At 58.6% G+C, this 55,871-nt stretch carries 56 protein-coding genes and 1 pseudogene (2 of these 57 running past the window's edge); 22 read left to right on the forward strand and 35 right to left on the reverse strand.

The window, feature by feature from the left end:
• The 7 genes from ENGE1_RS08795 to potA all read right to left on the reverse strand — a co-directional run.
• On the reverse strand, positions 1-105 hold the 5' portion of the coding sequence (locus tag ENGE1_RS08795; RefSeq protein WP_048252481.1) for a hypothetical protein. Its footprint begins 1,113 nt before the window's first position; only the first 105 of its 1,218 coding nucleotides appear in the window; its start codon is at positions 103-105; its stop codon lies off the left edge, out of view.
• A gap of 143 nt (positions 106-248) precedes the next feature.
• Positions 249-731: an Hcp family type VI secretion system effector gene (locus tag ENGE1_RS08800; RefSeq protein WP_043084487.1), complete on the reverse strand. Its 483-nt coding sequence runs from the start codon at positions 729-731 to the stop codon at positions 249-251.
• A 437-nt stretch (positions 732-1,168) separates the two neighbouring features.
• Complete coding sequence (gene potD / locus ENGE1_RS08805) at positions 1,169-2,227, reverse strand: spermidine/putrescine ABC transporter substrate-binding protein PotD (protein WP_043084485.1); 1,059 nt, start codon at positions 2,225-2,227, stop codon at positions 1,169-1,171.
• A gap of 143 nt (positions 2,228-2,370) precedes the next feature.
• The gene (gene cadB, locus ENGE1_RS08810; protein WP_048252482.1) at positions 2,371-3,708 is read right to left on the reverse strand and encodes a cadaverine/lysine antiporter; all 1,338 of its coding nucleotides are present in this window, start codon (positions 3,706-3,708) and stop codon (positions 2,371-2,373) included.
• A gap of 126 nt (positions 3,709-3,834) precedes the next feature.
• The gene (gene potC, locus ENGE1_RS08815; RefSeq protein ID WP_048252484.1) at positions 3,835-4,614 is read right to left on the reverse strand and encodes a spermidine/putrescine ABC transporter permease PotC; all 780 of its coding nucleotides are present in this window, start codon (positions 4,612-4,614) and stop codon (positions 3,835-3,837) included.
• Positions 4,611-5,468: a spermidine/putrescine ABC transporter permease PotB gene (gene potB / locus ENGE1_RS08820; protein WP_048252485.1), complete on the reverse strand. Its 858-nt coding sequence runs from the start codon at positions 5,466-5,468 to the stop codon at positions 4,611-4,613. The genes potC and potB overlap by 4 nt, the downstream gene beginning before the upstream one ends.
• Positions 5,452-6,588 carry a spermidine/putrescine ABC transporter ATP-binding protein PotA gene (gene potA / locus ENGE1_RS08825; RefSeq protein ID WP_071883399.1) on the reverse strand — a complete coding sequence of 379 codons (1,137 nt, stop codon included), beginning with the start codon at positions 6,586-6,588 and terminating at the stop codon, positions 5,452-5,454. Before potA ends, potB begins: the two co-directional genes overlap by 17 nt.
• Before the next feature lie 255 nt (positions 6,589-6,843).
• Between potA and pepT the strand changes: the two genes are divergently transcribed.
• A complete protein-coding gene (gene pepT / locus ENGE1_RS08830; RefSeq protein ID WP_043084476.1) occupies positions 6,844-8,067 on the forward strand; it encodes a peptidase T in 1,224 nt (407 codons plus the stop codon).
• 57 nt (positions 8,068-8,124) lie between these two features.
• Here pepT and ENGE1_RS08835 read toward each other — a convergent pair whose 3' ends face one another.
• The 3 genes from ENGE1_RS08835 to phoP all read right to left on the reverse strand — a co-directional run bounded on the left by ENGE1_RS08835 (position 8,125) and on the right by phoP (position 11,462).
• Complete coding sequence (locus ENGE1_RS08835) at positions 8,125-9,246, reverse strand: ribosomal protein uL16 3-hydroxylase (protein ID WP_043084475.1); 1,122 nt, start codon at positions 9,244-9,246, stop codon at positions 8,125-8,127.
• 82 nt (positions 9,247-9,328) lie between these two features.
• Complete coding sequence (gene phoQ, locus ENGE1_RS08840) at positions 9,329-10,783, reverse strand: two-component system sensor histidine kinase PhoQ (protein WP_043084474.1); 1,455 nt, start codon at positions 10,781-10,783, stop codon at positions 9,329-9,331.
• A 1-nt stretch (position 10,784) separates the two neighbouring features.
• A complete protein-coding gene (gene phoP, locus ENGE1_RS08845; RefSeq protein WP_048252487.1) occupies positions 10,785-11,462 on the reverse strand; it encodes a two-component system response regulator PhoP in 678 nt (225 codons plus the stop codon).
• 262 nt (positions 11,463-11,724) lie between these two features.
• Between phoP and ENGE1_RS08850 the strand changes: the two genes are divergently transcribed.
• Positions 11,725-11,994, forward strand: coding sequence for a hypothetical protein (locus tag ENGE1_RS08850; protein WP_048252488.1), 270 nt, complete (start codon positions 11,725-11,727; stop codon positions 11,992-11,994).
• Between the two features lie 28 nt (positions 11,995-12,022).
• On the opposite strand, the gene ENGE1_RS08855 is transcribed toward ENGE1_RS08850, so the two are convergent.
• From ENGE1_RS08855 to rluE, 7 genes are all read right to left on the reverse strand, one after another.
• A complete protein-coding gene (locus ENGE1_RS08855; RefSeq protein WP_048252490.1) occupies positions 12,023-12,970 on the reverse strand; it encodes a Kdo(2)-lipid IV(A) acyltransferase in 948 nt (315 codons plus the stop codon).
• Positions 12,971-13,228: 258 nt separating this feature from the next.
• Entirely contained in the window at positions 13,229-14,599 is a 1,371-nt protein-coding gene (gene purB / locus ENGE1_RS08860) for an adenylosuccinate lyase (RefSeq protein ID WP_043084470.1), read from the reverse strand.
• A gap of 6 nt (positions 14,600-14,605) precedes the next feature.
• Positions 14,606-15,244, reverse strand: a complete 639-nt coding sequence (hflD, locus tag ENGE1_RS08865; RefSeq protein ID WP_043084469.1) for a high frequency lysogenization protein HflD — start codon at positions 15,242-15,244, stop codon at positions 14,606-14,608.
• A gap of 24 nt (positions 15,245-15,268) precedes the next feature.
• Positions 15,269-16,378 carry a tRNA 2-thiouridine(34) synthase MnmA gene (gene mnmA, locus ENGE1_RS08870; RefSeq protein ID WP_043084468.1) on the reverse strand — a complete coding sequence of 370 codons (1,110 nt, stop codon included), beginning with the start codon at positions 16,376-16,378 and terminating at the stop codon, positions 15,269-15,271.
• A gap of 77 nt (positions 16,379-16,455) precedes the next feature.
• Complete coding sequence (locus tag ENGE1_RS08875) at positions 16,456-16,893, reverse strand: NUDIX hydrolase (RefSeq protein WP_045288424.1); 438 nt, start codon at positions 16,891-16,893, stop codon at positions 16,456-16,458.
• 11 nt (positions 16,894-16,904) lie between these two features.
• On the reverse strand, positions 16,905-17,234 hold the full coding sequence (locus ENGE1_RS08880; protein ID WP_048252491.1) for a lysozyme inhibitor LprI family protein: 330 nt from the start codon (positions 17,232-17,234) through the stop codon (positions 16,905-16,907).
• The gene (gene rluE, locus ENGE1_RS08885) at positions 17,231-17,866 is read right to left on the reverse strand and encodes a 23S rRNA pseudouridine(2457) synthase RluE (protein ID WP_048252492.1); all 636 of its coding nucleotides are present in this window, start codon (positions 17,864-17,866) and stop codon (positions 17,231-17,233) included. The genes ENGE1_RS08880 and rluE overlap by 4 nt, the downstream gene beginning before the upstream one ends.
• Positions 17,867-18,068: 202 nt before the next feature.
• On the opposite strand from rluE, the gene icd reads away from it, so the two are divergent.
• Positions 18,069-19,319 (forward strand): NADP-dependent isocitrate dehydrogenase, encoded by a 1,251-nt coding sequence (icd, locus tag ENGE1_RS08890; protein ID WP_043084463.1) that lies wholly within the window; start codon positions 18,069-18,071, stop codon positions 19,317-19,319.
• A 383-nt stretch (positions 19,320-19,702) separates the two neighbouring features.
• Here the strand turns inward: icd and ENGE1_RS08895 are convergent, their stop codons facing one another.
• Positions 19,703-19,858, reverse strand: a complete 156-nt coding sequence (locus ENGE1_RS08895) for a type I toxin-antitoxin system Hok family toxin (protein ID WP_048252493.1) — start codon at positions 19,856-19,858, stop codon at positions 19,703-19,705.
• Between the two features lie 325 nt (positions 19,859-20,183).
• On the reverse strand, positions 20,184-21,716 hold the full coding sequence (locus tag ENGE1_RS08900) for a SpoVR family protein (RefSeq protein ID WP_043084461.1): 1,533 nt from the start codon (positions 21,714-21,716) through the stop codon (positions 20,184-20,186).
• A 324-nt stretch (positions 21,717-22,040) separates the two neighbouring features.
• Here ENGE1_RS08900 and ENGE1_RS08905 point away from each other — a divergent pair, with 324 nt between their 5' ends.
• Both ENGE1_RS08905 and dadX read left to right on the forward strand, forming a co-directional pair.
• Complete coding sequence (locus ENGE1_RS08905; RefSeq protein ID WP_043084460.1) at positions 22,041-23,339, forward strand: D-amino acid dehydrogenase; 1,299 nt, start codon at positions 22,041-22,043, stop codon at positions 23,337-23,339.
• 10 nt (positions 23,340-23,349) lie between these two features.
• The gene (gene dadX / locus ENGE1_RS08910; RefSeq protein WP_048252496.1) at positions 23,350-24,420 is read left to right on the forward strand and encodes a catabolic alanine racemase DadX; all 1,071 of its coding nucleotides are present in this window, start codon (positions 23,350-23,352) and stop codon (positions 24,418-24,420) included.
• 74 nt (positions 24,421-24,494) lie between these two features.
• Here dadX and fadR read toward each other — a convergent pair whose 3' ends face one another.
• Positions 24,495-25,199 (reverse strand): fatty acid metabolism transcriptional regulator FadR, encoded by a 705-nt coding sequence (fadR, locus tag ENGE1_RS08915; RefSeq protein ID WP_043084458.1) that lies wholly within the window; start codon positions 25,197-25,199, stop codon positions 24,495-24,497.
• A gap of 209 nt (positions 25,200-25,408) precedes the next feature.
• On the opposite strand from fadR, the gene nhaB reads away from it, so the two are divergent.
• The 7 genes from nhaB (at position 25,409) to ENGE1_RS08945 (ending at position 31,435) form a co-directional block, all read left to right on the forward strand.
• Complete coding sequence (gene nhaB / locus ENGE1_RS08920; protein ID WP_048252497.1) at positions 25,409-26,965, forward strand: sodium/proton antiporter NhaB; 1,557 nt, start codon at positions 25,409-25,411, stop codon at positions 26,963-26,965.
• A gap of 130 nt (positions 26,966-27,095) precedes the next feature.
• Complete coding sequence (gene dsbB / locus ENGE1_RS08925; RefSeq protein ID WP_043084455.1) at positions 27,096-27,626, forward strand: disulfide bond formation protein DsbB; 531 nt, start codon at positions 27,096-27,098, stop codon at positions 27,624-27,626.
• Between the two features lie 347 nt (positions 27,627-27,973).
• Positions 27,974-28,186, forward strand: coding sequence for a transcription antiterminator/RNA stability regulator CspE (cspE, locus tag ENGE1_RS08930; protein ID WP_043084454.1), 213 nt, complete (start codon positions 27,974-27,976; stop codon positions 28,184-28,186).
• A gap of 10 nt (positions 28,187-28,196) precedes the next feature.
• Complete coding sequence (ymcF, locus tag ENGE1_RS28965) at positions 28,197-28,385, forward strand: cold shock small protein YmcF (protein ID WP_071883458.1); 189 nt, start codon at positions 28,197-28,199, stop codon at positions 28,383-28,385.
• Positions 28,386-28,613: 228 nt separating this feature from the next.
• Positions 28,614-29,438, forward strand: a complete 825-nt coding sequence (locus ENGE1_RS08935) for a CPBP family intramembrane glutamic endopeptidase (RefSeq protein ID WP_048252498.1) — start codon at positions 28,614-28,616, stop codon at positions 29,436-29,438.
• Between the two features lie 96 nt (positions 29,439-29,534).
• Positions 29,535-31,076 (forward strand): GGDEF domain-containing protein, encoded by a 1,542-nt coding sequence (locus tag ENGE1_RS08940; RefSeq protein WP_072062240.1) that lies wholly within the window; start codon positions 29,535-29,537, stop codon positions 31,074-31,076.
• 92 nt (positions 31,077-31,168) lie between these two features.
• Positions 31,169-31,435 (forward strand): putative hemolysin, encoded by a 267-nt coding sequence (locus ENGE1_RS08945; RefSeq protein WP_048252744.1) that lies wholly within the window; start codon positions 31,169-31,171, stop codon positions 31,433-31,435.
• Between the two features lie 4 nt (positions 31,436-31,439).
• On the opposite strand, the gene ENGE1_RS08950 is transcribed toward ENGE1_RS08945, so the two are convergent.
• Positions 31,440-31,790: a DUF488 domain-containing protein gene (locus ENGE1_RS08950; RefSeq protein WP_048252500.1), complete on the reverse strand. Its 351-nt coding sequence runs from the start codon at positions 31,788-31,790 to the stop codon at positions 31,440-31,442.
• A 144-nt stretch (positions 31,791-31,934) separates the two neighbouring features.
• Between ENGE1_RS08950 and ENGE1_RS08955 the strand changes: the two genes are divergently transcribed.
• The gene (locus ENGE1_RS08955) at positions 31,935-32,642 is read left to right on the forward strand and encodes a CTP synthase C-terminal region-related (seleno)protein (protein ID WP_043084447.1); all 708 of its coding nucleotides are present in this window, start codon (positions 31,935-31,937) and stop codon (positions 32,640-32,642) included.
• Between the two features lie 28 nt (positions 32,643-32,670).
• Here ENGE1_RS08955 and ENGE1_RS08960 read toward each other — a convergent pair whose 3' ends face one another.
• Positions 32,671-33,852 (reverse strand): CynX/NimT family MFS transporter, encoded by a 1,182-nt coding sequence (locus tag ENGE1_RS08960; RefSeq protein ID WP_043084446.1) that lies wholly within the window; start codon positions 33,850-33,852, stop codon positions 32,671-32,673.
• A gap of 100 nt (positions 33,853-33,952) precedes the next feature.
• Here ENGE1_RS08960 and ENGE1_RS08965 point away from each other — a divergent pair, with 100 nt between their 5' ends.
• Positions 33,953-34,744, forward strand: coding sequence for an AraC family transcriptional regulator (locus ENGE1_RS08965; RefSeq protein ID WP_043084445.1), 792 nt, complete (start codon positions 33,953-33,955; stop codon positions 34,742-34,744).
• On the opposite strand, the gene ENGE1_RS08970 is transcribed toward ENGE1_RS08965, so the two are convergent.
• The 4 genes from ENGE1_RS08970 to yeaG all read right to left on the reverse strand — a co-directional run bounded on the left by ENGE1_RS08970 (position 34,728) and on the right by yeaG (position 39,249).
• On the reverse strand, positions 34,728-35,174 hold the full coding sequence (locus ENGE1_RS08970) for a DUF441 domain-containing protein (RefSeq protein ID WP_043084444.1): 447 nt from the start codon (positions 35,172-35,174) through the stop codon (positions 34,728-34,730). The genes ENGE1_RS08965 and ENGE1_RS08970 overlap by 17 nt on opposite strands.
• A 90-nt stretch (positions 35,175-35,264) precedes the next feature.
• Positions 35,265-35,765: a YbaK/prolyl-tRNA synthetase associated domain-containing protein gene (locus ENGE1_RS08975; protein WP_048252501.1), complete on the reverse strand. Its 501-nt coding sequence runs from the start codon at positions 35,763-35,765 to the stop codon at positions 35,265-35,267.
• A 148-nt stretch (positions 35,766-35,913) separates the two neighbouring features.
• Positions 35,914-37,191, reverse strand: coding sequence for a YeaH/YhbH family protein (locus ENGE1_RS08980; RefSeq protein ID WP_045288436.1), 1,278 nt, complete (start codon positions 37,189-37,191; stop codon positions 35,914-35,916).
• Between the two features lie 123 nt (positions 37,192-37,314).
• Positions 37,315-39,249, reverse strand: a complete 1,935-nt coding sequence (gene yeaG / locus ENGE1_RS08985) for a protein kinase YeaG (RefSeq protein ID WP_043084440.1) — start codon at positions 39,247-39,249, stop codon at positions 37,315-37,317.
• Positions 39,250-39,679: 430 nt separating this feature from the next.
• Between yeaG and ENGE1_RS08990 the strand changes: the two genes are divergently transcribed.
• Positions 39,680-40,426, forward strand: coding sequence for a MipA/OmpV family protein (locus ENGE1_RS08990; RefSeq protein WP_043084438.1), 747 nt, complete (start codon positions 39,680-39,682; stop codon positions 40,424-40,426).
• 116 nt (positions 40,427-40,542) lie between these two features.
• Positions 40,543-41,397, forward strand: coding sequence for an aldo/keto reductase (locus tag ENGE1_RS08995; protein ID WP_048252503.1), 855 nt, complete (start codon positions 40,543-40,545; stop codon positions 41,395-41,397).
• On the opposite strand, the gene ENGE1_RS09000 is transcribed toward ENGE1_RS08995, so the two are convergent.
• Together ENGE1_RS09000 and gapA are read right to left on the reverse strand one after the other, a co-directional pair.
• Positions 41,398-42,282 (reverse strand): D-hexose-6-phosphate mutarotase, encoded by an 885-nt coding sequence (locus tag ENGE1_RS09000; protein WP_048252504.1) that lies wholly within the window; start codon positions 42,280-42,282, stop codon positions 41,398-41,400. It abuts the gene before it with no gap.
• Positions 42,283-42,356: 74 nt separating this feature from the next.
• Positions 42,357-43,352 carry a glyceraldehyde-3-phosphate dehydrogenase gene (gene gapA / locus ENGE1_RS09005; RefSeq protein WP_048252505.1) on the reverse strand — a complete coding sequence of 332 codons (996 nt, stop codon included), beginning with the start codon at positions 43,350-43,352 and terminating at the stop codon, positions 42,357-42,359.
• A gap of 338 nt (positions 43,353-43,690) precedes the next feature.
• Here gapA and msrB point away from each other — a divergent pair, with 338 nt between their 5' ends.
• Positions 43,691-44,104, forward strand: coding sequence for a peptide-methionine (R)-S-oxide reductase MsrB (gene msrB, locus ENGE1_RS09010; protein ID WP_048252506.1), 414 nt, complete (start codon positions 43,691-43,693; stop codon positions 44,102-44,104).
• A 42-nt stretch (positions 44,105-44,146) separates the two neighbouring features.
• Positions 44,147-44,425 carry a YeaC family protein gene (locus tag ENGE1_RS09015; RefSeq protein ID WP_043084431.1) on the forward strand — a complete coding sequence of 93 codons (279 nt, stop codon included), beginning with the start codon at positions 44,147-44,149 and terminating at the stop codon, positions 44,423-44,425.
• Between the two features lie 2 nt (positions 44,426-44,427).
• Here the strand turns inward: ENGE1_RS09015 and ENGE1_RS09020 are convergent, their stop codons facing one another.
• From ENGE1_RS09020 to sppA, 5 genes are all read right to left on the reverse strand, one after another.
• A complete protein-coding gene (locus tag ENGE1_RS09020) occupies positions 44,428-45,036 on the reverse strand; it encodes a histidine phosphatase family protein (RefSeq protein WP_048252507.1) in 609 nt (202 codons plus the stop codon).
• A 195-nt stretch (positions 45,037-45,231) separates the two neighbouring features.
• Entirely contained in the window at positions 45,232-46,485 is a 1,254-nt protein-coding gene (locus ENGE1_RS09025; protein WP_048252510.1) for a glycoside hydrolase family 18 protein, read from the reverse strand.
• Between the two features lie 162 nt (positions 46,486-46,647).
• Positions 46,648-47,289, reverse strand: coding sequence for a bifunctional nicotinamidase/pyrazinamidase (gene pncA, locus ENGE1_RS09030; protein WP_043084429.1), 642 nt, complete (start codon positions 47,287-47,289; stop codon positions 46,648-46,650).
• A gap of 9 nt (positions 47,290-47,298) precedes the next feature.
• On the reverse strand, positions 47,299-48,315 hold the full coding sequence (gene ansA, locus ENGE1_RS09035; protein ID WP_048252511.1) for an asparaginase: 1,017 nt from the start codon (positions 48,313-48,315) through the stop codon (positions 47,299-47,301).
• Between the two features lie 52 nt (positions 48,316-48,367).
• Positions 48,368-50,221, reverse strand: a complete 1,854-nt coding sequence (sppA, locus tag ENGE1_RS09040) for a signal peptide peptidase SppA (RefSeq protein ID WP_048252512.1) — start codon at positions 50,219-50,221, stop codon at positions 48,368-48,370.
• A 162-nt stretch (positions 50,222-50,383) separates the two neighbouring features.
• On the opposite strand from sppA, the gene ENGE1_RS09045 reads away from it, so the two are divergent.
• Complete coding sequence (locus ENGE1_RS09045) at positions 50,384-50,935, forward strand: NAD(P)H nitroreductase (protein ID WP_048252513.1); 552 nt, start codon at positions 50,384-50,386, stop codon at positions 50,933-50,935.
• A gap of 46 nt (positions 50,936-50,981) precedes the next feature.
• A pseudogene (locus ENGE1_RS09050) lies at positions 50,982-51,185 on the forward strand (glutathionylspermidine synthase family protein); the annotation flags it as partial.
• Positions 51,186-51,217: 32 nt separating this feature from the next.
• On the opposite strand, the gene phoC reads toward ENGE1_RS09050, so the two are convergent.
• Positions 51,218-51,967, reverse strand: a complete 750-nt coding sequence (gene phoC, locus ENGE1_RS09055; protein WP_043084424.1) for an acid phosphatase PhoC — start codon at positions 51,965-51,967, stop codon at positions 51,218-51,220.
• Between the two features lie 246 nt (positions 51,968-52,213).
• On the opposite strand from phoC, the gene selD reads away from it, so the two are divergent.
• Together selD and ENGE1_RS09065 are read left to right on the forward strand one after the other, a co-directional pair.
• Positions 52,214-53,257 (forward strand): selenide, water dikinase SelD, encoded by a 1,044-nt coding sequence (gene selD, locus ENGE1_RS09060; protein WP_048252514.1) that lies wholly within the window; start codon positions 52,214-52,216, stop codon positions 53,255-53,257.
• A 4-nt stretch (positions 53,258-53,261) separates the two neighbouring features.
• On the forward strand, positions 53,262-55,202 hold the full coding sequence (locus ENGE1_RS09065; protein ID WP_048252515.1) for a DNA topoisomerase III: 1,941 nt from the start codon (positions 53,262-53,264) through the stop codon (positions 55,200-55,202).
• A gap of 8 nt (positions 55,203-55,210) precedes the next feature.
• On the opposite strand, the gene gdhA is transcribed toward ENGE1_RS09065, so the two are convergent.
• Positions 55,211-55,871, reverse strand: the 3' portion of a protein-coding gene (gene gdhA, locus ENGE1_RS09070; RefSeq protein ID WP_048252516.1) for an NADP-specific glutamate dehydrogenase. 683 nt of this gene lie beyond the right edge of the window; 661 of the gene's 1,344 nt are visible here — the last part of the coding sequence; the start codon falls outside the window, past its right edge; the stop codon is at positions 55,211-55,213.

The raw sequence follows: 55,871 nt of genomic DNA on the forward strand, positions 1-55,871 counted from the left end.
ATCACCGGCCTTCAGACCACCATTGACGGTAGCATGGGTATTCTCGTGATTAGCTTTGATCTCTTTATACGATCTCTTACTGAATCGCTGGAGGAATGTTGTCATGATGAGTCCGCGAGAGTGGAGGTAAAATTAGCTTTCTGACGCTGGCAGAAAAAAGGCATGAATTAGCCCGTGGCATTTCTTAATACAACCGCGTGGCTGCGGGTAAGAAACGGACGTGGCTAATTCATCATGCGTGCAATGGCTTACGCTTCTTTATTTTCTTTGATGTTCCATCCGGCGGAGACTTCTGCCCCCTTACTGCCCTGCTGCGTCTGCTCCCAGTACTGCTGCTTAACCGAGGATGCCTGGAAAGAGTAGGCGACGCCTATTGTGTCATCACCACCTGCGCCGGTATAGCGCACGGAGGTCACGAGCACATCGGTTAAGGTGATTTTTGCGTATTCAACCTGGTTCCCGCCCGCTTTGCAGACGGACAGCTCAACACTTTTAACATGCTTACCGCTGGCGCAGTACTTAAGGATCGAGGGCGTCGCTTTATCAATAAGCGCAATGACTTCGAGATCGTTAAAATTTACTTTTCCGGCGCCGCCGCCGCCGCCTACCGACATATTGCCCGGCTGGCTTGCTCCCCACGAAAAAGAGTGTATGTCGGTCCAGTTTTTATGATTAGAATCATTGGATTCTCCCGTGACGCCTTCTACTTTCAGATACATATCGATAGACATATTTCATTCCATTAGCAGGTTAAGGATAAGCAGAGCAATTAATAAATAACGTTACCCTGTTGTCATTTCAATAAGTTTATTTACGGCAGTAACAATATGAGAGTTTTCTTAATAAGTAGCCCGCGTACTGCAATAAATCTGTCATAATTAACGACCGGCGATTCCTTCTGCTCATTGTTTATGCTGCTTTATATTAATAAAGGTTATGGTTTGCCTGATTATATGAATATGCAATGACTTTCATTCGAAAATAAATGCAAAAACTATTTTCTTCGCTGACGGAAGTACAGGCCGGAGGCGTTACATTTTGATGCTTTTTTAAATGAAATATCTTTATTTGAAATAAAGAGCGACGATGCGCCAGCAGAGGGGGGAAGCGGGAGATAGCGGGTTTACCGGGTAAAAGGAGCGTGATGGCACGCTCCCTCCGGGGACAATTATCGTCCGGCCTTCAGCCGCTGATAATACTCTTCATAAATCCGGCTGGCGTCGCCGACGTCGTTCTGCCACTCGCCTTTTTTAATGGTTTCCGCATCCGGATAGAGGCTCTTATCGTTCGCCACCTTCGGGTCCAGCAGCTTGCGCGCCGCCAGGTTCGGCGTCGGGTAGCCGATGGTTTCCGCCACCTGTTTCGCCACGTCCGGGCGCAGCAGGAAGTTAATCAGCTTCAGCGCGCCGTCGACGTTTTTGGCGTTGGCCGGAATGGCGAGGCTGTCCATCCAGAAAATGCCGCCCTCGGCGGGCCACACGGTTTCCAGCGGCGTACCGGCCTGGCGGGCAACGTAGGCAGAACCGTTCCACACCATGCCGACATTAACCTCGCCTTCCATATACGGATTCGCCGGGTTGTCGGAGTTAAAGGCCGCGACGTTTGGCATCAGTTTCTGCAGTTCGTGATAGGCGGCTTCAATCTCTTTCGGATCGGTGGTATTACCGGACTTACCCATTTTGAGCAGCGCCATCTGGAACACTTCCCGGGCGTCGTCGGTCAGCAGCAGGCTGCCTTTATACTCCGGCTTCCACAGGTCGGCCCAGCGGGTGACCGTTTTCGGGTCGATAGCGTCGCTGTTAACGCCGATGGTGGTCGCGCCCCAGATATAGGGGATCGAATAGTCGTTGTTCGGATCGAACGGCTTGTTGAGCATCTCGGGATCGAGATTGTGGAAGTTGGTCAGCTTGCTTTTATCTATCTTCTGGATCATGCCCTCTTTGCGCATCTTATCGACGAAGTAGGTAGAGGGGACCACCAGATCGTAGGCGCCCTGCTTATAGGTCTTGAGCTTGGCGTACATGGTTTCGTTCGACTCGTAGGTCGAGTAGATAACCTTGATCCCGGTCTCTTTAGTGAACTGCTCCAGCAGCCCCGGCGGGACGTACTCGGTCCAGTTGTAGAAGTAGAGCGTTTTATTGTCATTGTTCGGCGCATCGGCAGCGCTGGCGGCGTGAATGCCCATCGCCAGCAGACCTGCGGCTACCAGAGGTGACCACTTTTTCATTGAGCCTGATTCCCCATAGTGAAGGTCGAAGCAAGAGGCGAAGCCTCTCCATCCTGCGACGTTGCAGGGGCGCCATTATAGGAGCCGGGGAGCGGAGGGTAAAGGAAAGCGGGCGGAACCGAAGATCCCGCCCGTGTTGACGGCTATTTAGCCAGCGTTTTCGCAACCGCTGTCTGCGCGGATGCCCGCTGGCTATCGCCCTGTTTGCGGGCGTAGAACATCAGGATACTGAGGCTGATAATCAGCGTGGCGGCAAGCTTGGTCTCGTCCGCGCCGGCCAGCGCCACAAAGCAGAACACGCAGCCGGCAAGCGAGGCAAAGGCGCTGAAGGTGTTGCGGAAGGTGAAGCCCTCCATCTGAATCAGCGCAATACAGGAGTAGAAGTAGGGGAGCATGGTGAGCAGCACCGCGATACCGATGAGGTTGCCGAAGATATCCGAGGTGTGCGCATTGCCGGCGCTCATCCAGGTCATCAGCGCCATCAGGGCCGTCATCTTCAGGGCCGAAAGCACGATCCCCATCCGCGGTACGCCGTGGCTATCCACTTTTCCGTAAATTTTCGGGAAGGTGCCGTCGCGGGCGGCGCGCACTCCGGCCTGGCCTACCAGCATCATCCACGAGCCGAGCGCTGCAAGGCAGGCAAAAGCGGTAAAGGCCGATACCACCGGGGCCGCCCAGCCGCCGACCATCATCGAGACGCTGGCGGCAAACGGCGCGCCGGTATGCGACATTGTTTGGGCCGGGAACATGCCGCTCATCACCTGGGTGGCGGCAATATAGACGACCCCCGCCATCAGCGTGCCCAGCATGGTGGCCAGGGGCACGGTGCGGGTTGGGTTTTTGACCAGGCCGGAGCTGACCGCGGCGCTCTCGACGCCGACGAAGGCCCACAGGCAGATGAGCACGCTGTGCATGATCGCCGTCCCATCGCTGACCCGGGAGGTGTTCCAGTTAGCCTTATACAGCGCCGGATCGAACCAGTGCCAGCCCGCGACGGCGGTTCCCACTACCGGGATAAGCACCAGAATCAGCCCCAGGGTCGTCAGGCGGCTGACCCAGTTACCGCCCAGCATATTGATGAACGCCATGATCCAGATGAAGACAATACTGGCGATGCCGGCCGGGACGGGATTGTTAAGAACCGGGAAAAAGACCGACAGATAAGCCACCCCGGCAATACAGTCGGCGAGATTACCGATCCAGTTGGCGTGGTAATAGAGCACCGCGGTCTGAAAGCCAAATGACGGCCCGATGCGCCCGGCGTAGGCGATGGGCCCGCCGACCTGCGGATCTTTGGTGGAGAATCGGGCAAAGACATAGGCCAGCGACATCGCGCCGACCAGAGTAATTAACCATCCGAAAAGTGCAATAGAGCCGGTTTTCGCCAGATTCGCAGGAAGCAGGGCGATGCCGCTGCCCATCATGTTTCCCGCGACGATACCGGTACAGGCAAAAAGCCCGATTTGTTTTGAAGACGCCATTCAAGCCCCCGTTACGTCAGCCAGTGCTGCGTTCCTTCGCGGCTCGCTTAAGTGAAATTAAAAATCACCGTATTGTATGACAAAACGTGAGGTAAATCACATTCACCTGCACGGGGTACGCCTTCATTACAGCCCTTTTGTGCGGTCCCTCATGATCAGTTGGCTGCCGAGAACCAGCAGGAGGGAGAAGATCAGCAGGATGGTCGCCAGGGCATTCACTTCGGGCGAAACGCCAACCTTAACCATAGCGTAAATTTTGAGAGGCAAAATTTCGTAGCTCGGTCCGGTAACGAACGAAGAGACCACAACGTCGTCCATTGACAGCGTAAAACTCAGCAGCCAGCCGGCGGCGATGGCCGGCAGCGCCAGGGGCATAATGATTTTGCGCAGGATAATCAGCTCGCTGGCCCCCAGATCCCGGGCGGCCTCCAGCATCCGCACGTCAAAGCCTTTCAGACGCGAATAGACGGTGACCACCACAAACGGCAGGCAGAAGGTGATATGTGAGAACAGCAGCGACCAGAAGCCGAGCTGGATGCCCAGCAGCATAAACAGCACCAGCAGAGAGATGGCCATAACAATATCCGGCGACATCATCACCACGAACAGCATTCCGCTGACGAACGGCTTGCCGCGAAAGCGGTAGCGGAACAGCGCCACGGCGGTCAGGGAGCCTATCAGCGTGGCGAAGGTGGCGGAGAAAACCGCCATCGTCAGCGAGTGCTGGGCCGCCTGCAGGAGGCTGTCATTGTTGACCAGCAGCTGATACCACTTCGTGCTGAAGCCCTGCCAGTTGATGCCAAAGCGCGAACTGTTAAACGAATTGACGATCAAAATAATGATCGGAATATAGAGATACGCGTAAATGGCGGTCATAAAGCCGCCGCGAAGCAGTCGGCCGATCATTCCAGCTCCACCTTTTTGTTCAGCAGGCGCGAGGCGCGCCAGTAAATCAGCAGCATCAGGCCCATCACCAGCGTCAGCGTGATGCTGGTGGCGGCGCCGAACGGCCAGTCGCGAATGTAGAGGAACTGGCTCTTGATTACGTTGCCAATCAGCAGGTTTTTGGCGCCGCCCATCAGGTCAGAGACGTAAAACAGCCCCAGCGCCGGGAGCATCACCAGCAGGCAGCCGGCAATGATGCCCGGCATGGTCAGCGGAATGATGATGCGGATAAAGGTCTGCAGCTTGCCGGCGCCGAGATCTTTCGCCGCCTCAAGCAGCGGCTTGTCGAGTTTTTCAATACTGGAGTAGAGCGGCATGACCATAAACGGCAGCAGGATGTAGACCAGGCCGATGATCACCGCCGAGGGCGTAAACATGATGCGAATCGGCGTCTCAATGACCCCCAGCCACAGCAGAAACTCGTTGAGATAGCCGCGGGTGCTGAGGAAAATCTTCAGGCCATAGATGCGGATCAGTGAATTCGTCCAGAAGGGGACAATCAGCAGAAACAGCAACAGCGGGCGCACCTTCTGCGGCAGGCGCGCCAGAAACCAGGCAAAGGGATAGCCCAGGATCAGACAGGCCAGCGTCGCCATCAGGGCCATGTTCAGCGAGTGCATCAGCACGTCGAAATAGAGCGGATCGAGCAGGCGCGCGTAGTTATCCAGCGTGAAGACCATTTTGACGAAGTTAGCGTCGTCGCGGGTCAGGAAGCTGGTGGCGATAATCATCAGGTTGGGCAGAAAGACGAACAGCACCAGCCAGCCGACGATAGTGGCAATAACCACATTCTGGAATTTACTGGTGTTCTTCATCGGCCAGCACCACCTCCCAGCTTTCGACCCAGTTAATGGCCATTTTCTGATTGAGCGAGTGATCGAAATCGGGATCATCCTCGTTGAAGAATTCGCTGACCATCACCATCTTGCCGTTTTCCAGCTCGACAACCGATTCGAGGGTCATTCCCTTGTAGTTGCGCTCGCGTACGTAGCCGACCAGGCCGTCAATGGGGTTGTCGTGGTTAATTTCGTCCACGCGCAAATCTTCCGGGCGCAGCAGGACCTTCAGGCGCTGGCCATTCTCCACCGCAAAATTGACGTCAATATTGCATTCGCGTCCCTCGACGCTGGCGCGTACGCGACGATCGTCAAGGCGCTCAATCACCGTGGCGTCGAAGATGTTGATCTCGCCGATAAAGCTGGCGACGAACAGATTTTTGGGCTCCTCATAGATCTCGCGCGGCGTGCCGTCCTGTTCGATTTTGCCGTCGCGCATCACTACGATACGGTCCGACATGGTGAGGGCCTCTTCCTGATCGTGCGTGACGAAAACGAAGGTGATGCCGAGCTTGCGCTGTAGCGCCTTCAGTTCGTTCTGCATCTGCTTGCGCAGTTTGTAATCGAGCGCCGACAGCGATTCATCGAGCAGCAGCAGGTGCGGTTTGTTGACCACCGCGCGGGCGATGGCTACGCGCTGCTGCTGGCCGCCGGAGAGCTGGTGCGGTTTGCGCTGGGCAAAGCTTTCGAGCTGCACCATGCGCAGGGCTTCTTCCACGCGTGGGGCTATCTCTGCGGCGGGCGTTTTCTGCATCCGCAGGCCGAACGCCACGTTCTCAAACACGGTCATGTGCGGGAACAGGGCGTAGCTCTGAAAGACGGTATTAACGTGACGGTTTTCGGCCGGGACATCGGTAATATCTTCGCCGCCGAGGTAAACGCGGCCTGAGTTAACACTTTCCAGACCGGCTATCAGACGCAGTACGGTTGTCTTACCGCAGCCGGAGGGACCCAGCAGCGTCAGGAACTCGCCGTGATTGATGGTCAGATTGAGATCGGAAATGACCGTTTTACCGTCAAAGCCTTTGCAGATCCCCGCCAGCTCGACCAGCGGTGAAAGCGAACGCGATTGTGTATTCAATTTTTTACTCTGTCCCAGTCAGACGTAACGGACGGCGGCCGTTACGGGGTTTGTGGTTAACCACCTTAGAGGTTCGGCACATAATTAAGGGCTGGCATTCTACGGCAATCCACTGAAATCGCCAATCATTCTGCGCCGTTCGGGCTACCTTTAATACAGTGACGGGAAATGGCGGGAAAATAATTTTTGTTTGCGGGAGCAAAAGTGACCTGACGCAATATTTGCGCTTTAGTGCTTACTGATAATATTGTCACAAAAAGAGAGGGTGGCTAAATGGATAAATTACTTGAACGTTTTTTGCAGTACGTTTCTCTGGATACTCAGTCGAAGCCCGGCGTACGGCAGGTCCCGAGCACTGAGGGGCAGTGGAAGCTGCTGCGCCTGCTCAAAGATCAGCTTGAAGAGATGGGGCTTACCCACGTCACCCTGAGCGAAAAAGGCACCGTGATGGGCACGCTGCCCGCCAATACCGACGGCGATATTCCGGCCATTGGTTTTATTTCTCACGTCGATACCTCGCCCGACTTCAGCGGTAAACACGTTAATCCGCAGATCGTTGAAAACTACCGCGGCGGCGACATTGCGCTGGGTATCGGCGACGAAGTGCTGTCCCCGGTGATGTTTCCGGTGCTGCACCAGCTGCTGGGCCAGACGCTGATCACCACCGACGGTAAAACCCTGCTCGGCGCCGACGACAAAGCGGGCGTCGCGGAAATCATGACCGCGCTGGCGGTGCTGAAGGCTAAAAACATTCCTCACGGCGATATTCGCGTGGCCTTTACACCGGATGAGGAGGTGGGCAAAGGGGCGAAGCACTTTGACGTTGAGGCCTTTAATGCCCGCTGGGCCTATACCGTCGATGGCGGCGGCGTGGGTGAACTGGAGTATGAGAATTTCAACGCTGCCTCGGTGACCATCAAGATTGTTGGCAACAATGTTCATCCGGGGACCGCCAAAGGCGTGATGGTCAACGCCCTGTCGCTGGCGTCGCGCATTCACGCCGAAGTGCCCGCCGAAGAGAGCCCGGAGCAGACCGAGGGTTACGAAGGCTTCTACCACCTGACCAGCATCAAGGGCACGGTGGATAGCGCGCAGATGCACTACATTATCCGCGACTTTGACCGCAAGCAGTTCGAGGCGCGCAAGCGCAAAATGATGGAAATCGCCAAAAAGGTCGGGAAGGGGCTACACCCGGACTGCTATATCGAGCTGATTATTGAAGACAGCTACTACAACATGCGCGAGAAGGTGATGGCCCATCCGCATATCGTCGACATTGCCCGCCAGGCCATGGTGGACTGCGACATCGAACCGGATATGAAGCCGATCCGCGGCGGCACCGACGGCGCACAGCTCTCCTTTATGGGCCTGCCGTGTCCGAACCTGTTCACCGGCGGCTACAACTACCACGGCAAGCACGAGTTCGTCACCCTTGAAGGGATGGAGAAAGCGGTGCAGGTGATTGTGCGCATCGCCGAGCTGACGGCAAAACGTTGAGGGATGTGAGGATGCCGCAGGCCGGGCAAGCGCAGCGCCGCCCGGCACAGGTCTGACTCAGTCCTCGAAGAACCAGTAGCCGCTGTTAACCAGCGCGGCAAGCATGGCGAGGAACGAGGGATCTTCCAGCGCATCGCCGAAGTGGTCGGCCTTCAGCACGCAGTGGGCGGCGATGGCCTCCAGCGCAGGGCGGTGCGGGGAGTTCAGCACTTCGCCATTGACGAACACCTCGTCGCCGATGCGCAGGACCCGCAGTCCGCCCAGGCGCGCCAGGCTGTCGCCCTGGGTGAGCGCGTCGTAGATTTCGTCCGGCTGATAGGGCGGCTCCGGCGGAGAGACATCCAGTTCGTGGCGCGACTGGCTGATAAACTCGCCGAACCACTGGCTAAAGTTCTCCGGCTGATTAATCATCCCGATCATCATTTCCCGCAGCCTGTCCATCTCCTGGGGCAGGATATCCGCCGGATGCTCGCGCGCGGGCACGTCCGGATCGGCATAGCGCTGCCCGCCCAGTTCGCGCTGCAGCACGTAGTCGGCAAAGCCGTTAATCAGCTCCTTGCCGCTCGGGGCGCGGAAGCCGACGGAGTAATTGAGGGAGTTTTCCAGCGAGTAGCCTTCGTGCGGGAATCCCGGCGGAATGTAGAGAATATCCCCCGGCTCCAGCTCTTCATCAATGATGCCTTCGAAACGGTCAACCTGCAGCAGATCGGGATGCGGGCAGTGCTGCTTCATCGGCACCTTTTCGCCCACCCGCCAGCGGCGGCGGCCGGTGCCCTGAATAATAAAGACATCATACTGATCGAGGTGCGGGCCGACGCCGCCGCCCGGTACGGAGAAGGAGATCATCAGATCGTCAATCCGCCAGTCGGGCAGCGCGCGGAACGGGCGCATCAGGGCGGCGGCGGGCTGGTGCCAGTGATCCACCGCCTGCACCAGCAGCGACCAGTTAGTTTCGCCAAGATGATCGTAGCTCTCAAACGGGCCGTGGCTGACCTGCCATTTGCCGTCGAGGTGGCTGACCAGGCGGCTGTCCACCTCATCTTCCATCGCCAGTCCGGCGAGTTCGTCAGGGCTTATCGGGTCGATAAAGTCGGTGAAGCCGCGCTTGAGCACTACCGGGCGTTTTTGCCAGTAGCGTTCGATAAATTCGGGCCAGTTGAGCGTTAAGTGATAGTCCATACTGTTATATTCCTGGGCAGGTTTTTGAGGATTATAACGGAAGCGACCGCCGGGAGATGCAGGCGATGGCAAATATTCTCAGTTACAGTTCGCCGCTCTCCGCGTGCTTGTGGCCGAAAATCACCTCCATGCGCGCGCCGCCCAGCGGGCTGTCGCCGGCGACGATCTTCCCGGCATACTGATCGACGATTTCGCGGGCAACGGAGAGGCCCACGCCCTGGCCGGGGCGCAGCGTATCCACGCGCTGGCCGCGGTCAAAGACCAGGTCGCGCTTGCTTTGCGGGATGCCGGGGCCGTCATCGTCGACAATGATGTAGAGGTTATCCTCCGTCTGGCGGGCGGAGACTTCAACAAACTCCAGGCAGTACTTGCAGGCGTTATCGAGCACGTTGCCGAGCACCTCCATAAAGTCGTTTTGCTCGCCGAGGAAGCTAATTTCCGGCGACACATCGAGGCTGATATCCACGCCCTTGTGCTGATAGACCTTATTGAGGGCGGACGTCAGCTTGTCCAGCAGCGGCGCGACCGGATGCAGTTCGCGGCTCAGCAGGGCGCTGCCGCTGCGCATGCTGGCCCGGTGCAGGTAGTAGCCTATCTGCTGGGAGATGCGGCTTATCTGATCGAGCATCACCGGCTCCGCCGCCTCCACCGTCAGCTTATTGCTGCGCAGCGATCGCAGGGTGCTCTGCAGCACCGCCAGCGGCGTTTTCAGACTGTGGGTCAGATCCGTCAGGGTGGTGCGGTACTTATCGTAGCGCTCGCGCTCGCTCTTGAGCAGGCGGTTGAGATTGAGCACCAGATTGGTCAGCTCGCGGGTGGTTTGCGGATCCAGCGCTTCGCGATGGTGATCTTCCAGTTCGCGAACCTCTTTCGCCAGCGCTTCAATGGGCTTGAGGCTCCACCATGCGGCAATCCACAGCAGCGGGAGTACCAGCAGCAGGTTTGCCGCCAGCACGTAAATAAACCAGCTCCAGACCATATAGGAGCGCTTGAGCTCAACGGGGATCGTATCAACCACCACAATGCTCAGCTCCGGCATCCGTGAGGTGGCAGGATAAACGTTTACCGCCACCGAGTGGGTCATCTCGGAGTCGTCATCCTCTTCGCGGATCTCATCCAGCTGCGCCTGCACCGCCCGGTTATCGCGCAGCAGCATGCTGGAAAGACCGACATCGGTTTCGATTTCGTAAAAGCCGTCGGCGTGGAGCCACTCCGGGCGAATGCGCTTTTGCAGCCAGGGCACATCGCGCTGGGCCCACAGCAGCTTGCCGTCTTTATCGTAAATCAGGGCTACCGTCGGGCTTTGCAGATCGATATTTTCCGGCAGTTCGAGGTGGAGTTTATTATTTTCATAGCGGGCGAGCGTATAGAACAGGTTGCTCTCACCGCGCAGCAGGCGAAAGGTGGTTTTATCGAAGCTGACGCTATAGCCCACCAGCGCTACCATGCCGTAGGCGAGCGACAGCACCGACACCACGGCGGCGGTCGCCAGCAGAAAGCGGACGCGGAGCGAGAGCGGAAGAATTCGTCTGAGCACGCTACTCCTCGCGCAGTTCGAAGAGATAGCCCTGGCCGCGGACGGTGGTGATCGCGTCCTGCGGATAGCGGGCCTGGATTTTCTTGCGCAGGCGGCCCATCAGGACGTCAATGGTGTGACTCTCGCGCAGCTCGGCGTCGGGATAGAGCTGCAGCATCAGGGAGTCCTTGCTCACCACTTTACCGCTATTGCGGATCAGCGTTTCTATAATGGTATATTCGAACGCCGTCAGCTTGATAACTTCACCATCGACCGAGAGTTCGCGGCGGGAGAGATCGACCTGGAAAGGCGCGATAGTAATAACCTGCGAGGCGAGGCCGCTATTGCGGCGCATCAGCGCCTGCATGCGGGCGGCGACCTCTTCGATATGAAAGGGTTTGGTCACGTAATCATCGGCACCGGCGCTCAATACCTCAACCTTGTCCTGCCAGCCTTCGCGCGCCGTCAGCACCAGTACCGGCACCGACACGTCGTGGCTGCGCCAGCGGCGGATCATCGACAGGCCATCTTCGTCCGGCAGGCCCAGATCGACAATGGCGATATCCGGTACGTGTTCGCTCAGATAGTAGTCGGCCTCTCTGGCGTCTTCAGCGGCATCCACCTGATTGCCCAGCTCCTGCAGCTGCACCTTTAAATGGTGGCGCAGCAGAGCGTTATCCTCGACAACGAGTACCCGCATGCGTTTTCTCCCTTTCTTCTTTAATGTGCCCAGTGTAGCGCTGAATGCGCCCTAAGAGCATAGCCCAGCAAAACTAAATACTGGCTCACTGCGGCGGCAGTTTTTCCCGGCTAAACAGACGCGCCAGGCGGCGGCAAGTTGCCGCGCGGTCGCTATACTGATAACAGACAATGAGATCTATAAAGCGCGCCCGGCGGAGCCGGACGTCTTTTCGCTGACCAGCCTGTCCGCTGGTCTTTTTATTGCTGTAATGTGAGGTTTTATGCTGTGGATGGAACAAGGCTTATATCTGCGGGTCCAGGAGCTTGCCAACGGCCCGCGTCCGCTGCCGCTGCAGAGCGGATTTAGCGTGGATACGGCCTACCGCGTGCTGGGCTGTTTTAACCCTTCTGAAACGTCTGACGCCTATTATATTTTGTCCAACGATCGGGACGAGATTTGGTTTATCTGCAACCGCCATCTGCGCACGGTCGGGCTCTATCAGGAACTGCACGACTTTCGCTTCCGGCTGCCGGAAACGCTGCGCCATTAGTAAAGGCCCGCCCTGAGGGCGGAGCCAGCTACTTGCCAGCTTTAGATTTTCTGCCGTAGAGATCCGGCTGCCCCGCGGGGCGCGTCTTGAACCTGCGGTGCAGCCACATGTACTGCTCCGGCGCCAGCGCAACGGCCTTTTCAATGGCCCGATTCATCAGCGCCGCCACCGTCTCTTTGTCTTTATCGTACAGCTCAGGGCCGATGTCAGGGAGGATGACCAGCTCGTAGCCTTTGCCGTCAGGCCTGCGGCGCGGCACGAAGGGGACCACCGCCGGGCGGGCGCTTTTAACCAGCATATAGCTGCCGGCGGTGGTAGCCGCATCCGGCACCTTAAAGAAGGGGACAAATACGCTGTTGCGCGGGCCGTAATCGTGGTCAGGGGCGTACCAGACGATCTCATCTTTTTTCAGCGCGCGGATCATGCCCTTCAGATCGTACCTGTCGACCATCGTTTTGTTGGATCGCAGGCGCCCCCGGGTCTGCAGCCAGTCATACAGCGGGTTATCGTTGGGCCGATAGACGCCGACGCCGGGATTGAGCATGCCAAAAATACGCGCCCCGAGCTCAAGCGTCAGAAAATGCATCCCGATCAGCAGCACGCCGCGCTGCTGATCGCGGGCCTGCTGCATGTTTTCATAGCCGCTGATGGTGAACCACTTGCGCACCCGCCAGTCGGGCCAGAACCAGGCGATGCCGGTCTCCAGCACGCCCATGCCGACGGATTCAAAGTTTTTTCGCAGCCGTGCCTCGCGTTCGGCCTCCGGCAGTTCGGGAAAGCAGAGCGCGAGATTGCGCCTGGCAACCGCGACGCGCCCGGGAAGCAGGCGAAGTGCCGCTCTGCCCAGGCCGCAGCCAATTTTACACAGCAGAGGATAGGGGAGGAGTGTGATGCTCCACAGCAGCCCAATGCCGAGCCACAGGGGCCAGTAGCGCGGGCGCAAAAAAGTAAAAGAGAATCTCGGTAACGTCGTCATTGAAGTAAAGCGGGTTCCTGGCCGTCAGCACTTTCAGCGCCATGGATAAATATTTCCGTAGGTTTAGCGCTTTTGAGTAGAGTTAAATAGTGAAGTTTAAGCAATTGCAGCGGAATATCTTACCAGAGATTGCGAAACGGCGCAGCGATATGCCCGCTACCGGCTCTTTTTGCGCGCTGTTGACGCGAGGTTTAGCGAAAATAAGGCGGGCGGAAAATATGGCGCCGCGCCCCGGTGATGGAGCGCGGCGCGCGGGGATTACTTCAGCTCGTCAACCATCGTCACGGCGCGACCGATGTAGTTAGCCGGGGTCATCGCCTTGAGGCGGACCTTTTCTTCTTCCGGCAGCGCCAGGCCGTCGATGAACTGCTTCATGCCTTCGGCGTCTACGCGCTTGCCGCGGGTCAGCTCCTTGAGCTTCTCGTAGGGCTTCTCGATGCCGTAGCGGCGCATCACGGTCTGAATCGGCTCGGCCAGCACTTCCCAGTTATGGTCAAGCTCGTCGAGCAGGCGGTCGCCGTTCAGCTCCAGCTTGCTCACGCCCTTCAGAGTAGACTGGTAGGCGATCAGCGCGTAGCCGACGCCAACGCCGAGGTTGCGCAGCACAGTGGAGTCTGTCAGGTCGCGCTGCCAGCGGGAGATCGGCAGCTTGCTGGCCAGATGCTGCAGCACGGCGTTGGCGAGGCCGAGGTTGCCTTCGGAGTTTTCGAAGTCAATCGGGTTCACCTTGTGCGGCATGGTGGAGGAGCCGATTTCGCCGGCGACGGTTTTCTGCTTGAAGTGGTTAAGGGCGATGTAGCCCCACACGTCGCGGTCAAAGTCGATAAGGATGGTATTGAAGCGCGCGATGCAGTCGAACAGCTCGGCGATGTAGTCGTGCGGCTCAATCTGCGTGGTGTACGGGTTCCACTGAATGCCCAGCGAAGTGACGAACTCTTCGCTGAACTGGTGCCAGTCCACTTCCGGGTAGGCGGCGATATGGGCGTTGTAGTTGCCGACCGCGCCGTTGATTTTACCGAGGATCTCCACCTGGTCCAGCTGGCGGAACTGGCGCTCCATGCGGTAGGCGACGTTGGCCATCTCTTTACCCATAGTCGACGGCGTGGCCGGCTGGCCGTGGGTGCGGGAGAGCAGCGGCACATCGCGGTACTGCACGGCCAGGTTTTTCACCGCGTCAATCAGCTGACGCCAGTATGGCAGCACTACTTCATCGCGGGCGGTTTTCAACATCAGGGCGTGGGAGAGGTTATTGATATCCTCAGAGGTGCAGGCGAAGTGGATGAACTCCGACACCGCGTGCAGGGCAGGCACCGCCGCCACTTTCTCTTTCAGGAAATACTCTACCGCCTTGACGTCGTGGTTGGTGGTGCGCTCAATGGTTTTGATGCGCGCGGCGTCTTCTTCGCTAAAGTCGGCGACGATTTTATCGAGGAAACCGTTTGCGTCGGCAGCAAAAGCAGGAACTTCCTTAATCGCTGCGTGCGCGGCCAGCTTCTGCAGCCAGCGGACTTCAACCTGAACGCGGAACTTCAGCAGACCGTATTCGCTGAAGATGCCGCGCAGCGCGCTGACTTTATCGCCGTAGCGTCCATCGACAGGGGAAACGGCGGTCAGGGAGGATAATTCCATAGATCACTACTCCGGAGTTATATGAGCAAGAATTTGTTTGGCCTGAGTGGTCAGGCGATTACGGGAGAACATCAGCTGCAGGCGGCCGCCGCCGACCTGGTGCCAGAGCACGGCGGCGCGGATGCCGGCCAGCAGGGATGCGCGCACTTTGGCCTGCACCTGCGGACTTTGCAGCACCGCCGGGGAGCCGGTGACCTGGATGCGCGGCCCCAGCGGGCTAATCACATCGACGTAAATGGCGGCCATGGCGCTGAGCAGCGTTTCTGACTGCAGATCGAAATGCTCCAGCTGGCGCTGCAGTCCGGCAATGCGGTTGCCGAGGGTGTCCATCGCGCTACCGGCGGCGGAGAGCTTGCGCTCCAGCACCATCAGGCTCAGCGTATAGCGGGTCAGTTCCGCGTTAAGACCCTGGCGGCTGCTGGCATTGAGCACGCCGAGCAGCGTTTCCAGCCCGAGGCGAAGATTGGCTTCGCTGCCCCCGAACACGCCGAGGGACGAGTCCGGGTTCAGATCGATGACGCTGTTGAGCGACACGTGCAGCGCGTCGCTGTCGCAGTGTCCCTGATGGGCCAACTGCTGCACCAGACGGGCCGACTGGCAGATGCCCGCCAGCGCCAGGGTGATGTCGTAGTAGTTCTTCGCCACGTGCTTTCCTTGTTCTGCTGTGTGTTAAACCGGCAGCGGCAGGCGCTGCTCGATAATGCCGCCGCCCAGGCACACGTCGCCGCTGTAAAAGACGGCGGACTGGCCGGGCGTTACGGCCGCGACGGGCTCGTCAAAGCGAACCTCAATTTTATCTTCGCTGAGCGATGTGACGGTGCAGGGAATATCAGTCTGGCGATAGCGGGTCTTCACCGTGCAGCGCAGCGTGCCGGTCAGCGGTTCGCGATCGACCCAGTGCAGCTGCTGGGCAATCAGGCCCACGGACATCAGGCGCGGGTGGTCGTGCCCCTGGGCCACCACCAGAATATTGTTCTCAACGTCTTTATCGACGGTATACCACGGCTCTTCGCTGCCCTCTTTGGTGCCGCCGATACCCAGCCCCTTGCGCTGGCCGAGGGTATGGTACATCAGGCCCTGATGCTCGCCGATTTCGTCGCCGTCCACGGTGACAATTTTGCCCGGCTGAGCGGGCAGGTAGCGGCCGAGGAAGTCGCGGAACTTGCGCTCGCCGATAAAGCAGATGCCGGTAGAGTCTTTTTTCTTCGCGGTGGCCAGGTCGAGCTGCTCGGCGATGCGGCGCACCTCCGGCTTTTCCAGTTCGCCGACCGGGAACAGGCTCTGGGCAATCTGCTGATGGCTCAGGGTATAAAGGAAGTAGCTCTGGTCTTTATTGCTATCGACGCCGCGCAGCAGTTGGCTCTTGCCGTTAACATCGGCGCGGCGCACGTAGTGGCCGGTGGCGATGTAGTCGGCGCCTAAATCTTCGGCGGCAAATTCGAGGAAGGCCTTAAACTTGATCTCTTTGTTGCACAGAATATCCGGGTTCGGCGTACGGCCCGCCTTGTACTCTGCAAGGAACAGTTCAAAGACGTTGTCCCAGTATTCGGCGGCAAAGTTAACGGTGTGCAGCTCAATGCCGAGCTTATCGCAGACGGCCTGGGCATCGGCCAGATCGGCCGCTGCGGTGCAGTAATCCTCGCCATCGTCTTCCTCCCAGTTCTTCATGAACAGGCCCTCTACCTTATAGCCCTGCTGCTGCAGAAGGTAGGCTGAGACCGAGGAGTCGACGCCGCCGGACATGCCGACGATCACTTTTTTCTGGCTGTTATCTGACATGGATTACTCACAACTATGAACTTCGAGGCGGCGTATTCTAGCACGCGGCCCCGAGGTTGACACCCTTATGTGACGGGTCAGTTAAATGCGCCGACGATCTCCAGCGGCCAGCGCACGCCGCTCTGCCAGCAGCGTATGCTTTCCGCCACCAGCGGCGAGCGCAGATTATCGGCGGTGAGGATCTCATCGGCGGTAACCCACAGGCAGCGGTCGATGTCGCTGTCGTGCGGCTCGGTGGCGCAGGGGGCATCCAGTTCGATGGCGAATAGAAAGCGCAGGAACGGCGTTTTGTCGGGGGCGGTCCACTGGTGCATACGTACAAATTCCTGCGGGACGGCGCGGATGCCGGTCTCTTCCCACAGCTCGCGCCCGGCGGCCTCCAGCAGCGTTTCGTTAGCTTCGAGGTGGCCTGCGGGCTGATTCCACGTCGCTTTACCGCGAATCGTCTCTTCCACCACCAGAAATTTGCCCTGCGCGTGGACCACGCAGGCGACGGTAACGTGCGGTTTGAACATGCGCTCTCCTTTTAAAGCGGTTTATTGATCCCGGCGTAGACCTTATCCAGTTCACGCAGGCGCTGGTCATAGGCTCTGTTGAGGCAGCTGACGCTGCCGGCGCACTGGCGGCGGGTCTTCAGCCACGCCTGCTGACTGTCCTGCAGCGCGCCGCGTGCGCCCATGGCGAACAGCCCTTTCAGGAACTGATACTTCGTGGCCATCTCGACATCTTTATCGTTCAGCGCCAGATGCGCGCAGATGGCCTTCTCATCCGGCGCGCTGGCCTTCGCGCAGTCGAAGCTGGCGGCACCCGCTGCCAGCGGCGCAAGCAGCGCCAGAATAGCGATATAGCGCTTCATGGTTTTCTCTCCGTAGTGAGTTCCCTCCACTGGCCGCTATCAAGCCCGTTCAGGGTGTAGTCGCCCATTGCGAAGCGGATCAGGCGCAGGGTAGGGAAGCCAACGTGGGCGGTCATCCGCCGCACCTGGCGATTGCGGCCCTCGTAGAGGGTGATTTTAAGCCAACTGGTGGGAATAGACTGACGCTCGCGGATCGGCGGATTGCGCGGCCACAGCCAGGCGGGCTCCCCGACTCGCTCGACGCCGGCGGGGAGTGTCGGGCCGTCCTTAAGCGTTACCCCGGTGCGCAGGGCGCCGAGCGCAGCTTCATCCGGCTGGCCCTCCACCTGCACGTAGTAGATTTTACCGGTGCGCTTGCCGGGTTGGGTCAGCCGCGCCTGCAGCGCGCCGTCGTTGGTCAGCACCAGCAGCCCTTCGCTATCGCGATCGAGCCGGCCCGCGGCGTAGACATCCGCCACCGGAATGTACGCTTTCAGGGTAGCGCGCCCGGCTTCATCGGTGAACTGCGGCAGCACGTCGTAGGGTTTGTTAAACAGAATGACCCGCTGCGGCTGTGGTTTTTTATGCTGCCGGGGGGCAGAACGTGAGCTGAATCGCTCAAGCTTGTGATTTTTAACAGAAGTTCTTCGCATGGTATTTTCAGGCTATCGCAATTGCCGCATTATAGCCTAATTACGAAGACCTTTCATGGCGCCCGACATTAAGGTAGTATCAACGGGCTCATTACAAAATTTTAACAAAAATATTGCTCCCGCCTGGTCGCGCTGTAACGGACACGCACAGGGAACGCGATACAGAAAGGGCAATGACCAGAAGTGCTCGAAGGAGAGGTTAATGGAAAGCAAAGTAGTTGTTCCGGCGGAAGGCCAGAAAATCACCCTGCAAAACGGCAAACTTAACGTCCCAAACAATCCGATTATCCCGTTCATTGAAGGCGACGGCATCGGCGTTGACGTCACCCCCCCGATGATCAAAGTGGTTAACGCCGCGGTTGAAAAAGCCTACGGCGGTGAGCGCAAAATTTCCTGGATGGAAATCTACACCGGTGAAAAATCTACCAAAGTTTACGGCCAGGACGTCTGGCTGCCACCAGAAACGCTGGATCTGATCCGTGAATACCGCGTAGCCATCAAGGGGCCTCTGACCACGCCGGTTGGCGGCGGTATCCGCTCCCTGAACGTTGCCCTGCGCCAGGAGCTGGATCTGTACATCTGCCTGCGCCCGGTACGCTACTATGAAGGCACCCCGAGCCCGGTGAAGCGTCCTGAAGATACCGACATGGTTATCTTCCGCGAGAACTCTGAAGATATCTACGCCGGCATCGAGTGGAAAGCCGACTCTGCCGACGCGGAAAAAGTGATTAAATTCCTGCGCGAAGAGATGGGCGTCAAGAAAATCCGCTTCCCGGAACATTGCGGCATCGGCATCAAGCCGTGCTCGGAAGAGGGCACCAAGCGCCTGGTGCGCGCGGCCATTGAGTACGCTATCACCAACGACCGCGACTCCGTGACCCTGGTACACAAAGGCAACATCATGAAGTTCACCGAAGGCGCTTTCAAAGACTGGGGCTACCAGCTGGCGAAAGAAGAGTTCGGCGGCGAACTGATCGACGGCGGCCCGTGGCAGAAGATCAAAAACCCGAAAACCGGCAAAGAGATTATCATTAAAGACGTGATCGCCGACGCCTTCCTGCAGCAGATCCTGCTGCGCCCGGCCGAGTACGACGTTATCGCCTGTATGAACCTCAACGGCGACTACATCTCTGACGCCCTGGCCGCGCAGGTTGGCGGCATCGGCATCGCGCCGGGCGCCAACATCGGCGACGAGTGCGCGCTGTTCGAAGCGACCCACGGCACCGCGCCGAAGTACGCGGGTCAGGACAAAGTAAACCCGGGCTCCGTGATTCTGTCCGCAGAGATGATGCTCCGCCACATGGAGTGGTTCGAAGCCGCAGACCTGATTGTTAAAGGCATGGAAGGCGCTATTGCCGCCAAGACCGTGACCTATGACTTCGAACGTCTGATGGACGGCGCTAAGCTGCTGAAATGCTCTGAGTTTGGCGACGCGATTATCGCGAATATGTAATTCAGCCTGCGGGTTGATGCATCAGGGAGCCGGAAGGCTCCCTTTTTTATTGGCACAATAATGACGCTCACAGAAGTCAGGAATGCATTAGCGCTGATGCTGCTGTCCCGTCTGCGCGGTGGAATAGCCAAACTCCCCGTTGCAGGCCATAAGTGAGCAGCTGAGGGCGGCGATAAGCGAGAGCGCAATCCAGACTTTCATTTTTTACACCATATTGTTAATGAGTTAATAAAGCGTAAGTCTGGCAGGCTGAGTGCGAATTGCGACTCAGTAGACGCCATTACGGAACTATCCGAGACGCGGAATAATTTTAAGAGAAGGGTGCCCGAAAACGCCCGCTATCCGACTGTGCGGTGGCGGGGAGTGCTCCCCGCCGGTTGCTCTTACTTACGGGAGTGACAGTCCATCATCGCCGCAATTTCCCGGCTGCCGTCCCGGAATCGCAATTCGTAAAGCGAATGGCGGGTCAGCAGCGTAAATGCCAGTATCGTCAGGCAGACGATAATCAGGCACCAGACAACGGTATTTTTCGGCTTCATGGCAGCATCTCCTTGCCCTGTCGCAGCATCCGATTTTAGACAAAATGGGACGTTGCTTTCGACGTGGTAAGAGGCTAACCTTGCATATGTCGAGTATGCGAGGGGCCTCGGGTTGATTGAAAAATCACTCGGGGCCTTTTCTCTTTCTGATCAACTGTTGCCTGAAACAGAAAGCTTCAGGCACCCGCAAGCATCATAATCTCCGCCATTTTTAAATCCACAGGCGCCGCCTGCGGCATTTCATTTTCTGAATCTCGCTTCAAAATAAAATGCATAAAAAGAAACGGGAGCCCCGCGGCTCCCGTTGTCGTCACGAAACGCGCTGTCAGAGCACATTCTGCCGCGGCGGGCAGCGCTCCAGCAGCTCGACGCTGCCGTCGGCGTTCTGCTGCTCCAGCATAACGTCAAAGCCCCACAGCCGGTGGACATGCTTGAGTACTTCCCGGCGCCCCATATCCAGCGGAGCGCGGTTGTGCGGTACGTAGCGCAGGGTCAGGGAGCGGTCGCCGCGCAGATCGACGTTCCACACCTGAATATTCGGCTCCAGGTTACTGAGGTTGTACTGCGACGATAGCCGGTTGCGGATCTCGCGGTAGCCCTCTTCGTTATGAATGGACGAGATCTCCAGATAGTTGTTGCGGTCGTCGTCGAGCACGGTAAAGAAGCGGAAGTCGCGCATGATCTTCGGCGACAGGAACTGGCTGATGAAGCTCTCGTCTTTAAAGTCGCGCATCGCAAAATGCAGCGTCTCCAGCCAGTCGGAGCCGGCGATGTCCGGGAACCAGTATTTATCCTCTTCCGTTGGCGACTGGCAAATGCGCTTGATGTCCTGGAACATGGCAAAGCCCAGCGCGTAGGGGTTAATGCCGCTGTACCACTGGCTGTTATACGGCGGCTGATAGACGACGTTAGTGTGGCTGTGCAGAAACTCCAGCATAAAGCGGTCGGTGACTTTGCCTTCGTCGTAGAGGTGGTTGAGGATGGTGTAGTGCCAGAAGGTGGCCCAGCCCTCGTTCATCACCTGAGTCTGCTTCTGCGGGTAGAAATACTGGCTCACCTTGCGCACGATGCGCAGGATCTCGCGCTGCCAGGGCTCCAGCAGCGGCGCATTCTTTTCCATAAAGTAGAGCAGGTTCTCCTGCGGCTCGGAAGGGTAGCGGCGGGCAGCGGCTTCTGTTTTCTCTTCCTCTTTTTTCGGCAGGGTGCGCCACAGCATATTCACCTGGCTTTGCAGATACTCTTCCCGGCTTTTCTGCCGGGCCTTCTCCTCCTGCAGGGAGATTTTCTGCGGGCGCTTGTAGCGGTCCACGCCGTAATTCATCAGCGCGTGGCAGGAGTCGAGCAGTTTTTCGACCTCATCAACGCCGTAGCGCTCTTCGCACTCGGTAATGTATTTGCGGGCGAAGATCAGGTAGTCAACGATGGAGCTGGCGTCGGTCCAGCTGCGGAACAGATAGTTATTTTTGAAAAAAGAGTTATGGCCATAGCAGGCGTGGGCCATGACCAGCGCCTGCATGGTCATGGTGTTCTCTTCCATCAGATAGGCAATGCAGGGATTGGAGTTGATGACGATTTCATAGGCCAGGCCCTGCTGGCCGTGCTTATAGAGCCGCTCGGTTTCGATGAATTTTTTACCAAACGACCAGTGGGTGTAGTTAATCGGCATCCCGACGCTGGAGTAGGCGTCCATCATCTGCTCTGAGGTGATGACCTCAATCTGATGCGGATAGGTATCCAGCCGGTAGAGCTTCGCTACCCTGTCGATCTCCGCAAGCCAGGTATCCAGCAGATCGAAGGTCCAGTCGGGTCCATCGCTCAGACGTGAGGTGTCCTTGTTCATGGAGTCAATCGTAGCCATTAGCGCGCCCTCATTGTTGGCGGCTCCCTCTGTACGGAGAGCCTCAGATCAAGAATAGAACACCCCGCGCCGGTACGCGCCAATGACAAATTTTTTTCTTCGCGATTTCTCAATTTTATGACCCTTTTCGCTTCGAAAAGTCAGCATTTAATGCTGGAGAAATTCCAGGCGCAGCAGGAGATCGTAAAACCCGCCACCTCCCGCAGTGCGCGGCCTGTGTGAGTTTAATCACCATAACTAAAGCGTATGTTGAATAATATTTTCAACTGAGTTATCAATTTGTAATTAGATGATTATTCTTTTACTTATCTGGAGCGTTGAGCAATGCATGTGGTCATTCTGGGTAGTGGAGTTGTCGGTGTGGCGAGCGCCTGGTATTTGCGCCAGGCGGGTCACGATGTGACGGTTATCGATCGCGAGACCGGTCCGGCGGAAGAGACCAGCGCCGGCAACGCCGGGCAGATCTCGCCCGGTTACGCCGCGCCCTGGGCGGCCCCCGGCGTACCGCTGAAGGCGGTGAAGTGGATGTTTCAGCGCCACGCGCCGCTGGCGATAAGCCTCGACGGCACGCAGTTTCAGCTGCGCTGGATGTGGCAGATGCTGCGCAACTGCGACACCCGCCACTACGCCGAGAACAAAGGCCGCATGGTTCGCCTGTCGGAGTACAGCCGCGACTGCCTGAAGGCGCTGCGCGAGTCCACCGGCATTCAGTACGAAGGCCGCCAGGGCGGGACGCTGCAGCTGTTCCGCACCGCGAAGCAGTATGAAAACGCGACCCGCGATATCGCTGTGCTCGAAGACGCCGGCGTGCCTTATCAGCTGCTGGAGTCATCGCGGCTTGCCGAAGCCGAGCCGGCGCTGGCCGAGGTGGCTCATAAGCTCACCGGCGGCCTGCGCCTGCCCAACGATGAGACCGGCGATTGTCAGCTCTTTACCCGCCGTCTGGCGGAGATGGCGCGCCAGGCCGGGGTGGTGTTTCGCTTTAACACGCCGGTCGATAAGCTGCTGGTCGAAGGCGACCGCCTCTGCGGCGTACAGTGCGGCGATGAGGTTATTAAAGGCGACGGCTACGTCATGGCCTTTGGCTCCTACTCAACGGCGATGATGAAGGGCATGGTCGACATTCCCGTCTATCCGCTGAAGGGCTACTCCCTGACCATACCACTCAAAGAGGAGAGCGGGGCGCCGGTCTCCACGATCCTCGACGAGACCTATAAGATTGCCATCACCCGTTTCGACCAGCGCATCCGCGTCGGCGGCATGGCGGAGATCGTCGGTTTTAATAAAGCCCTGCTCAAGCCACGCCGCGAAACGCTGGAGATGGTGGTGGGCGATCTGTTCCCGCGCGGCGGCTTCATTGAGCAGGCAACCTTCTGGACCGGCCTGCGCCCGATGACGCCGGACGGCACGCCGATCGTTGGCCGCACGCCCTATAAAAATCTGTGGCTGAACACCGGACACGGCACCCTGGGCTGGACGATGGCCTGCGGCTCCGGGCAGCTGCTGAGCGACCTTATCTCCGGGCGCACGCCGGCTATCCCGTTTGAGGACTTAAGCGTAGCGCGCTATGCGCCGGGCTTTACGCCTTCCCGCTCACAGCAGCTGCACGGCGCGCACGGATAAGGGTGAAGAGATGACACGTCCCGTTTATGCGAGACTCGATCTGCAGGCGCTGAAAAACAACCTGGCCGTGGTGCGCCGCGCCGCGCCGAACTCGCGGGTCTGGTCGGTGGTCAAGGCCAACGCCTACGGCCACGGCATCGAGCGAGTCTGGAACGCCCTTGGCGCGACCGACGGGTTTGCCATGCTCAATATCGAAGAGGCGATTTTGCTGCGCGAGCGCGGCTGGAAGGGGCCGATTCTGATGCTGGAGGGCTTCTTTCACGCCGACGATCTGCCTCTTTACGATAAATACCGGCTGACCACCAGCGTGCACAGCAACTGGCAGCTGAAGGCCATTCAGAACGCGCAGCTGCGGGCGCCGCTGGATATCTACCTGAAGGTAAACAGCGGCATGAATCGCCTGGGCTTCACGCCCGACCGCGTCCACAGCGTCTGGCAGCAGCTGCGGGCGATGAAAAACGTCGGCGATATGACGCTGATGACCCATTTTGCCGACGCCGACAGTCCGCAGGGCATTGATGAGGCGATGCGCAGGGTTGAGCAGGCGGCGGAGGGGCTGGCGTGCCCGCGCTCGCTGTCCAACTCTGCGGCCACCCTCTGGCACCCGGAGGCGCATTTCGACTGGGTCCGTCCGGGCATCGTGCTCTACGGCGCGTCGCCGAGCGGCCAGTGGCAGGATATCGCCAACAGCGGGCTGAAGCCGGTGATGACGCTCGGCAGCGAAATTATCGCCGTTCAGAATCTGAAGCCCGGAGAGACCGTGGGTTACGGCAGCACCTACAGAGCGAGCGGGCCTCAGCGCATCGGGGTTGTCGCCTGCGGCTACGCCGACGGCTATCCGCGTATTGCCCCGCACGGGACGCCGGTGCTGGTGGACGGCATCCGCACCGGCACCGTGGGCCGCGTATCGATGGATATGCTGACGGTCGATCTCACGCCCTGTCCGCAGGCGGGGATCGGCACGCCGGTCGAGCTGTGGGGCAGGGATATTAAGATAGACGATGTCGCCACCTGCGTCGGCACGGTGGGTTATGAACTGATGTGCGCCGTCGCGCCGCGGGTGCCATTTATCACCGGGTGAGCGTCGGGACAGGGAACAATTGAATCAGCAGGGATGCAGCCCGCCCTCTCCGCGCCTGCGCGGGGAGGGGGGTATTAACGGCTCTCGGGCATGGTTTTCTGCATTTTGTGCCAGATGAGTCCGCTGTCGTGGCCGTAGCTGCGGACAGTCTCGTAGACCTTGTCGTGCTGACCCTCTTCGCACACTTTACTCAGCTCATGATAGAAGCCGAGCGCGCGGGCGCGGGCCTCCGGGTTCGCGAAGTAGTGGCGGCCGATGCGGGTGTAGAGCCCCTTCATGCCGTTAAGGATCAGACCGTAGATCGGGTTACCGGAGGCAAACGCCAGCCCGCGGAAGATGTTGTAGTCGAGTTCGGCAAACGCATCGGCGTGGTCTTCGACGGCTGTGGCGGTTGCCAGCACCTCCAGCGCCTTATCGGGATGCTGGCGGAAAGCGGTACGGATAAAGATAGTGGCAATATTGGTACGCACGGAGAGCAGGTTATCGAGCAGCTGCGGGACCCGGTCGTGGTCGAGGCGCGCCAGCGTTTCGAGGATATTGAGACCGGACGTCTCCCAGAAGTTGTTCACTTTGGTCGGCTTGCCGTGCTGAATGGTCAGCCAGCCGTCGCGGGCCAGACGCTGCAGCACTTCACGCAGGGTGGTGCGCGTAACGCCAATCAGTTCGGATAGCTCACGCTCTGCTGGGAGGATAGAGCCGGGAGGGAAGCGGTTATTCCAGATGCTCTCAATGATGTACTCTTCCGCGAAGCCCGCCGGGCTCTGCGCCTTAATAACCATAATAAGATTTCCATTACACAGCGTTCTAATTTGGAACTCATCATACCAGAGGCACAAAGGGCCAGATAGCGGGTCAGATGAATTAAAAAGGGATCGCCGTTCTATTTTTATCATTTTGATTACCGCAGATTTGCTTGAAACCGGCCGGGCAGGGCTGATACTTTGGCTGCTCGCTGGATACTCTTTTTTGACGGGACCGGAAAACTGTCGTGGACATCTCTTATTCTCGCGCCCTGTGGCGCAACTTTCTCGGCCAGTCGCCAGACTGGTACAAACTCACGCTTATCTTCTTCTTACTGATAAACCCGCTGCTGTTTATCGTTAGCCCCTTTGCGGCCGGCTGGCTGCTGGTGGCAGAATTTATCTTTACGCTGGCCATGGCGCTTAAGTGTTATCCGCTGCTGCCGGGCGGTCTGCTGGCTGTTGAAGCGGTGATGATTGGCATGACCAGCCCGGAACACGTCCGCGAGGAGATTGCCAACAATCTTGAAGTTTTGCTGCTGCTGATGTTTATGGTCGCCGGGATCTACTTTATGAAACAGCTGCTGCTGTTTATCTTCACCCGGCTGCTGCTGAGCATTCGCAGCAAAATGCTGCTCTCACTGGCTTTTTGCTTTGCCGCGGCTTTTCTGTCGGCGTTTCTTGATGCCCTGACGGTTGTGGCGGTGATCATCAGCGTTGCGGTGGGTTTTTACGGCATCTACCATCGCTTCGCCTCGTCCCGGCCTGAAGACAGCGATCTGCAGGACGATAGCCACCTCGACGCCTACAACCACGAAGTGCTGGAGAAGTTTCGCGCCTTTTTGTGCAGCCTGATGATGCACGCCGGCGTCGGCACAGCCCTCGGCGGGGTAATGACGATGGTGGGCGAGCCGCAGAACCTGATCATTGCGAAAGCCGCCGGCTGGCACTTCAGCGAATTTTTCCTGCGCATGCTGCCGGTGACATTACCGGTATTTATTTGCGGCCTGCTGACCTGCATGCTGGTTGAGAAATTTAAGCTGTTTGGCTACGGAGAAACGCTGCCTGACGCCGTTCGCGCGGTACTGCAGGAGTATGACACCCGCAGCCGTCAGAAGCGCACGCGGCAGGAGACGCTGAAGCTTGTGGTACAGGCCATTATCGGCATCTGGCTGATTATCGCCCTTGCGCTGCACCTGGCGGAGGTCGGGCTAATTGGTCTGACGGTGATTATTTTTGCCACTGCGCTGACCGGCGTTACCGACGAGCACGCCATCGGTAAAGCCTTTACCGAGTCGCTGCCTTTTACTGCCCTGCTGACGGTTTTTTTTGCCGTGGTGGCGGTGATTATCGATCAGCAGCTGTTCGCGCCGATCGTGGACTTCGTGCTGCAGGCGTCGCCGCACGCCCAGCTGTCGCTGTTTTATCTCTTTAACGGTCTGCTTTCCTCTATATCGGATAACGTGTTTGTCGGCACGGTCTATATCAACGAGGCAAAATCCGCCCTTGAGAACGGCGCTATTTCGCTCCCGCAGTTTGAGATGCTGGCGGTAGCCATTAATACCGGCACGAATTTGCCGTCGGTAGCAACGCCCAACGGTCAGGCCGCGTTTCTGTTTCTGCTGACCTCGGCGCTGGCGCCGCTCATCCGCCTTTCCTACGGACGCATGGTGTGGATGGCGCTGCCCTATACCGTGGTACTGACGCTGGTCGGACTGCTGTGCGTGGAGTTTACGCTGATGCCGTATACGGATTTATTAATGAGCAAGGGCTGGTTAACCGTGCCTGCGGGGATGAGCCATTAAACAAAACAGGCGGTCAGACAGCATAACCGGACGAAATGTCCGGAAATAGAGACTGTCACCTTTTAGCGAGTGGCTAACAGCATGTTTTGGTTTACACTGCACTGATTTAGCCTCTTTCAGGGAAATAATTATGTTGCGATATTTGAATCAATGCTCCCGCGGACGCGGAGCGTGGCTGCTGATGGCTTTGACCGCTTTTGCGCTGGAGATGGTCGCGCTCTGGTTCCAGCACGTCATGTTACTGAAGCCCTGCGTGCTCTGCATTTATGAGCGCAGTGCGCTGTTTGGCGTTATGGGGGCGGGCATTGTGGGAGCCATTGCCCCGAAGACGCCGCTGCGCTATGTCGCGATCGTCATCTGGATCTACAGCGCGCTGCGCGGCCTGCAGCTCTCCTGGGAACACACCATGATTCAGCTGCATCCCTCGCCGTTTATGACCTGCGATTTCGCCGCCCGTTTCCCTGCCTGGCTACCGCTCGATAAGTGGCTACCGCAGGTGTTCGTGGCCTCCGGCGACTGCGCTGAGCGCCAGTGGTCGTTTCTGACCCTGGAAATGCCCCAGTGGCTGCTGGGCATTTTTGCGGCTTATCTGGTTGTTGCAATACTGGTACTGATTGCCCAGCCGCTGAAACCGAAAAAGCGCGATCTGTTCAGCCATTAAATCCTTTCCCTCTGGTGCCCCGAAGGGAAAACCTCTGCCGCTCATGCACAAGAGCAGGAGGGCGATATCGCCTGACCTGCCGGTGAGCGGCGCTGCGACATCAGCCAGCATTTTTTTGATTTGTCAGCGCTGCTGACAAATCTTTGTGCAATAAAGCTTGCGACTTAAACCCTATCATGCGTTAATGGCTTATCGGTTTGACAATAAACGATATCCGAATCAGTTCTCTCAAGTTGCTCCATCATTAGTCTCTCCTTTGATGTCTCTTCTTCAGTTCTTTTTCCTCTCTGATATCTTTTTTTCAGACCCTAATGCCTGCGGGCGACATAAATAATAAGGAACGAAAGATGACGACTAAAATGACCGGTCTGGTGAAATGGTTTAATGCAGATAAAGGTTTTGGTTTTATTACTCCGGAAGATGGCAGTAAAGATGTGTTCGTGCACTTCTCTGCGATTCAGAGTGATGACTTCCGCACGCTGCACGAAAACCAAAAAGTTGAATTTGCTGTTGAAAATGGTGCCAAAGGCCCTTCAGCAGTAAATGTAGTGGCGCTCTGAGGACATCACTATTACTGACGCTATTCATTTTCGCTGCCCATGCTGCCACGGGTCTCAATACAGAGTATCGCATTTTGATGTCTCTGAAAAAAATCCGTTCGGTGCCAAATGTATTTTTTGCAAATCGGCAATGGTAACTTTCGATAATATCTATTCTGCCGTGCAAGCAAATCATGGCATGAATGCTTATCGGCAATAATTCCCGCGCGCTTATGCCGGGGATGCAGCGAACTGTGCTATAAAACCGCCTTCGGGCGGTTTTTGTCGTTTAATTTCAGTCTATATGCCCAACTGCGCCGTAACGGCAATTCCCGCAGAGAATAAAAAATATGCCATTGCCTGTTTTCTCAATCAGTTAATCTTGTGACTTTTATTTTGAAATGTTAAATAACAGGTCAGACAAACTCTGCAAAGGAATGGTTCATTTATGTGGTTTATTCTGGCGTTATCATTAGTCCTGCTGCCGTTTAATCGCCGCATCGCCGGCTTCCCGGCCGTTTTAGCGATCGTACTAGCCGCCGCGCAGGGCGTGCTTGACTGGCGGGCGCTGGCCAGCATTGGCCTGATCATATTGCTCGCCGTCGCGTGGCATAAATCGAAGGCAAAACCCGTGCTGCAGGCAGGCTTGGAGCTTCTGCTCTTTATCGCCGCGCTGGCGCTGATGGTTCACCAACTGCCCGGATTTCACAATCTGAAGGTGCTGGATGGCGTTCGGGCGGGGCCGCTGAGCGCGCCTTTCACGATGTACTACAACATCGATAAAGCGCTGGTGCCTTTTGTCGCCTTCATGGTCATCAGTACGCTGTTTACCGATGGCAAAAAGCACCCGGTAGCGGCCTGGCGTTGGGGGGTTTTAGCGCTGTGCATACCGGCACTGCTGATGCTCGCCGCGCTGGTCGGCGGTCTGCAGAGGGAGTTTCACTTCCCCGCGTGGCTGCCGCAGTTTCTTTTCGCCAACGTGCTGTTTGTTGCGTTCGCCGAAGAGGCGCTGTTTCGCGGTTGGATCCAGCAGCGGTTGACCCGGTGGCTATCCGCGGCGCCGGCGATGTTAATCGCCTCGCTGCTATTTGGTCTGGCGCACTTCAGCGGCGGCCCGCTGCTGATGTTTTTTGCCACGCTTGCCGGGCTGGTTTATGGCCTGGCGTGGATGTGGAGCCGCAGGCTTTGGGTTGCCGTACTCTTTCACGCGGGCTTTAATCTTTGCCATCTGCTGTTCTTCACCTACCCGCTGCTGCGCCCGTTACACGCGTAGCGGTGATGTACTCTTTTGTTGACCGCGTCCGTGGCGAAACGGGGCCGTATCCGCTAGATTGTAATTGAATATACTGACAATTTTAGTGGTGTCGCAGTGAAAAACGTTCAGGACGGGGTAAGAAAGCGGCAGGCGCTGTTGTTTTCCGCCGCCATTACGCTGATTTGCCTGACCCTGTGGGTGTTTTTCCTCCACCAGAACCGGCTGAGCCAAGTCAGTAATGGCATGAGCGAAATGATCACCCGGATGATCATTGTCTTCAATGACAATGAACTGATTGCCGATGCCACGGGCGTTCGCTTCCAGCAGCTTCGCAACGCTAACCGCTGCGGTGAGATGAGCGACTTCAGACGCCTTGATAACGGGAGCTGGGCGATCAATGGCGATAAGACAAGGCTGAACCCGGCGCTTGGCACGCTGATTTCCCGCGCTGCCAGCCAGGATGGCCGCTGCATGTATGCGGCCGCGGAATTCATTCGCCACAAAATAAACGAGCTTAACCCCGGTGAATTTAACGTTCATCGCTACATCATCGCCCGCGACGCCGAATGGCTGTACTGGTTCGCGCCCGAAGATTCAACGCTATTCAGCTTCAGCGACTCGTCCATGGCGAAAGATCCTGCCGCTTTTTTTACACCACCGGTCTCTTTTTATGACCGCGTACTGCAAAAAAATGTCAGGATCAAAGCCAGCAGCGCGACGGACTTTTACAGCGACAAAATCACCGGCGGCAGGGCATACAGTATCGTCAGCTACATCTACGATCTTTCCGGGGAGGATGTCTCGTCGCATATCGTCGGCTATCTGCTTTACGATCATTCGCAAAAGGAGCTGGGGCGAGAGCTGACGAATGCTTTTGCCGGCGCGCTGCCTCCCGGACTGATGGTCTCTTTGTACAACCTATCGACCCGGGAATCAGTCTGCCTGACGGAGAGCTGCTCCTGGCTGCGTCCGCAGGTAACGCGCCAGATCTCCAGCCGCTATGCGTTTCGCTACGCGCTGCCGCTCTACCTGCTGGCGATCCGCGATCCGGCGGCGTCGGTGGCTATTGTCCTGTCGCCGTTGCTGTTTCTGCTGATAGCCTTTTTTCTGCGCAAGCGCCTGAACCTGCACGATATTAAAACGTATACCGATCCGCTGACCGGCTGCTTTACGCGTAAAATCATGGAGTTTATCCGTAACCGGCAGGACGAGTATTCGGTGGTGATTCTGATGGACTGTAATAAATTTAAGGCAATCAATGACACATGGGGTCACGGCGTTGGCGATCGGGCGCTGCAGATTATTGCCCGGCAGATGATGCTCAACGTGCGCTCGGAGAAGGATCTGGTGATCCGCACCGGCGGCGATGAGTTCGTCATTCTGCTCAATCAGACGCCGCTGGCCGAGGCCAAAAGCATTGCCGGCAGAGTCGCCGAGCGGATCGTCGACAGCGATTTTACCGCCGGTGGCGCGAAAATCCCGCTCTCGGTATCATGGGGCGTATCGCTATTTCAGGGCGATCTGGATGAAACCATCCAGCTGGCGGATGCGGATATGTACCGGATGAAGCATGAACTTCACGAAGGCGACGAAGCCCGCCGAGCGGCATCCGCGAAAAAAAGCCCCGCCGGGGGAGACGGGGCAAAAACTCATTGATTATGGAATGATCTGTTCCCGGGTCAGTGCGGGAACGGAGCTAATTTACGCAATAAAAGTGCAGCTAAAATGGAGAAATCGTGAAGGTGACTATGAAATTGAATAAGATCGCGACAGTGCGTCGTGCCGGCTATTTAGCGCTTTCGCTGCTGCCGCTTGCGGGATGCGCTCAGCACAACGATGCGCCGCCGCCGCCAACAGTGGGCATGGCGAATCCTGCATCCGTCTATTGTCAGCAGAAGGGCGGCACGCTGGTGCCGGTAGAGACGCCGCAGGGCGTGAGCAGCAACTGCCGGCTGCCCGGCGGCGAGACGATAGATGAGTGGGAGCTCTACCGTCGCGACCACAAGCAGCCCTGAGGTATCATGCCTTCAGGCCGCGGAGCCACCTGGCCAGAACCTGCGCGTGATTCTGGCTGTCCGCTTTGGCGGCATACAGCAGCGTCACCGTTCCCCGCTGCGCCAGCCCGGCAATACGCAGGCCTTCGTCAGCCTGTTGCTCAAGCTCTGCGAGATAGCGCTGGCGAAAGCTGCTGAAATCAATCACCTCACTGTGAAGCGCTTTACGCAGGTCGCCTGAAGGGGCCAGCGCTTTACACCACTCGTCCAACTGCAGCGCCTCTTTTTTAATGCCCCGCGGCCACAGCCTGTCAATCAGAACACGATATCCGTCTGTTACGTCCGCCGCATCGTATACCCGCTTAAGCTGAATCATGCCGCTGCTCCTGCTCTCTCGTTCCCGAAGGCGGCAGCGTAAATGCCGCCGCCTCAGCATCTAAAAATATTGTCATTATATCGCAATCCCGGTAATCTGAGGTTCCTTATGTAGCCCCCAACCGCAACGCATAAGGACCTCTCTATGGAACACACCAGCGCTATCCAACCGCTTCGCATCGCCCTTGTCGGCGACGTTAATCCTGACGTCATTGCCCATAAGGCCATTCCGCTTGCCATCGACGATGCCGCTGCCGTACTGGCGCTGACGGTGGAGTATGAATGGCTGGCCACCCGCGATATCCAAAGCGCGGATGCGCTAAGCGGTTTTGACGCCGTCTGGGTCGTTCCGGCCAGCCCTTATCAGAATGCAGACGGCGCGTTTATTGCGATTCGCCACGCCCGCGAAAACGGTCTCCCTTTTCTCGGGACCTGCGGCGGATTTCAGCACGCTATCATCGAATATGCGCGCAATGTGCTGGGCTGGGAAGATGCGGCCCACGCGGAGACCGACAGCGAAGGCCGCATGGTGATTGCGCCGCTGGCCTGCTCGCTGGTGGAGAAGTCTGATGTTATCGAACTGCGGCCCAATACGCTGATCGCTAAAGCCTACGGCAGGGAGAGCATCGAAGAGGGATATCACTGCAATTACGGCATCGCACCAGAGTTTGCCGCGGGCCTGGAGGCCGGGCCGCTGCGGGTAAGCGGCTGGGATGAAGAAGGCGAGATCCGCGCCGTTGAGCTGACGACACATCCTTTCTTCGTCGCCACGCTGTTTCAGCACGAGCGCAACGCGCTGGCGGGGCGCCCGGCGCCGCTGGTCCACGCCTTCCTGCGCGCAGCGGCAAATTAACAACTCGCCCGGCGTCGGCCGGGCTATATCACTGCACTTCGCGGTTACGCCCGGCCAGGCCGCCAAACAGCGCCATAATCAGCGATATCACCGCCACTGCCAGTAGCGGAATGTTCCAGCTGCCGGTGGCGTCGTGGATTTTACCCATCACCGGCGGGCCGCAGGCGGCCAGCAGATAGCCTACGGTCTGCGCCATGCCGGAAAGCGCCGCCGCCTGGTGCGCCGATCCCGCCCGCAGGCCGATAAAGATCAGGCCGAGGATCATGGTGGCCCCGGAGCCGAAGCCAAAAATCAGCGTCCACGCGACCGAATACTGCGGCAGCAGCCAGTAGCCCACCGCGCTGACGGCGCACATCAGCGCGACGCTAATGGCTATCCCTCTTTGATCGCGCAGCTTGTGCAGCACCAGCGGGATCAGCAGCCCCGGCGCAGCGGTCGCAAGCTGCAGCAGACCGTGCAGCGATCCCGCCTGGGCCTCGCTGTAGCCGCCGCTTATCAGAATGGCCGGCAGCCAGCCGATAACCACGTAGTAGACCAGCGAATTGATGCCGAGAAACAGCGTGACCTGCCACGCCAGCGGCGAACGCCAGATCCCCCTGTTACTGAGGTTGCCGGGACCGGTGATGGTGCCGGGCGCGCGGTTGCGCAGCTGCGGCAGCCAGATAAGCAGCGCAAGCAATGGAAAGACCATCAGCGCCAGCAGCGCGCCGCGCCAGCCGAGGCCGACCTGGGCCAGCGGCACCACCAGCGCCGAACCCAGCGCCGCCGCGCCGCCCATGGTCAGCGAGTAGGCGCCGGTCAGGCGGGCAACGTGTCCGGCAAAATCGCGCTTAATCAGCCCCGGCAGCAGCACGTTACCCAGCGCTATTCCGCAGCCGATAATGGCAGTTCCGGTGAACAGCAGCCAGGGGGCGGGCAGGGAGCGTATGGCAATACCGCCGCAGATCAGCAGCATGGCTGTGCCCAGGCTGCGCTCCATACCGATGCGGCGGGCGATGCCCGCGGCCAGCGGTGAAATCAGCCCGAAGGCCAGCAGCGGCAGGGTGGTGAGCAGCCCGGTCTGCGCGGTAGTCAGGCCATATTCGGCGCGAATGTTGTCCAGCAGCGGCGCCGCGCCGGTAAAGGTGACGCGCAGCGTCGTGGCGATGAGCAGGATGCCGATAACCAGCAGCAGATTCTGTTTACGGGCGATAGTGAACGCAGTACTCATGTTTTTCTCGATTTATTGCAGGTGGGCACAGCTTAGCGGTTTTGCGCACTGCATCAATCAAGCTAGAATGACAAATAATCGCTAAAACCGGACAAAATGGATGACGGGACTCGTTCTTGACGGCTTTGAGCCTGACCTGCAGCATGAACCGGCGGTCGCCTTTCGCATTCAGGTGGCCGCCGATGAAGCGTTTATTCCCGCCCACCGGCACCGCAAGGGGCAGCTGATCCTCGCCCTGCACGGCGCCATCACCTGCGAAGTGGAAAATGCCATGTGGATGGTGCCGCCGCAGTACGCGGTGTGGATCCCCGGGCAGGTGATGCACAGCAACCGCGCGACCGCCGGGGCGCGGCTCTGCTTTCTCTTTATCGAACCGGGCGCGGCTGAGATGCCGGACCGCTGCTGCACGCTGGAGATTTCGCCCCTGGTGCGGGAATTGATCCTTACCCTCGCGGCCCGCGGCGAAGCTCTGCGGCAGGAGAGCGCCGGACAGCGGCTGATTCAGGTGCTATTTGATGAACTGCCGCAGCAGCCGCAGCAGCACCTCCGGCTGCCGGTATCGGCCCACCCGAAAATCCGCCAGATGGTCGACAGCATGGCCGCCGAACCGACCCACCGGCAAACCCTGGGCGAGTGGGCGCGGCGGCTGGCGATGAGCGAACGCAATCTCTCACGGCTGGTGGTCAGAGAGACCGGGATGAGCTTCCGCCGCTGGCGCCAGCAGCTGCAGCTGATCCTGGCGCTGCAGGGGCTGGTGCGCGGGCAGAGCGTGCAGCAGGTGGCCCATGCGCTGGGCTATGACTCCACCACCGCTTTTATCACCATGTTCCGTAAAGGGCTCGGGCAGACGCCGGGGCGCTATTTAAGCTCGCTGGCTACGCCTTCCCGATAAGCAGCGACACCAGTCCGGCGGCGATAAGCGGCCCCACCGGCACGCCGCGAAACAGCGCGACGCCGAGCACGGTGCCGACCAGCAGTCCTGCCACCATCTGCGGCTGGGTGCCCATCAGCTGTACACCGCGCCCGCCGAGCCAGGAGACGAAAATACCCACTGCAATGGCTATCAGCGACTTCCAGTTGACGAACGAATGGAGCAGGGTGGACGCCGGCAGCGTGCCGCTGGCGATAGGCGCCATCACGCCGATGGTCAGAATAATGATGCCGACGGTCAGCCCCTGCTTTTCAATCCAGGGGAAAAAGCCGTTCAGCGGCGTCACGCGCACGATGATCAGCACCAGAATGGCCACGGCAACGGTGGTGTTATGGCTGATCAAGCCGAGGGCAGCCAGCCCCAGCAGAATAAGCAGAGTCGGGTCAAACATGGGTGTCCTTGCCAGAAAGAGAAAGTTAGCCTGCTCACTTTACGCAGAAACGCGCCAACTGGCAGACTTTTTTTCCCCATTAATACCGCGTCAGACGGTGCGGCGAAACGCCACCAGCGCCGGTCGGGCAATGCGCAGATAGTCTTCAGTATTCATCACCACCGACTTTTCCAGCAGTCCGGCATTGAAGGCGATTTCATCGAAGCGCTCGAACAGCAGCGGATCGGCGATCAGTTTAAGGTCGGGATGAAAGCTGAAGGGCGGGATGGCGCCAAATACGCAGGCGGTCAGCGCATCGACTTCTGCGGGGCTTGCCAGCGAGGCTTTAAGTCCCCCGAGGTGGGCTGCAAGTTTGCCGAGGTCCGCCTGCTGATCGGCCGCCAGCACCGCCAGTACGTGCTGTTTAACGCCGTTGCCCTTTATCTTGCACACCAGGGCCTTGGCGCCCTGACCCAGCGCGGTTCCCCGCAGTTCGGATACGGCTTCGCATTTACCGACGGCGTCATGTTCGATAACGCGAAAGCGGGCCCGCTCGCCATCAAGAAGGGAGAGAAGGTGCTGGTGAATATTTCGTGAGGCAATGTCAGACATGATAGCTCCTGTATGCAAACCGGAGTATCAGCATAGAGCAGGCGGGAAAGCCCCACAAGATCTGGCAGTTGCATAAAGCTGTAACAGAGGCGCGGGCGGAAAAATGAAAATCAGCCAGCTTAACCACCCGCTGGCTGATTAAGTGCGGCTACTCTTTTGCGGCTCCCTGTTTGTGAAACAGCTCCCTGAATACCGGGTAGATATCTTCCTGATCGCGGATATGCTGGATAGCAAAGTTATCAAACATGCCCTGCAGGTGCTCGTACTCGCGCCACAGGGTCTGGTGCGCCCGGCGGGTAATTTCGATATAGCTGTAGTAGCGTACCACCGGCAGGATCTTCTTCGCCAGAATTTCATGGCACAGCGGTGAATCATCCGCCCAGTTATCGCCGTCAGACGCCTGCGCGGCGTAGATGTTCCACTGCGCGGGATCGTAGCGCTCCTTGACCACCTCATCCATCAGCTTCAGGGCGCTGGAGACGATGGTGCCCCCGGTCTCCTGCGAGTAGAAGAATTCGTGCTCGTCCACCTCTTTGGCCTGGGTGTGGTGGCGGATATAAACGACATCAACGTTCTTATAGGTCCGGCTGAGGAACAGATACAGCAGAATATAGAAACGCTTGGCCATATCCTTGGTGGCCTGATCCATCGAGCCGGAGACATCCATCAGGCAGAACATGACCGCCTGGCTGGAAGGTTCCGGGCGCTTTTCGTAGTTGCGATAGCGCAGATCGAAGGTGTCGATAAACGGCACCCGCTCGATTTTGGCCCGCAGTTCGGCGATCTCTTTACGCAGGCGCTCCTCTTCCAGCAGCTGCGCGGGTTCACTTTTGGCGACAGTCTCAAGGCTCTCCTCAAGCTCGCGCAGCGCGCGGCGTTTTCCCGCCGTCATCGCCGTGCGGCGGGCCAGCGAATTCTGCAGCGAACGCACGACGCTGATGTTGGCCGGTACGCCGTTGGCGGTGTAGCCGGCGCGGTGGGTTTTATACTCCGTTAACTGACGATGCTGATTTTTGCGCAGATTGGGCAGGGCAAGGTCTTCAAACAGCATATCCAGATATTCATCTTTCGAGATCTGGAAGACAAACTCGTCCTGGCCTTCACCGTCCTGGCTGGCCTGCCCCTGACCGCTGCCACCGCCGCCTCCGCCCTGGGGACGCTCGATGCGGTCATTCTGTACAAAGTGATCGTTGCCGGGGTGCACGCGATGGCGCAGGCCGCCGCGGCCCTGATGAAACATCGGTTCGCTGATGTCGTCCGTGGGGATCGACACCGACTCGCCGCTGTTAATATCGGTCACCGAGCGCTTATTAATGGCCTCGGAGATCGACTGCTTAATCTGCGCCTTATAGCGGCGCAAAAAGCGCTGGCGGTTTACCGCGCTTTTATTTTTACCGTTCAGGCGCCGGTCTATGAACCAGGTCATATGCCCCTCCCGTTGTTGCCAACTTCACGCACTTAACCGCAAAGGCCGGATGTCGCGACGCGCACCCGGCCTACAAGAGTCTGTAGGCCCGGCAGGTGAAGCGACGCCGGGCATCAACTGCGGTTACGACGACTTCCGCACGCGCAGGTACCACTCGCACAGCAGGCGAACCTGTTTGCGGGTGTAGCCTTTCTCCATCATGCGATCGACAAAGTCGTCGTGTTTTTTCTGCTCGTCGGTCGAGGTTTTGGCATTGAATGAAATCACCGGCAGCAGCTCTTCGGTATTGGAGAACATCTTCTTCTCAATAACCGTGCGCAGCTTCTCGTAGCTGGTCCAGTTCGGATTACGTCCGTTGTTATTGGCTCTGGCGCGCAGCACGAAGTTGACGATTTCGTTACGGAAGTCTTTCGGGTTGCTGATCCCGGCAGGCTTCTCGATTTTTTCCAGCTCGGCGTTGAGCGACTCCCGGTCGAACAGCTGGCCGGTATCCGGATCGCGATACTCCTGATCCTGGATCCAGAAATCCGCATAGGTTACGTAGCGGTCGAAAATGTTCTGGCCATATTCGGAGTAGGATTCCAGATAAGCCGTCTGGATCTCTTTGCCGATAAACTCGGCGTATTTCGGGATCAGATAGCCTTTGAGGAACTCCAGATAGCGTTCCGCCTGCTCCTGCGGGAACTGTTCGCGCTCGATCTGCTGCTCCAGAACGTAGAACAGGTGTACCGGGTTAGCCGCCACTTCTGCGTGGTCAAAGTTGAACACGCGGGAGAGGATTTTAAAGGCAAAGCGGGTGGACAGACCGTTCATGCCCTCATCGACGCCGGAGTAGTCGCGATACTCCTGGTAAGACTTCGCTTTCGGATCGGTATCCTTCAGGCTTTCGCCGTCGTAGACCCGCATCTTGGAATAGATGCTGGAGTTTTCCGGTTCCTTCAGACGCGACAGAATAGAGAAGCGCGACAGCGTTTCCAGCGTGCCCGGCGCGCAGGGCGCGTGGGTCAGCTCGCTGTGGTTAAGCAGCTTTTCGTAAATCTTGATCTCTTCCGAGATGCGCAGGCAGTAAGGCACCTTGACGATATAGACGCGGTCAAGGAACGCCTCGTTATTTTTGTTGTTGCGGAAGGTGACCCACTCCGATTCGTTGGAGTGCGCCAGAATAATGCCGTTGAACGGCAGGGCGGAGATGCCCTCGGTACCGTTGTAGTTGCCTTCCTGGGTGGCGGTCAGCAGCGGATGCAGCACCTTAATCGGCGCTTTAAACATCTCGACGAACTCCATCACCCCCTGGTTCGCCCGGCACAGCGCGCCGGAGTAGCCGTAGGCATCGGGATCGTTCTGGGCGTGGTTTTCCAGCTTACGGATATCGACTTTACCGACCAGGGCGGAGATATCCTGGTTGTTTTCATCGCCGGGCTCGGTTTTGGCGATGGCGATCTGCTCAAGAATCGACGGCCACACCTTCACCACGCGGAATTTGGTAATGTCGCCGCCAAACTCGTGCAGACGCTTGGCCGCCCACGGTGACATAATCGTCCCGAGGTAGCGGCGCGGTACGCCGTACTCTTTTTCCAGAATCTGCGCGTCTTCCTGCGGGTTAAACAGGCACAGCGGATGGTCGTTCACCGGGCTGCGCTCGCCGTTAGCGCTCAGCACGTAGATTGGTACGCGCTGCATCAGTGATTTCAGGCGCTCGGCGAGAGAGGATTTACCCCCGCCCACCGGGCCCAGCAGATAGAGGATCTGTTTCTTCTCTTCCAGACCCTGCGCCGCATGTTTAAGATAAGAGACAATCTGCTCTATTGCCTCTTCCATTCCATAAAACTCTTCAAACGCCGGGTAGCGGGCAATCACCCGGTTCGAGAACAGACGGGACAGCCGTGGCTCAGTGGCGGTATCTACCATAACGGGCTCGCCAATAGCCATCAATAGCCGTTCCGCTGCATTCGCATAGGCGCTGCGATCTTGTTTACAGATGGTCAGAAATTCCTGCAGGGTGAACTCTTCGTCCTTGGCAGCTTCGTAACGCTGGCGATAGTGATCGAATATATTCATGGCATGCCGTCCTTTCGTATTTAGCACAGGATAAGAGCCGTTCATATGAATAGTAGAGGCCCCGGGAAGAGGTAAGCCGGGCGACGCTCAACCTTTTACCGAGCAACCCTCGTGCCAGGTTGCCAGGCCAGTCAGTTAAACCGGGTCCGCGATTACACCTTCTGAATTTAAGCGTAGATGCATTTGCAAAACTTGCATGGCCTGGAAAATTAATTTCAATGACTTATCAATAACTCATCGTGCGATATCGCCATTAAAATTGTCAGGAGATGTCACGCATTCATCGGCCTGTCATCCCATTATCAGCAGCTTGTCATCCGAAAGCGCCATTCTGTGCGGTTAAATATTGTGTTCAGATGTAAAGAATTTGAGCTATGGACGGTGGACGATTAGACTTGAGCCGGTTTCTAATTTGAAAGGGAATAGCATTGTGACAAACTTCAAACTTTTGGCCGCAGGCGTGCTGCTGACCGCGGTGTCCGCAACGGCGTTCGCCGAAAATGGTCTGACGGTGGGAGCCGGCGTGGGCGTGGGGAAATCGCCCTATAAGCAATATGACAACGACGCCTTTCCGGTGCCGGACATCGACTACGATAGCGACCACTTCTGGTGGCACGGCCTCGGCGGCGGCTACTACCTGTGGAACGATGAATCGGATAAGCTTTCGGTGACCGGCTTCTGGGATCCGATGCGCTTCAAGCCCAGCGACAGCGATAACCGTCGCCTGCGCCAGCTGGACAAACGCCGCTCCACGGTGATGGCCGGGCTCTCTTACCAGCACTTCACCCAGTACGGCTTCCTGCGCACTACGCTTGCGGGCGATGTGCTGGACAACAGCAACGGCTTTATCTGGGATCTGGCGTGGCTTTACCGCTATACCAACGGCGGCCTGACGGTCACCCCCGGCATCGGGGTTGAGTGGAACAGCGAAAACCAGAACGACTACTACTACGGCGTTTCCCGCAAAGAGTCCCGCCGCAGCGGCCTTGACCACTATAATGCGGATGACAGCTGGAACCCCTATCTGGAGCTGTCGGTTAACTACGCGCTTACCCGCAGCTGGAGCGTTTTCGCTTTCGGTCGCTACACCCGCCTGACGGATGAAACCAAAGACAGTCCGATGGTCAACAAGTCATGGATGGGTATGCTTTCCACCGGGATTAGCTACACTTTCTGACTTTTGCATTAATTTAGTGCAGTGGATGCTTCACAGCAGGGCGAGTCGCCCTGTTTTGCTTTATGGCGGTGCGCGAGGCGACTTCGCGCGCCGCGCTGACGCTACCGGAGGCATAAATGAAGTCACATGTAATATCGTTTGACGGCGCACGCGCGCTGCCCGCCATTGGTCAGGGCACCTGGTACATGGGGGAGCAGCCGACGCTGCGTGGCAAGGAGGTCGCTGCCCTGCAGGCGGGCATCGATCTTGGACTGCGGCTGATTGATACCGCGGAGATGTACGCCGACGGCGGGGCGGAGCGGGTAGTGGGGGAAGCGATCCGCGGCAGGCGGGATGAGGTTTTCCTGGTGTCAAAAGTCTATCCGTGGAACGCAGGCGGCGATAAGGCTATCGGCGCCTGCGAAGCCAGCCTGCAGCGTCTCGGCACCGATCGGATCGATCTCTACCTGCTGCACTGGCGCGGCAGCTTCTCTTTTGCCGAAACGATTGCCGCGATGGAGAGCCTGATTGCCCAGGGCAAGATCCTGCACTGGGGCGTGTCGAATCTCGACGCCGACGATATGCAGGCCCTGTGGCAAACGCCGGGCGGCGAGGCCTGCGCGACCAATCAGGTGCTGTACCATCTTGCCTCGCGCGGTATTGAATACGATCTGCTGCCCTGGTGCCGGCAGCACGACCTGCCGGTAATGGCCTACTGCCCGCTGGCGCAGGCGGGTAAGCTGCGCAGCGGGCTGATGCAGAGTCCGGTCGTACAGGCGATTGCCCGGGCGCTCGACGCAACGCCGGCCCAGGTGCTGCTGGCGTGGGTCATCAGCCGCGAGGGGGTGATGGCGATTCCAAAAGCGGCGACGGCGGAACATGTTGCGCAAAATGCGGCAGCCCTGAGGCTGACCTTAACGCAAGAGATGCTGGAGGAACTGGACAGGGCGTTTCCGGCGCCGGGCCGGAAAACGCCGCTGGACGTGGTGTGATTACGGCTTCGCCACGCGAATAGTCTGCGCCAGGCGCGCCGGTTTTTCTTCGGTTGCCTTCTGCGGCCGGGTGGCGCAGGCGGTTTCTACGCAGACAAAGGTTTTGTAGCCGTCATCCGGCATATCGCCCATGCTGACCGACAGCGCCGGTCCGGGGTTCCAGCCGACGACGTTGCAGTGGTGGCTGTGGATGACATTAATATTGCGCTTCAGCGCCGCGTCCTGGATAACGCTGCAGGCTTCCGGGTTGAGATAAACGCGGTCGGTGCGGTCCGGGAAGGTCTGCACGCCGTCGCTGAGCGCGCCTTCTTCTCCGTCCTTCACCTTATCAATATAGCGGTCGCCGAGGCCGCTCACTTTGACGCCGGCAATATCGCCTACGTGGAAATAGCTGTGCAGGGCCGACGTCGCTTCAAACTCGCCGTGGGCCTCCAGCTCTATTTCGCAGGTTTGTCCCAGCTTGAAGCGGGCGTAAAGGGTGAACTCGTGCGGCCAGAGCCTGCGGGTTTCGTCGTTGCTCTGGAGTTCAAACGTCAGCACCACGCCGTCGGCGTTCTCATCGTGCGCCTTCAGTATCCAGGCCTGGTTGCGGGCAAAGCCGTGAGAGGGCAGGCCCTTCTGCGCCGCCGGGCCGAACCACGGCCAGCAGACGGGCACGCCGCCGCGCAGCGCAACGCCGGTTTTGAACGGCGTATTGTTGCTCAGCCACAGCACTTCCTCTTCGCCGGCCGGCTTCCACGACAGCAGGTGTGCGCCCTGCAGGGCGATAGAGGCGTTGACCTTGGGGTGGTTAACGACGATAAGCTCCAGCTCGTCCAGCTGGCGACGCGAAAGTACAGGGGTAATCTGTTCAACAACCGGAAGCGCGAAAATTTTATCGATCATAGGAGCAGTCCTCTTATTCGGGCAAAAAAAAGAGCGACCGGAGTCGCTCTTTTTGATCAGCTTGTCATCTCAACTTATTTAGAGATGTGAGCGATCAGATCCAGAACCTTGTTGGAGTAGCCGGTTTCGTTGTCGTACCAGGAAACCAGTTTCACGAAGTTGTCGTTCAGCGCGATGCCTGCTTTGGCATCGAATACGGAAGTGCAAACTTCGCCGTTGAAATCGGTAGAGACAACGTCGTCTTCGGTGTAGCCCAGAACACCTTTCATCGGGCCTTCGGAAGCGGCTTTGATCGCTTTTTTGATTTCTTCGTAAGACGCTGCTTTTTCCAGACGAACGGTCAGGTCAACAACGGATACGTTCGGAGTCGGAACGCGGAACGCCATACCGGTCAGTTTGCCGTTCAGTTCCGGCAGTACTTTACCGACGGCTTTCGCAGCACCGGTAGAGGACGGGATGATGTTCTGGGATGCGCCGCGGCCGCCGCGCCAGTCTTTGTGAGACGGGCCATCAACGGTTTTCTGAGTAGCGGTAGTCGCGTGAACGGTGGTCATCAGACCTTCGATGATGCCGAAGTTGTCGTTGATCACTTTAGCCAGCGGTGCCAGGCAGTTAGTGGTGCAGGAAGCGTTGGAAACGATGTCCTGGTCTGCGTATTTTTCGAAGTTAGCGCCTTTAACGAACATCGGGGTGCTGTCTTTAGACGGACCAGTCATAACGACTTTTTTCGCGCCAGCAGTGATGTGCTTACGTGCGGTTTCGTCAGTCAGGAACAGACCAGTTGCTTCAGCAACGATGTCAACGCCCGCTTCGTTCCACTTCAGGTTAGCCGGGTCACGCTCAGCGGTAACACGGATTTTTTTACCGTTAACGATCAGATGACCGTCTTTCACTTCAACGGTACCGTTAAAACGACCGTGAGTGGAGTCATACTTGAGCATGTAAGCCATGTACTCTGCGTCTAACAGGTCGTTGATTGCAACGATCTCGATGTCAGAACGTTCCTGAGCAGCACGGAAAACAATGCGACCGATACGGCCAAAACCGTTGATACCTACTTTGATAGTCATATATTCCACCAGCTATTTGTTAGTGAATAAAAGGTTGCCTGTAAAATTACAAAAACCTTACGCAGCGTCAAGCGGAATCGTGTCAATCATTGCGACAAATCAATCCTCTGCATAGCCATTGCACGATTGATCGCCTCACTCATCCCTCAGGCCAAATTCCACATATGGGCTGCGGCAGGAATTTTAAAGACCGCAGGTAATAAAAATGCGATTTGGATCACATAAACCTGGCTATCCTTAAGCAAGAGACAAGTTTAGAACAAAACCGCAGGTTTCACTGTTAATGTTTTGTTAGAATCCGTAGAGAAGTTGTCCCTAAGCACTGCGAGAATGAGCACATGTCGAACAAACCCTCACCGGACGCGCTAAAGCAGTCCCTGAGCGAAATGCAGTTTTACGTGACGCAGAATCACGGTACTGAACCTCCTTTCACCGGCCGCCTGCTGCACAACCAGCGCGACGGGATTTACCACTGCCTGGTCTGCGACGCCCCGTTATTTCACTCCCGGACAAAATTTGACGCCGGCTGCGGCTGGCCGAGCTTCTATGAACCCGTCAGCAGCGACGCGATTCGCTACCTCAACGACGACTCGCACGGTATGCACCGCGTCGAGATCCGCTGCGGCAACTGCGACGCGCACCTCGGCCACGTGTTTCCCGACGGTCCGCAGCCGACCGGTGAACGCTACTGCGTTAACTCCGCCTCAATGAGCTTTACCGATGCCGAAGACGGCAAGCAAACCAAAGGCTGAAGAAACGATTCAGCAAATTATTCCAATTGTGGAGGGCCAAAGATGGAAATCGCACAGATCGTAGAGAACATGACAGAGGACGTTTATCAGCGCCTGGCCACTGCCGTTGAGCTAGGAAAATGGCCGGACGGCGTTGCGCTGACGCCGGCGCAGAAAGAGAACTGCCTGCAGCTGGTGATGCTGTGGCAGGCGCGATACAACAACGATGCCCAGCACATGACTATCGACACCCGGGGTCAGATGGTGATGAAAAGCAAACAGCAGCTGAAAGAGGATTTTGGCATTGCGCCAAAGCCTATCGCTACGCTGAAGATGCAGTAGCCTTACTGCACCTCTCCTGCGCCGGTGCCCACGCTCATTGTTGCCGGGCACTGGGCGGAAACGCCATTCAGCCCTTCTGACTCCACCGTGAAGGACTTGAAATGATACTCATCATCCAGCCTGACGACGTAGATCGTGTCAAAATCCGACGGTGTCCAGAAAGGCACCTTTGTTGAATCTCCGCCGGCCTTCGCCACCAGTCTGCGCGTGGCAATCACCAGATTTTTATGCTCCCAGGCAATATAGGTCACATCGGCCTTATCCTCTTTTAGCAGCGCGTTGATGAGCTTGCGCGTCTGGTCGGCGTGATAGCGCAGGATGATTGGCTTAGAAACTCGCATAGCCACTGGCGTCATGGTTAGCACGGCGCGCAATGAACTGCCGGCCTTATTCTGATAAGGGGCCGAGGTATAAAGCATGTCGGGCATGCCGTAGCGGTTGAGCAGGACAGGAGGCAGGCTCAGGGCGCGGTTAAGGCCCTTACAGGTGAGCTGCCCGCTGTCGTTATCGGGTTTTTCGCCGTGGCGAAAGAAAACGTAAACTTTATCTGCCTGTGCAAATAACGGCGTAACCAGCGCAACGCCAAAAAGTAGCGCTAAAAATTTTCTCATTCTTTAGTAGACCAGGTAGAGCGATCCTTGAGATCGGAGACTGCTGCGATAGCGTGGATCGCTAGCCGAATCTGGCCCTCTGCATTCAAGGGGCAATACCGCAAGTGTAACGGTATTTCTGCGGTAATCTATGGCGGCGAATGCCGAGTGGCACGAATCGTGAATTCACCCGGCATTCGCCAGCCTTAATGTGCGTTAGCGGACGATGCCCAGCGAATCGGCAAGCTGCGTCGCCAGCTGATTATCGTCATCACCGCTGTAGTCCCAGAACATGGCTCCGCCGAGGCCCTTCTCTTTGATGTACTGCGCTTTTATGTCAACCGAGCGCGGATTTTCATAGGAGAGCGCAAACAGCGGCTTACCGTCTTCGGATCGCACCGACAGCCACGGCACCTTCGCCTCGTCGTCCCACTGCTCGGTAAAGCGCTTTTGCGGATCGTTAAGCAGTTTGCTGACAATGGCGTTGTACTTCACGTAGGTATCTTTGTTCAGGTCGAAGCCGAGAGAGGTAAACAGCGCCAGCTGCTGCGGACCGAAGTAGGGCTGCGTCGCCGGATGTTTGGCCGCGTCCGGTTTACTCCAGTCGATGCCCGGCTCGATGGCGCGTTTAGGCACGCGGCCATAAAAGCCGACTCCGAGATTCATTTGCGCAGGCTTAAGCCCGGCGGCGATGTAGTTATTGACCACGGCGTCGACGCTGTACTTATCCGCTGCCGCAACGGTAGGCCAGCGGGTAGAGTCGTACAGGTTGGCGTTAAAGTACTGCGTGCCGTAGGCCAGATCGTAAGTCATCAGGTTGATATAGTTGAGATAGGGCGCAATTGCCCTGACGTCAACCCAGCTTTTTGGACTCTCGGCATTGGCGCCTACCGCCACGGTCACCAGTTTCCCTTTTGGCAGCGCCTCGCGGGTCTCTTTCAGCAGCGCCGTGAAGTTATCGCGATCCTCGGGCGTCGAATCCATCAGTCCCCAGGCGCCGTTGACCGGATACTCCCAGTCAAGATCGATACCGTCCAGTCCGTAGGTAGTGACGATCTCCTGCACCGATTTAATAAATACCGCGCGGTTGTGCTGATTTTTCGCCGCGCCGGAGAAGCCCCTGGCTCCCCAGCCGCCGACCGACAGCAGCACTTTGAGATCCGGGTTCTGCGCCCGCAGATGCGGCAGCTTCTTCAGATCGGCAATGGTCTTCGGCGACAGCCAGATCTGGTGCAGCCGGCCGGCGTCCTTAAGCGCAGGATTAGTTTCACCTTCTTCGTCGTTATAGATAAGGCCGAAAGCGTAGTTGAGGTGGGTAATCTGGCGCACGTCCAGTTTCTCAATATCGCTGCCTTGCCCGGTCATCGCGTCGTCGCTGCCGTTGAAGTAGCCGACGGACATCAGGCTGCCGGCGAAGGCGCCGGAGGCGCAGAGCAGGGGTAAAGCTGCCAGAAGCGGCAATCGTTTCATCGTAGTTTCCTCTTTGACTAAAAAATAAGCGCGCCGCGGCGCGGCGAAAAAATAGCACCGTCAGGCTAGCACCGCAGGCAGAGAAAAACTGCGAAGAGTATTCGGTTTAGCGAGAAAAAAGAAGGCGTTATCTGCCGGGCGCGGGGAGGGCGCCCGGCAGGCTCAGGCGTGCGTCTCCAGCCAGTCGGCGAGGGTAAAGAGCGTGGCGCCCTCGGCGGCCATGGTCATAAAAGCATCGGCGCTGTCCTGCGGGGTAATGTTCACGCCCCGGCAGCCGTCGGTGATGACGTTAACGCGGTAGCCGAGCGCCAGCGCGTCCAGCACGGTGAACTTCACGCAGTAGTCGGTGGCGAGTCCGAGAACGATCAGCTCCTCAATGCCCCGCTGGCGCAGCCAGGCGTCGAGCGCGGTGTGCTGGCGGTGGCCGTTGTCGAAGAAGGCGCTGTAGCTGTCGATATTCGCCGCTTCGCCTTTCGGGAAGGTGGCCGCAATCAGCGCCCGGTTGAGCAGAGGGTGCAGTTGGGCACCCTCGCTGCCCTGTACGCAGTGATCCGGCCAGAAGGTTTGCGCCAGCCCGTCCAGTTCGCCCCGGCTGTAGGGCGCAACGCCGTGCTGGCTGGCGAAGCTGCCGTGATTAGCCGGGTGCCAGTCCTGGCTTGCGACAGCGGCCTCGCCGCGGGCGCTGCACCACGCGATAAGGGCGTTTGCCACCTCCACGGTGCTGTCGCCTTCCGGCACCGCCAGCGCGCCTCCGGCGCAAAAGTCGTTCTGGATATCCACCAGCAGCAGGGCTCGTGTATTCATCATCGCTCCTTAATCGTCCGGCGTCAGTTCGCCGCGCAGGTTCTGCTGCATGGCGCTGCGCACCGCGTCGGCGCAGAGATCCTGGCTCAGCAGATAGTGCAGCTTGGTGAGCGTGGCCTCTACCGTCATATCAAAACCGCTGACCACGCCCGCCTGGGCCAGCGCATTGCCGGTGGCGTAGCCGCCCATGTTGACCTTGCCCGACATGCACTGGGTCAGGTTAACCACCACAATACCCCTCTCGCCGGCTTCCGCCAGCGCTTTCAGAAAATCGCCGTTCTGCGGCGCATTGCCGACGCCGTACGAGCGCAGGATCAGCGCCTTAACCGGCTGCAGCAGGAAGTTGCGCACCACCGCGGCGGAAATCCCCGGATAGATAGTCACCACGCCGACCGGCTGGGGCGTAATGGCGTGAACGATAAGATCGCCGACGCCGTGCGGCGCGGACGGGGTGCCCAGGCGGCGGATGTGGATCCCGGCTTCCAGCAGCGGCGGCAGGTTGGGGGAGGCGAAGGCGTCAAAGCCGTCGGCGTGGGCCTTGGTGGTGCGGTTGCCGCGAAACAGGCGGTTGTTGAAGAACAGCGCCACTTCATTTATCGGATAGTTTGCCGCCACGTACAGGGCGTTGAGCAGGTTGGTCTGGCCGTCGGAGCGCAGCTCCGCCAGCGGGATTTGTGACCCTGTCACGATTACCGGCTTGCTGAGATTTTCCAGCATAAACGACAGCGCCGAGGCGGTGAAGGCCATGGTATCGGTGCCGTGCAGGATCACGAAGCCGTCATACTGATCGTAGTGCGCCTGAATATCCTCGGCAATATGCTGCCAGTCTTCCGGCGTCATGTCGGAGGAGTCCATCAGCGGCTGGTACTCATGAATAGTGAAGTCCGGCATTTCCGGGCGATGAAACTCCGGCATCAGGGCCAGCTGGCGCTGCAGATGCCCGGAGACGGGAATATAGCCGTGATCGGAGCGCTGCATCCCGATGGTCCCGCCGGTGTAGGCGACGTAAATCGATTTCTTTTTCATGATAGGTCATTAAGGCAGAGCAAAAAAATCCCCTCCGGAGAGGGGATGCGAATCAGCGTATATTGGCGCAGGTGAGGCAAAATGCATAGCGATTTTGCGGGTCGTTAAAGGCGGCGAGCTTATCGCCTTCCTCTTTCATCACTTTGGCCGCAGCGGAAAGCGGCGCCGGCAGATACGCCTGCAGCGCTTCCGGCAGGGCCGCCCGCACGGAGCCGCTCATGCTGCTGAGCACCATATTGACCAGCGAGGGATCCTGCTGATAGTAGTCGACGTGCCACTGCTTGAGCTTCGCCAGCTCGGCGGCTTTCGCCACCGCATCGTCGAAGTCGCCGAGGCTATCGACCAGGCCGTTGGCCTTGGCATCTTCACCGGTCCAGACGTGGCCCTGGGCGATTTTATCCACCTGATCCGGCGTCATGTGGCGGGACTGGGCAACGATATTGAGGAAGCGCTTGTAGCCGCTCTCAATGCTGAGCTGCACCATATCCTGCACTTCCTGCGGCAGCACCTTCGTCATCGACACGTCCGCCAGCGGTGAGGTGGCCACGCCGTCGGTGTGCACGCCGATGGCGTCGAGGCTGTTTTCAACGGTGTTAATAATGCCGAAGATGCCGATCGAGCCGGTCAGCGTGCTCGGGTTGGCGACGATATAGCTTGCCGGCGTGGAGATCCAGTAGCCTCCGGAGGCCGCCATGCCGCCCATGGAAACCACCACCGGCTTGCCTGCCGCGCGCGCGGCGGCCAGCTGGGAGCGGATCACCTCAGAGGCGCTGACGCTGCCGCCGGGGCTGTTCACCCGCAGCACAATGGCCTTCACTTTCGGATCGAGGCGCGCGTCGCGGATCTGTGCGGCGGTCGTATCGCCGCCGACGGTCCCGGCGGTCTCTTCGCCGTCGATAATCGCCCCGTCGGCAAAGATAACCGCGATGCTGTCACCGGCGTCAGACGGGTCTTTCACCGCATAGTCGTACATGCTGACCGCGCGATAGTTATTATCCGCCTTGCTCCAGCCGAACTGCTTGGTCAGGATTTTTTCGACCTGCGCGCTGTCGGCCAGCTCATCCACCAGCTTGTTATCCAGCGCATATTTCGCCGTATCGCCGTCGACCTTGCGCAGGCCGTCAAGCATCCCTTTTGCGCCGGGGAACAGCTGCTGGGCGCCTATCTGGCGGTTGTCGGAGACGGTGTTGAGGTAGTTCTGCCACAGCTCGCCGATCCAGCGGCTGTCCGCATCGCGGGCCGCCGGAGACATATCGTCGCGAATAAAGGGCTCGACCGCCGACTTATAGGTGCCGACGCGGAAGACGTGGGTGGTGACCTTCAGCTTGTCGAGCAGCGATTTGTAGTACAGGCCGTTGGTCGCAAAGCCGTGCAGGTCAACCACGCCCTGCGGCGAGAGATAGATTTTGTTGGCAAAGCTTGCCAGATAGTACTGGCCCTGGGTGTAGCTGTCGCCCACGGCGTAAACCGGCTTGCCGCTGTCGCGGAACTCGCGCAGGGCCTTGCCGATGTACTGCATGGAGGGCTGATCGGCCCCGGCGAAGTTTTTCAGATCCAGCACAATACCGGTGATATTGCGGTCATCTTTCGCCTGGCGAATCGTCTGCACGATATCAAACAGCGAATTCTCCTGCAGGCGATCCGAGCTGGCGCCCAGCAGTTCGCGGGTCAGCGTGCCCAGCTTGCCGCTGGTTGACGGCTTGTCGACAACGACGCCGGTGATGTCCATCAGCAGGGCACCGCGCCCGGTGCTTTCTGCTGAGGTGCTTTTTAACTGCATCCAGACGCCGACGCAGACCAGCACCAGCAGGATAAAGAAGATGTTGAGGACCATATCGCGAATAAAATTGAGTATGCGCCATGTCCATTTAAAGAATCCGGCAATAAATCGCCAAAGGGTTCGCATGTTTTCTCCCTGACTGTATGAAATGAAGCCGCCCGCAAGGGCGCAACGTGTGGCTATCCTAAAGAGAGCGCTGCCGCTTGTCAGCAGGAATCGCCATCGCGGCTGTAACAAAATCTCCCGTCATGTTAATTTTGTGAAAACACATAGAGCAGGAGTTAATTAATGGATGCACTTGAACTTCTCGTCAACCGACGCAGCGCATCTCGCCTCGCCGATCCGGCGCCGGTGGGCGATCAGCTGGAGAATATTCTGCGCGCCGGCCTGCGCGCCCCGGATCACGGTACGCTGACGCCGTGGCAGTTTTTTATCATTGAGGGCGAGGGGCGGGCGCGCTTCAGCGCGCTGCTGGAAAAAGCCGCCGTTGACGCCGGTCAGGATGAAAAAGCGATCGACAAGGCCCGCAGCGCGCCGTTTCGCGCGCCGCTGATCCTCACCGTTGTCGCCAAATGCCGGGAACATCACAAGGTGCCGCTGTGGGAGCAGGAGATCTCCGCCGGCTGCGCGGTGATGGCAATGCAGATGGCCGCCGTCGCCCAGGGCTTTAACGGCATCTGGCGCAGCGGCTGGTTTACCGACAGCCCAATCGTGCGCGACGGTTTCAACTGCGGCGAGCTGGATAAAATCGTCGGTTTTCTCTACCTCGGCACCCCGCAGCTGAAGGCCTCTACCAGCATTGCGCCGGCGGATACGGCGCCCTTTGTGGTGCGCTTCTGAGTTAAGACGCGCCGGCGCCTTCGGGTGAGGCAATGCCCGGCAGCAGGTGATTGACGCGGCCGGCGGAACCTATGATGACGAGCCCGCCATCTGTCAGGCCTTCCGGCCGCTGCCGAAGTTTGGCGATAGCTACACGCTTATCGGCAGCTGGATAGTCGATGACGAGGCGGTGGGAATGGGCATTCGCGAGGACGCAACGCTGATAACCCGCGATACTTCGCGCTTTGTGCCTCACTATATTACCGGATGAAAAGTGGCCCGGCGCGCCGCCGGGCCGAAAGGCTACTGCTTCGCTTTGGCGAACTCATCCTTCGCCTTCTGCAGCTGCTGCTGGAAGGCCGGATTGGTATGCAGGGTCGCGACCACCGCCGAGCCGACGATCCTCGCCGCATCAACGTCGCTCTGCCAGTGGTAGCCGCAGATCACCCGGCTCTGGCCGAGATCGTAGCCGCGCTTGAGGATCTCATTCTGGCGGGCGGGGTTGATCTCTGCCAGCACCAGCGCGGTGGCCCAGCCGATGGAGGTATGGCCGGAGGGATAGGAGCCGTTTTTCGCCAGCGTATCCTGCTCTTTGGTGTTGCAGGTCGGCACGCCGTAGAAGGCGAACGGACGGATGCGCATGTAGTGCTGCTTCGCCGAACGGGTCGCCAGATCGCCCGCGTCCTCAATCATATTGGTCAGCAGCTTGTGCAGCGCCGGGCTGTCCTTTTCGGTGATCGGCGAACCGAAGGCGGCGGAGAAGGCGTTAGCCACGCCGCCGGCGCTGAGATTGGCATCCTCTGCCGCCTGCTTGCCGCGCTCGGTGCTGCGCTGCAGGCGCCCCTGCTCGTACATCGCCTGATCGTTAAGGAACGCAATGCTGCCCACTTCCGGCGGCGGCGGCAGCAGGGCCAGGCTATCGATGGCCTGGGCATTCTTCAGATAATAGAGGTCAGGTTTCGTGGTGGCGTCATTGCCCGAGGAAGGGGCCAGCGCAAAGGCGTTAACGCAAAACAGACCGGTCAGGCAGAGGGTAATAAGGCTTTTTTTCATCAATGGTTCCTTTCGTTATGAATATCTTCCCGCATAACTGCTTAATTTCGGCTACATTGTTGCCACAAACTGCCAGCTTAGAGAAAGCGGTGGCCGTAAAGTTTGCGCAGCTTCACAAAATGCCCGACGCTTTGTTAAGCAGCGCTGCGCGCGGAACGAGCAACGGCGCGCGATTTCGGATAGTCGGACTTATCAACACCGCGTTTGGGCGCTACCATAGCGGCAGAGAAATGACAGGAGATCTCCATGAGCGAGCAAGCCATTCGTCTGACGCAATACAGCCACGGAGCCGGTTGCGGATGCAAAATTTCCCCAAAAGTGCTTGAAACTATTCTGCACAGCGAGCAGGCGAAGTTCATCGATCCCAACCTGCTGGTGGGTAATGAAACCCGCGACGATGCCGCGGTCTACGATCTCGGCAACGGCACGTCGATTATCAGCACCACCGACTTCTTTATGCCGATCGTTGATAATCCCTACGACTTCGGGCGCATCGCCGCCACCAACGCCATCAGCGACATTTTTGCTATGGGCGGCAAGCCGATTATGGCGATCGCTATTCTCGGCTGGCCGGTGAACACCCTGGCGCCGGAAATAGCCCGTCAGGTGGTGGAAGGGGGGCGCTTTGCCTGCCAGCAGGCGGGTATCGCCCTGGCCGGCGGCCACTCCATCGACGCCCCGGAGCCCATTTTCGGCCTCGCGGTGACCGGCGTGGTGCCGACGGAGCGCATCAAGAAAAACAGCACCGCCCGCGCGGGCTGCCGGCTCTATCTCACCAAGCCGCTCGGCATTGGCGTGCTGACCACCGCCGAGAAAAAATCGCTGCTCAGGCCCGAACATCAGGGGCTGGCTACCGAAGTGATGTGCCAGATGAACCTGGCCGGCGCGGCCTTTGCCGACATCGACGGCGTCAAGGCGATGACCGACGTCACCGGCTTCGGCCTGCTCGGCCACCTCAGCGAGATGTGCCAGGGCGCGGGCGTGCAGGCACAGCTGCGCTTTGCCGACATTCCCAAACTCCCGGGCGTCGAAGCCTATATCGCTCAGGGCGCGGTGCCCGGCGGCACCGGCCGCAACTTTGCCAGCTACGGCCATCTGATGGGCGAGTTGCCGGACGCCTGGCGCGATCTGCTCTGCGATCCGCAGACCTCCGGCGGCCTGCTGCTGGCGGTCGCGCCGGAAGCGGAAGACGAGGTGAAGGCCGCCGCCGCGAAGTTCGGCATTACGCTGAGCGCGATTGGCGAACTGGTGACCGCCCGCGGCGGCCGCCCGATGGTCGAGACGTTCTGAGCGGATGCGCCTGTTTATTGCCGAAAAACCGAGCCTGGGACGCGCCATCGCCGACGTGCTGCCGAAGCCGCACCGCAGGGGCGATGGTTTTATCGAGTGCGGCAACGGCCAGGTGGTGACCTGGTGCATCGGCCACCTGCTTGAGCAGGCGCAGCCGGATGTCTACGACAGCCGCTACGCCCGCTGGAACCTGATGGACCTGCCTATCGTCCCGGAGAAGTGGCGCCTGCAGCCGAGGCCGTCGGTCACCAAACAGCTCAACGTCATCAAGCGTTTCCTCGGAGAGGCCAGCGAGGTGATCCACGCCGGTGACCCGGACCGCGAGGGGCAGCTGCTGGTGGATGAAGTGCTCGACTACCTGGAGCTGCCCGCGGAGAAGCGCCAGCAGGTGCAGCGCTGCCTGATCAACGATCTTAACCCGCAGGCGGTGGAGCGGGCCATCAGCCGCCTGCGCGCCAACAGCGAGTTTATTCCGCTCTGCGTGTCGGCCCTGGCCCGCGCGCGCGCCGACTGGCTGTACGGCATCAATATGACCCGCGCCTATACCCTCCTCGGTAAAAATGCGGGCTACCAGGGCGTGCTGTCGGTGGGCCGCGTGCAGACGCCGGTGCTCGGGCTGGTGGTGCGCCGCGACGAAGAGATCGAGAACTTTGTCGCCAAAGATTTCTTTGACGTTAAGGCCCACATCGTCACCCCTGCCGATGAGCGCTTTACCGCTACCTGGCAGCCGAGCGAGGCCTGCGAGCCCTACCAGGACGAAGAGGGGCGGCTGCTGCATCGCCCACTGGCGGAGCACGTGGTCAGCCGCATCAGCGGCCAGCCGGCGATGGTTACCGCCTACAACGATAAGCGCGATTCAGAGCCGGCGCCGCTGCCGTTTTCGCTCTCCGCGCTGCAGATTGAGGCGGCCAAACGTTTCGCCATGAGCGCCCAGAACGTGCTCGATATCTGCCAGAAGCTGTACGAAACCCACAAGCTCATCACCTATCCGCGCTCCGACTGCCGCTATCTGCCGGAAGAGCACTTCGCCGGACGCCACGCGGTGCTCAACGCGATAAGCGTCCACGCGGCGGATCTGCTGCCGCAGCCGGCGGTGGATCCGGAGATCCGCAACCGCTGCTGGGACGATAAAAAGGTCGATGCCCACCACGCGATTATTCCCACGGCCCGCAGCAGCGCCGTGAAGCTCACCGATAATGAGGCGAAGGTCTACGGTCTCGTCGCCCGCCAGTACCTGATGCAGTTCTGCGCCGATGCGGTATTTCGCAAGTGCCAGATAGATCTTGAAATCGCCCAGGGCAAATTTATTGCTAAAGCCCGCTTCCTGGCCGAGGCCGGCTGGCGCACGCTGCTGGGCGGCAAAGAGCGGGATGAAGAGAATGACGGCACGCCGCTGCCGGTGGTGGCGAAAGGCGACGAGCTGCTGTGCGAAAAGGGCGAAGTTGTCGAGCGTCAGACCCAGCCGCCGCGCCACTTTACCGATGCCACGCTGCTGTCGGCGATGACCGGCATCGCCCGCTTCGTGCAGGACAAAGAGCTGAAGAAGATCCTGCGCGCCACCGACGGGCTCGGCACCGAAGCGACCCGAGCCGGGATCATCGAACTGCTGTTTAAGCGCGGCTTCCTGACCAAGAAGGGGCGCTACATTCACTCTTCAGAGGCGGGCAGGGCGCTGATCCACTCTCTGCCGGAGATGGCCGGCAGGCCGGATATGACCGCCCACTGGGAGTCGGTGCTGACGCAGATCAGCGAAAAGCAGTGCCGCTACCAGGACTTTATGCAGCCGCTGGTGGGCACGCTGTTCAGCCTTATCGATCAGGCGCGCAGCACGCCGGTGAAGCAGTTCCGGGGCCTGGTCGCGCCCGGCGGCGAACAGGAGAAAAAAGCCTTTAAGCCGCGTAAGAAAAAAGCGGCCGGAGAGAAGCCCCCGGCCGCCTCCGCCTGACGCCGGGGCTATACCACGCCCTGCGCCAGCATCGCATCGGCTACTTTTACAAACCCTGCGATGTTGGCGCCGCGCACGTAGTGCGTCTGCCGGCCATCACCGCCGTGCTCAACGCAGGCCTGATGGATATCGAGCATGATGTGGTGCAGGCGGGCATCGACTTTTTCCGCCTTCCAGCCCAGCCGCGCGGCGTTCTGCGCCATCTCCAGCCCGGACGTCGCCACGCCGCCGGCGTTGGCGGCTTTGCCCGGCGCGAACAGCACGCCCGCCGCCAGAAACAGATCCGTTGCCTCAATGGTAGTCGGCATATTGGCGCCTTCCGCTACCGCCCTGACGCCGTTGGCAATCAGCGTCCGCGCGGCCTCCGCGTCCAGTTCGTTCTGGGTGGCGCACGGCAGAGCGATATCGACCGGCACCGCCCACGGCTGCTGGCCTTCGAGGTAATGCAGCCCGAACTCGCGTGCGTAGTCGACGACCCGGCCGTCGCGGCTGCTTTTTATCGCCGCAAGGCGGGCCAGCTTCTCCGGGGTAAAGCCCGCTTCGTCAACCACCGTACCGCTGGAGTCGGAGGCGGTCACTACCCGGGCGCCGAGCGACATCGCTTTTTCGATTGCGTACTGGGCGACGTTGCCGGAGCCGGAGACCGCTACCCGCATGCCCTCCAGAGCC

It is taken from the genome of Pluralibacter gergoviae ATCC 33028 = NBRC 105706, assembly GCF_001598855.1.
Lineage (GTDB): Bacteria > Pseudomonadota > Gammaproteobacteria > Enterobacterales > Enterobacteriaceae > Pluralibacter > Pluralibacter gergoviae.

Coding starts and splice junctions, on each gene's coding strand:
- ENGE1_RS08955 (WP_043084447.1), top strand. CDS start 31,935: ATGGAACACACCAGCGCTATCCAACCGCTTCGCATCGCCCTTGTCGGC.
- ENGE1_RS08965 (WP_043084445.1), top strand. CDS start 33,953: ATGACGGGACTCGTTCTTGACGGCTTTGAGCCTGACCTGCAGCATGAA.
- ENGE1_RS08935 (WP_048252498.1), top strand. CDS start 28,614: ATGTGGTTTATTCTGGCGTTATCATTAGTCCTGCTGCCGTTTAATCGC.
- ENGE1_RS08945 (WP_048252744.1), top strand. CDS start 31,169: ATGAAATTGAATAAGATCGCGACAGTGCGTCGTGCCGGCTATTTAGCG.
- purB (WP_043084470.1), bottom strand. CDS start 14,599: ATGGAATTATCCTCCCTGACCGCCGTTTCCCCTGTCGATGGACGCTAC.
- phoC (WP_043084424.1), bottom strand. CDS start 51,967: ATGAAAAAAAGCCTTATTACCCTCTGCCTGACCGGTCTGTTTTGCGTT.
- ENGE1_RS09025 (WP_048252510.1), bottom strand. CDS start 46,485: ATGAAACGATTGCCGCTTCTGGCAGCTTTACCCCTGCTCTGCGCCTCC.
- yeaG (WP_043084440.1), bottom strand. CDS start 39,249: ATGAATATATTCGATCACTATCGCCAGCGTTACGAAGCTGCCAAGGAC.
- ENGE1_RS08950 (WP_048252500.1), bottom strand. CDS start 31,790: ATGATTCAGCTTAAGCGGGTATACGATGCGGCGGACGTAACAGACGGA.
- phoP (WP_048252487.1), bottom strand. CDS start 11,462: ATGCGGGTACTCGTTGTCGAGGATAACGCTCTGCTGCGCCACCATTTA.
- ENGE1_RS08980 (WP_045288436.1), bottom strand. CDS start 37,191: ATGACCTGGTTCATAGACCGGCGCCTGAACGGTAAAAATAAAAGCGCG.
- ENGE1_RS08900 (WP_043084461.1), bottom strand. CDS start 21,716: ATGGCTACGATTGACTCCATGAACAAGGACACCTCACGTCTGAGCGAT.
- ENGE1_RS09065 (WP_048252515.1), top strand. CDS start 53,262: ATGCGCCTGTTTATTGCCGAAAAACCGAGCCTGGGACGCGCCATCGCC.
- ENGE1_RS08880 (WP_048252491.1), bottom strand. CDS start 17,234: ATGAAGCGCTATATCGCTATTCTGGCGCTGCTTGCGCCGCTGGCAGCG.
- ENGE1_RS08960 (WP_043084446.1), bottom strand. CDS start 33,852: ATGAGTACTGCGTTCACTATCGCCCGTAAACAGAATCTGCTGCTGGTT.
- ENGE1_RS09000 (WP_048252504.1), bottom strand. CDS start 42,282: ATGATCGATAAAATTTTCGCGCTTCCGGTTGTTGAACAGATTACCCCT.
- ENGE1_RS08995 (WP_048252503.1), top strand. CDS start 40,543: ATGAAGTCACATGTAATATCGTTTGACGGCGCACGCGCGCTGCCCGCC.
- mnmA (WP_043084468.1), bottom strand. CDS start 16,378: ATGTCAGATAACAGCCAGAAAAAAGTGATCGTCGGCATGTCCGGCGGC.
- potD (WP_043084485.1), bottom strand. CDS start 2,227: ATGAAAAAGTGGTCACCTCTGGTAGCCGCAGGTCTGCTGGCGATGGGC.
- selD (WP_048252514.1), top strand. CDS start 52,214: ATGAGCGAGCAAGCCATTCGTCTGACGCAATACAGCCACGGAGCCGGT.
- icd (WP_043084463.1), top strand. CDS start 18,069: ATGGAAAGCAAAGTAGTTGTTCCGGCGGAAGGCCAGAAAATCACCCTG.
- ENGE1_RS08905 (WP_043084460.1), top strand. CDS start 22,041: ATGCATGTGGTCATTCTGGGTAGTGGAGTTGTCGGTGTGGCGAGCGCC.
- cspE (WP_043084454.1), top strand. CDS start 27,974: ATGACGACTAAAATGACCGGTCTGGTGAAATGGTTTAATGCAGATAAA.
- msrB (WP_048252506.1), top strand. CDS start 43,691: ATGTCGAACAAACCCTCACCGGACGCGCTAAAGCAGTCCCTGAGCGAA.
- potB (WP_048252485.1), bottom strand. CDS start 5,468: ATGAAGAACACCAGTAAATTCCAGAATGTGGTTATTGCCACTATCGTC.
- potC (WP_048252484.1), bottom strand. CDS start 4,614: ATGATCGGCCGACTGCTTCGCGGCGGCTTTATGACCGCCATTTACGCG.
- ansA (WP_048252511.1), bottom strand. CDS start 48,315: ATGAAAAAGAAATCGATTTACGTCGCCTACACCGGCGGGACCATCGGG.
- ENGE1_RS08835 (WP_043084475.1), bottom strand. CDS start 9,246: ATGGACTATCACTTAACGCTCAACTGGCCCGAATTTATCGAACGCTAC.
- ENGE1_RS08975 (WP_048252501.1), bottom strand. CDS start 35,765: ATGTCTGACATTGCCTCACGAAATATTCACCAGCACCTTCTCTCCCTT.
- ENGE1_RS09045 (WP_048252513.1), top strand. CDS start 50,384: ATGGATGCACTTGAACTTCTCGTCAACCGACGCAGCGCATCTCGCCTC.
- ENGE1_RS08850 (WP_048252488.1), top strand. CDS start 11,725: ATGCTGTGGATGGAACAAGGCTTATATCTGCGGGTCCAGGAGCTTGCC.
- ENGE1_RS08970 (WP_043084444.1), bottom strand. CDS start 35,174: ATGTTTGACCCGACTCTGCTTATTCTGCTGGGGCTGGCTGCCCTCGGC.
- ENGE1_RS09015 (WP_043084431.1), top strand. CDS start 44,147: ATGGAAATCGCACAGATCGTAGAGAACATGACAGAGGACGTTTATCAG.
- sppA (WP_048252512.1), bottom strand. CDS start 50,221: ATGCGAACCCTTTGGCGATTTATTGCCGGATTCTTTAAATGGACATGG.
- gapA (WP_048252505.1), bottom strand. CDS start 43,352: ATGACTATCAAAGTAGGTATCAACGGTTTTGGCCGTATCGGTCGCATT.
- dsbB (WP_043084455.1), top strand. CDS start 27,096: ATGTTGCGATATTTGAATCAATGCTCCCGCGGACGCGGAGCGTGGCTG.
- ENGE1_RS08875 (WP_045288424.1), bottom strand. CDS start 16,893: ATGTTCAAACCGCACGTTACCGTCGCCTGCGTGGTCCACGCGCAGGGC.
- pncA (WP_043084429.1), bottom strand. CDS start 47,289: ATGAATACACGAGCCCTGCTGCTGGTGGATATCCAGAACGACTTTTGC.
- ENGE1_RS08855 (WP_048252490.1), bottom strand. CDS start 12,970: ATGACGACGTTACCGAGATTCTCTTTTACTTTTTTGCGCCCGCGCTAC.
- rluE (WP_048252492.1), bottom strand. CDS start 17,866: ATGCGAAGAACTTCTGTTAAAAATCACAAGCTTGAGCGATTCAGCTCA.
- ENGE1_RS08895 (WP_048252493.1), bottom strand. CDS start 19,858: ATGAAGCCGAAAAATACCGTTGTCTGGTGCCTGATTATCGTCTGCCTG.
- dadX (WP_048252496.1), top strand. CDS start 23,350: ATGACACGTCCCGTTTATGCGAGACTCGATCTGCAGGCGCTGAAAAAC.
- ENGE1_RS09020 (WP_048252507.1), bottom strand. CDS start 45,036: ATGAGAAAATTTTTAGCGCTACTTTTTGGCGTTGCGCTGGTTACGCCG.
- ENGE1_RS08800 (WP_043084487.1), bottom strand. CDS start 731: ATGTCTATCGATATGTATCTGAAAGTAGAAGGCGTCACGGGAGAATCC.
- pepT (WP_043084476.1), top strand. CDS start 6,844: ATGGATAAATTACTTGAACGTTTTTTGCAGTACGTTTCTCTGGATACT.
- cadB (WP_048252482.1), bottom strand. CDS start 3,708: ATGGCGTCTTCAAAACAAATCGGGCTTTTTGCCTGTACCGGTATCGTC.
- fadR (WP_043084458.1), bottom strand. CDS start 25,199: ATGGTTATTAAGGCGCAGAGCCCGGCGGGCTTCGCGGAAGAGTACATC.